This is a genomic window from Pseudomonas sichuanensis (assembly GCF_003231305.1).
Classification (GTDB): Bacteria; Pseudomonadota; Gammaproteobacteria; order Pseudomonadales; family Pseudomonadaceae; genus Aquipseudomonas; species Aquipseudomonas sichuanensis.
Map to the genome: position 1 here is coordinate 1 of NZ_QKVM01000022.1, position 57,007 is coordinate 57,007.

Annotated in this window: 54 protein-coding genes and 1 pseudogene (1 of these 55 cut by a window edge); 18 read left to right on the top strand and 37 right to left on the bottom strand. The window is 58.8% G+C overall.

From position 1 onward, the window contains the following. Positions 1-281 precede the first annotated feature (281 nt). Together DM373_RS13380 and DM373_RS13385 are read right to left on the bottom strand one after the other, a co-directional pair. Positions 282-1,679 (bottom strand): heavy metal sensor histidine kinase, encoded by a 1,398-nt coding sequence (locus DM373_RS13380; protein WP_016489896.1) that lies wholly within the window; start codon positions 1,677-1,679, stop codon positions 282-284. Further along, the gene (locus tag DM373_RS13385; RefSeq protein ID WP_012316925.1) at positions 1,679-2,356 is read right to left on the bottom strand and encodes a heavy metal response regulator transcription factor; all 678 of its coding nucleotides are present in this window, start codon (positions 2,354-2,356) and stop codon (positions 1,679-1,681) included. The genes DM373_RS13380 and DM373_RS13385 overlap by 1 nt, the downstream gene beginning before the upstream one ends. Positions 2,357-2,521: 165 nt before the next feature. Between DM373_RS13385 and DM373_RS13390 the strand changes: the two genes are divergently transcribed. From DM373_RS13390 to DM373_RS13415, 6 genes are all read left to right on the top strand, one after another. Beyond that, a complete protein-coding gene (locus DM373_RS13390) occupies positions 2,522-2,728 on the top strand; it encodes a co-regulatory protein PtrA N-terminal domain-containing protein (protein WP_012316926.1) in 207 nt (68 codons plus the stop codon). A gap of 181 nt (positions 2,729-2,909) precedes the next feature. Beyond that, the gene (locus tag DM373_RS13395) at positions 2,910-4,727 is read left to right on the top strand and encodes a copper resistance system multicopper oxidase (RefSeq protein ID WP_012316927.1); all 1,818 of its coding nucleotides are present in this window, start codon (positions 2,910-2,912) and stop codon (positions 4,725-4,727) included. Positions 4,728-4,741: 14 nt separating this feature from the next. Next, a complete protein-coding gene (locus tag DM373_RS13400; protein WP_012316928.1) occupies positions 4,742-5,065 on the top strand; it encodes a hypothetical protein in 324 nt (107 codons plus the stop codon). Beyond that, on the top strand, positions 5,055-6,170 hold the full coding sequence (locus DM373_RS13405; protein WP_012316929.1) for a copper resistance protein B: 1,116 nt from the start codon (positions 5,055-5,057) through the stop codon (positions 6,168-6,170). Before DM373_RS13400 ends, DM373_RS13405 begins: the two co-directional genes overlap by 11 nt. A gap of 10 nt (positions 6,171-6,180) precedes the next feature. Continuing rightward, positions 6,181-6,963 carry a c-type cytochrome gene (locus DM373_RS13410; protein WP_012316930.1) on the top strand — a complete coding sequence of 261 codons (783 nt, stop codon included), beginning with the start codon at positions 6,181-6,183 and terminating at the stop codon, positions 6,961-6,963. Further along, entirely contained in the window at positions 6,953-7,408 is a 456-nt protein-coding gene (locus tag DM373_RS13415) for a DUF411 domain-containing protein (RefSeq protein WP_012316931.1), read from the top strand. The genes DM373_RS13410 and DM373_RS13415 overlap by 11 nt, the downstream gene beginning before the upstream one ends. A gap of 105 nt (positions 7,409-7,513) precedes the next feature. Here the strand turns inward: DM373_RS13415 and DM373_RS13420 are convergent, their stop codons facing one another. The 4 genes from DM373_RS13420 to DM373_RS28720 form a co-directional block, all read right to left on the bottom strand. Continuing rightward, entirely contained in the window at positions 7,514-7,702 is a 189-nt protein-coding gene (locus DM373_RS13420; protein ID WP_016489899.1) for an AbrB/MazE/SpoVT family DNA-binding domain-containing protein, read from the bottom strand. 137 nt (positions 7,703-7,839) lie between these two features. Next, a complete protein-coding gene (locus DM373_RS13425; protein WP_012316932.1) occupies positions 7,840-8,172 on the bottom strand; it encodes a DUF2790 domain-containing protein in 333 nt (110 codons plus the stop codon). A gap of 145 nt (positions 8,173-8,317) precedes the next feature. Then, a complete protein-coding gene (locus DM373_RS29655) occupies positions 8,318-8,641 on the bottom strand; it encodes an antitoxin Xre/MbcA/ParS toxin-binding domain-containing protein (RefSeq protein ID WP_012316933.1) in 324 nt (107 codons plus the stop codon). A 59-nt stretch (positions 8,642-8,700) separates the two neighbouring features. Next, positions 8,701-8,874, bottom strand: a complete 174-nt coding sequence (locus DM373_RS28720) for a hypothetical protein (protein ID WP_016489901.1) — start codon at positions 8,872-8,874, stop codon at positions 8,701-8,703. Between the two features lie 402 nt (positions 8,875-9,276). Between DM373_RS28720 and DM373_RS29220 the strand changes: the two are divergent. From DM373_RS29220 to DM373_RS13445, 3 genes and pseudogenes are all read left to right on the top strand, one after another. Then, positions 9,277-9,470 (top strand): annotated as a pseudogene (locus DM373_RS29220) (transposase); the annotation flags it as partial. A gap of 155 nt (positions 9,471-9,625) precedes the next feature. Continuing rightward, a complete protein-coding gene (locus DM373_RS13440; protein WP_024717850.1) occupies positions 9,626-10,027 on the top strand; it encodes a hypothetical protein in 402 nt (133 codons plus the stop codon). Next, positions 10,024-10,353, top strand: coding sequence for a hypothetical protein (locus DM373_RS13445; protein WP_016489902.1), 330 nt, complete (start codon positions 10,024-10,026; stop codon positions 10,351-10,353). Before DM373_RS13440 ends, DM373_RS13445 begins: the two co-directional genes overlap by 4 nt. Positions 10,354-10,396: 43 nt before the next feature. Here DM373_RS13445 and DM373_RS13450 read toward each other — a convergent pair whose 3' ends face one another. The 26 genes from DM373_RS13450 to rpmH all read right to left on the bottom strand — a co-directional run bounded on the left by DM373_RS13450 (position 10,397) and on the right by rpmH (position 38,771). After that, complete coding sequence (locus DM373_RS13450) at positions 10,397-11,308, bottom strand: DUF4238 domain-containing protein (protein ID WP_016489903.1); 912 nt, start codon at positions 11,306-11,308, stop codon at positions 10,397-10,399. Between the two features lie 914 nt (positions 11,309-12,222). After that, positions 12,223-13,692 carry a TnsD family Tn7-like transposition protein gene (locus DM373_RS13455; RefSeq protein ID WP_012316938.1) on the bottom strand — a complete coding sequence of 490 codons (1,470 nt, stop codon included), beginning with the start codon at positions 13,690-13,692 and terminating at the stop codon, positions 12,223-12,225. 24 nt (positions 13,693-13,716) lie between these two features. Beyond that, positions 13,717-15,165, bottom strand: coding sequence for an ATP-binding protein (locus DM373_RS13460; protein WP_016489904.1), 1,449 nt, complete (start codon positions 15,163-15,165; stop codon positions 13,717-13,719). After that, positions 15,158-17,329 (bottom strand): Mu transposase C-terminal domain-containing protein, encoded by a 2,172-nt coding sequence (locus DM373_RS13465; protein ID WP_012316940.1) that lies wholly within the window; start codon positions 17,327-17,329, stop codon positions 15,158-15,160. The genes DM373_RS13460 and DM373_RS13465 overlap by 8 nt, the downstream gene beginning before the upstream one ends. Further along, entirely contained in the window at positions 17,322-18,221 is a 900-nt protein-coding gene (locus tag DM373_RS13470; RefSeq protein ID WP_012316941.1) for a TnsA endonuclease N-terminal domain-containing protein, read from the bottom strand. Before DM373_RS13470 ends, DM373_RS13465 begins: the two co-directional genes overlap by 8 nt. A 272-nt stretch (positions 18,222-18,493) precedes the next feature. After that, positions 18,494-20,329, bottom strand: a complete 1,836-nt coding sequence (glmS, locus tag DM373_RS13475) for a glutamine--fructose-6-phosphate transaminase (isomerizing) (protein WP_110994042.1) — start codon at positions 20,327-20,329, stop codon at positions 18,494-18,496. Positions 20,330-20,341: 12 nt separating this feature from the next. Next, positions 20,342-21,109 (bottom strand): DeoR/GlpR family DNA-binding transcription regulator, encoded by a 768-nt coding sequence (locus tag DM373_RS13480; protein WP_110994043.1) that lies wholly within the window; start codon positions 21,107-21,109, stop codon positions 20,342-20,344. A 222-nt stretch (positions 21,110-21,331) separates the two neighbouring features. After that, on the bottom strand, positions 21,332-22,699 hold the full coding sequence (gene glmU / locus DM373_RS13485) for a bifunctional UDP-N-acetylglucosamine diphosphorylase/glucosamine-1-phosphate N-acetyltransferase GlmU (RefSeq protein WP_110994044.1): 1,368 nt from the start codon (positions 22,697-22,699) through the stop codon (positions 21,332-21,334). A 123-nt stretch (positions 22,700-22,822) separates the two neighbouring features. Next, on the bottom strand, positions 22,823-23,242 hold the full coding sequence (locus DM373_RS13490) for a F0F1 ATP synthase subunit epsilon (RefSeq protein WP_110994045.1): 420 nt from the start codon (positions 23,240-23,242) through the stop codon (positions 22,823-22,825). Positions 23,243-23,285: 43 nt separating this feature from the next. Further along, positions 23,286-24,662: a F0F1 ATP synthase subunit beta gene (gene atpD / locus DM373_RS13495; RefSeq protein WP_016489910.1), complete on the bottom strand. Its 1,377-nt coding sequence runs from the start codon at positions 24,660-24,662 to the stop codon at positions 23,286-23,288. 27 nt (positions 24,663-24,689) lie between these two features. Further along, the gene (gene atpG, locus DM373_RS13500) at positions 24,690-25,550 is read right to left on the bottom strand and encodes a F0F1 ATP synthase subunit gamma (RefSeq protein ID WP_110994046.1); all 861 of its coding nucleotides are present in this window, start codon (positions 25,548-25,550) and stop codon (positions 24,690-24,692) included. Between the two features lie 48 nt (positions 25,551-25,598). Continuing rightward, positions 25,599-27,143 carry a F0F1 ATP synthase subunit alpha gene (atpA, locus tag DM373_RS13505; RefSeq protein ID WP_110994047.1) on the bottom strand — a complete coding sequence of 515 codons (1,545 nt, stop codon included), beginning with the start codon at positions 27,141-27,143 and terminating at the stop codon, positions 25,599-25,601. Positions 27,144-27,164: 21 nt separating this feature from the next. Further along, positions 27,165-27,701 (bottom strand): F0F1 ATP synthase subunit delta, encoded by a 537-nt coding sequence (locus DM373_RS13510; protein ID WP_110994048.1) that lies wholly within the window; start codon positions 27,699-27,701, stop codon positions 27,165-27,167. A gap of 12 nt (positions 27,702-27,713) precedes the next feature. Beyond that, positions 27,714-28,184, bottom strand: coding sequence for a F0F1 ATP synthase subunit B (locus tag DM373_RS13515; protein ID WP_110994049.1), 471 nt, complete (start codon positions 28,182-28,184; stop codon positions 27,714-27,716). 58 nt (positions 28,185-28,242) lie between these two features. After that, entirely contained in the window at positions 28,243-28,500 is a 258-nt protein-coding gene (atpE, locus tag DM373_RS13520) for a F0F1 ATP synthase subunit C (protein ID WP_003097235.1), read from the bottom strand. Between the two features lie 144 nt (positions 28,501-28,644). Further along, entirely contained in the window at positions 28,645-29,514 is an 870-nt protein-coding gene (gene atpB, locus DM373_RS13525; protein WP_110994050.1) for a F0F1 ATP synthase subunit A, read from the bottom strand. Between the two features lie 16 nt (positions 29,515-29,530). Then, complete coding sequence (locus DM373_RS13530; RefSeq protein WP_110994051.1) at positions 29,531-29,938, bottom strand: F0F1 ATP synthase subunit I; 408 nt, start codon at positions 29,936-29,938, stop codon at positions 29,531-29,533. A gap of 149 nt (positions 29,939-30,087) precedes the next feature. Then, complete coding sequence (locus tag DM373_RS13535; protein WP_110994052.1) at positions 30,088-30,960, bottom strand: ParB/RepB/Spo0J family partition protein; 873 nt, start codon at positions 30,958-30,960, stop codon at positions 30,088-30,090. 9 nt (positions 30,961-30,969) lie between these two features. After that, positions 30,970-31,761, bottom strand: a complete 792-nt coding sequence (locus tag DM373_RS13540) for a ParA family protein (RefSeq protein WP_110994053.1) — start codon at positions 31,759-31,761, stop codon at positions 30,970-30,972. 18 nt (positions 31,762-31,779) lie between these two features. Beyond that, positions 31,780-32,430, bottom strand: coding sequence for a 16S rRNA (guanine(527)-N(7))-methyltransferase RsmG (gene rsmG, locus DM373_RS13545; protein WP_110994054.1), 651 nt, complete (start codon positions 32,428-32,430; stop codon positions 31,780-31,782). Then, complete coding sequence (gene mnmG, locus DM373_RS13550; protein ID WP_110994055.1) at positions 32,427-34,319, bottom strand: tRNA uridine-5-carboxymethylaminomethyl(34) synthesis enzyme MnmG; 1,893 nt, start codon at positions 34,317-34,319, stop codon at positions 32,427-32,429. The genes rsmG and mnmG overlap by 4 nt, the downstream gene beginning before the upstream one ends. 515 nt (positions 34,320-34,834) lie before the next feature. After that, positions 34,835-36,205: a tRNA uridine-5-carboxymethylaminomethyl(34) synthesis GTPase MnmE gene (gene mnmE, locus DM373_RS13555; RefSeq protein ID WP_110994056.1), complete on the bottom strand. Its 1,371-nt coding sequence runs from the start codon at positions 36,203-36,205 to the stop codon at positions 34,835-34,837. 90 nt (positions 36,206-36,295) lie between these two features. Next, positions 36,296-37,978, bottom strand: coding sequence for a membrane protein insertase YidC (yidC, locus tag DM373_RS13560; RefSeq protein WP_110994057.1), 1,683 nt, complete (start codon positions 37,976-37,978; stop codon positions 36,296-36,298). 2 nt (positions 37,979-37,980) lie between these two features. Continuing rightward, on the bottom strand, positions 37,981-38,226 hold the full coding sequence (yidD, locus tag DM373_RS13565; RefSeq protein WP_101322785.1) for a membrane protein insertion efficiency factor YidD: 246 nt from the start codon (positions 38,224-38,226) through the stop codon (positions 37,981-37,983). Continuing rightward, positions 38,219-38,623, bottom strand: a complete 405-nt coding sequence (gene rnpA, locus DM373_RS13570; RefSeq protein ID WP_110994058.1) for a ribonuclease P protein component — start codon at positions 38,621-38,623, stop codon at positions 38,219-38,221. The genes yidD and rnpA overlap by 8 nt, the downstream gene beginning before the upstream one ends. A 13-nt stretch (positions 38,624-38,636) precedes the next feature. Continuing rightward, entirely contained in the window at positions 38,637-38,771 is a 135-nt protein-coding gene (gene rpmH / locus DM373_RS13575) for a 50S ribosomal protein L34 (RefSeq protein ID WP_003253163.1), read from the bottom strand. Positions 38,772-39,356: 585 nt separating this feature from the next. Between rpmH and dnaA the strand changes: the two genes are divergently transcribed. From dnaA to gyrB, 4 genes are read left to right on the top strand one after another with little or no spacing between them, the layout of a single operon-like run. Further along, positions 39,357-40,889 (top strand): chromosomal replication initiator protein DnaA, encoded by a 1,533-nt coding sequence (dnaA, locus tag DM373_RS13580; protein WP_110994059.1) that lies wholly within the window; start codon positions 39,357-39,359, stop codon positions 40,887-40,889. Between the two features lie 40 nt (positions 40,890-40,929). After that, a complete protein-coding gene (gene dnaN / locus DM373_RS13585; protein WP_110994060.1) occupies positions 40,930-42,033 on the top strand; it encodes a DNA polymerase III subunit beta in 1,104 nt (367 codons plus the stop codon). Positions 42,034-42,048: 15 nt separating this feature from the next. Next, the gene (gene recF / locus DM373_RS13590; RefSeq protein ID WP_110994061.1) at positions 42,049-43,152 is read left to right on the top strand and encodes a DNA replication/repair protein RecF; all 1,104 of its coding nucleotides are present in this window, start codon (positions 42,049-42,051) and stop codon (positions 43,150-43,152) included. A gap of 4 nt (positions 43,153-43,156) precedes the next feature. After that, positions 43,157-45,577: a DNA topoisomerase (ATP-hydrolyzing) subunit B gene (gyrB, locus tag DM373_RS13595; RefSeq protein WP_110994062.1), complete on the top strand. Its 2,421-nt coding sequence runs from the start codon at positions 43,157-43,159 to the stop codon at positions 45,575-45,577. An 81-nt stretch (positions 45,578-45,658) separates the two neighbouring features. Here gyrB and DM373_RS13600 read toward each other — a convergent pair whose 3' ends face one another. Together DM373_RS13600 and DM373_RS13605 are read right to left on the bottom strand one after the other, a co-directional pair. Beyond that, positions 45,659-46,327, bottom strand: coding sequence for a hypothetical protein (locus tag DM373_RS13600; protein ID WP_157966839.1), 669 nt, complete (start codon positions 46,325-46,327; stop codon positions 45,659-45,661). A gap of 105 nt (positions 46,328-46,432) precedes the next feature. After that, positions 46,433-47,731, bottom strand: a complete 1,299-nt coding sequence (locus tag DM373_RS13605) for a sigma-54 interaction domain-containing protein (RefSeq protein WP_110994064.1) — start codon at positions 47,729-47,731, stop codon at positions 46,433-46,435. 245 nt (positions 47,732-47,976) lie between these two features. On the opposite strand from DM373_RS13605, the gene DM373_RS13610 reads away from it, so the two are divergent. From DM373_RS13610 to DM373_RS13620, 3 genes are read left to right on the top strand one after another with little or no spacing between them, the layout of a single operon-like run. Beyond that, positions 47,977-48,861, top strand: coding sequence for an MBL fold metallo-hydrolase (locus DM373_RS13610; protein ID WP_110994065.1), 885 nt, complete (start codon positions 47,977-47,979; stop codon positions 48,859-48,861). Positions 48,862-48,901: 40 nt separating this feature from the next. Further along, complete coding sequence (locus DM373_RS13615) at positions 48,902-50,182, top strand: NAD(P)/FAD-dependent oxidoreductase (RefSeq protein WP_110994066.1); 1,281 nt, start codon at positions 48,902-48,904, stop codon at positions 50,180-50,182. Continuing rightward, entirely contained in the window at positions 50,179-50,997 is an 819-nt protein-coding gene (locus DM373_RS13620) for a sulfite exporter TauE/SafE family protein (RefSeq protein ID WP_110994067.1), read from the top strand. Before DM373_RS13615 ends, DM373_RS13620 begins: the two co-directional genes overlap by 4 nt. On the opposite strand, the gene DM373_RS13625 is transcribed toward DM373_RS13620, so the two are convergent. Next, entirely contained in the window at positions 50,986-51,873 is an 888-nt protein-coding gene (locus tag DM373_RS13625; RefSeq protein WP_110994068.1) for a LysR family transcriptional regulator, read from the bottom strand. The two genes, DM373_RS13620 and DM373_RS13625, sit on opposite strands and share 12 nt — an antisense overlap. Positions 51,874-52,089: 216 nt before the next feature. Here DM373_RS13625 and DM373_RS13630 point away from each other — a divergent pair, with 216 nt between their 5' ends. Continuing rightward, the gene (locus tag DM373_RS13630; protein WP_110994069.1) at positions 52,090-53,739 is read left to right on the top strand and encodes a GMC family oxidoreductase; all 1,650 of its coding nucleotides are present in this window, start codon (positions 52,090-52,092) and stop codon (positions 53,737-53,739) included. A gap of 97 nt (positions 53,740-53,836) precedes the next feature. Beyond that, on the top strand, positions 53,837-55,456 hold the full coding sequence (locus DM373_RS13635; RefSeq protein ID WP_110994070.1) for an MFS transporter: 1,620 nt from the start codon (positions 53,837-53,839) through the stop codon (positions 55,454-55,456). A gap of 272 nt (positions 55,457-55,728) precedes the next feature. Here the strand turns inward: DM373_RS13635 and DM373_RS13640 are convergent, their stop codons facing one another. Both DM373_RS13640 and gmhB read right to left on the bottom strand, forming a co-directional pair. Beyond that, entirely contained in the window at positions 55,729-56,499 is a 771-nt protein-coding gene (locus tag DM373_RS13640; RefSeq protein ID WP_110994071.1) for a lysophospholipid acyltransferase family protein, read from the bottom strand. 62 nt (positions 56,500-56,561) lie between these two features. After that, a protein-coding gene (gene gmhB / locus DM373_RS13645; RefSeq protein ID WP_110994072.1) for a D-glycero-beta-D-manno-heptose 1,7-bisphosphate 7-phosphatase crosses the window boundary here: on the bottom strand, positions 56,562-57,007 show its 3' portion. It continues 82 nt past the right edge of the window; 446 of the gene's 528 nt are visible here — the last part of the coding sequence; the start codon falls outside the window, past its right edge; it ends in the stop codon at positions 56,562-56,564.

Consider the following 57,007-nt stretch of genomic DNA (forward strand, 5'->3'; position numbering starts at 1 on the left):
GTCGTGGCTTGGCATAGTCAGTCCAGGCGTTAGGAAGCTGGGCTGCACTGTGCTGGCAGTCCTGCACTCCTGGCCTACCTTGCAGGATTGGTATGGTCACCAGTCTTTCCCAGGTCTTGGTCCTGGCAGCAGGCATGGTCCATGCCCGCCATCATTTCCATGCCCATGGTCTGCATTGGGCAAGGTTCAGTCGCCGAATCGATGCCCGCCATCCCGTTAAGCGGAAGCGCCACGATAAGAATCAGGATGGGCGAGTATAGGTTACCGGGATGAACTCACCATTAAGGGGTTGGGGCTGCACCAACCAACCGCATGGAGGCTGGGAGACTGATGAAGAAGGTTGTGACACCCTCCGCTGAAGTACACCAAATTCGTCCGCTGTGAGCCTCGATGATGGAGCGTGTTATCGACAGGCCTAGGCCTGCATTGCTTGGCCCGCCTTCGCGTCTGGCTGGATCGGCCCGATAGAACCGGTGGAAGATCTTGCCAATGTGCTGAGGATCGATGGTTACTCCGCTGTTACGTACGGATAGCGTCACGGTTTCACGTGTTTGCTCGATCTGCACTGATATCTCGTTGCCTTCCGGGGTGTAGCGCAACGCGTTCGATAAAATGTTGGAAAGCGCTCGGTCAATCATCAGGCGATCGCCACGAACCTTGCCACGACCTTGGAGGGTCAGCTGAATGCCCCGGTCCTCAGCCAGGAACTGGTAGTACTCGAACAGCTTGTATACGAGTTCGGAGAGGTCCACATCGATCTGCTCGGGCACGATCAGACCGTTGTCCGCCTTGGCGAGGAAAAGCATGTCGTCAATCATGCGCGACATGCGCTTGAGGTCTTCCAGGTTCGAATAGAGGTTTTCCTCATATGCATCCAGGTCACGCTTCTTGGTGAGCACCACTTCAGTATGGGTCAGTAGGTTGCTGACCGGCGTTCTCAACTCGTGAGCGATATCGGCAGAAAAGTTGGACAACCGAACGAATGCATCCTCCAATCGTCCCAGCATCCCGTTGAAAGACAGGATGAGCTCCTGAAGCTCAATCGGTACGGGCTTCAGGGGAATGCGCTCGCGGAGCGATCTTGCTGACATCGCGGTCGCCACTTTGGTGATTTGCCCGACAGGCCGAAGCCCGCTTTTGGCCACGACCCAGCCCAAGCCTGCACTCACCACTGCACTGATCACCAAGCCGATCCCGAACCACCACTGCAAGGTGTGGAAGAAATGGGCATGAGTGGTGACATCGAGCATCAGCACCGCCGTCACAGGTTCCGGCTCGCCCGCGATGGCCAACTGGGCGGTGATACCGCGGAAGTTCTGCGATTCATCCTGCCACTCCCAGACCGCACCCTGGCGCGCCTGCTCGAACCGCTGAGGAATTTGGGAGGCTTTGGAGTCTGAAAAAAGGGTCGTTCCGTCAGCCTTGGTGATTTTCGCCGAAAGATCCTGATGTGCGCCGAGCAATGCCCGCAGCTGCTGCTCCTGATCGCCTCGCGCTGCTGAAATGGACAGAATATGACGCGTTGACTCCAGCTTTTCGGAGAGCGCCTGCTCATCCAGCATCCGGAAATGGTGCTGGCTGAGCCCGTAGAAAGCCACGCCGGCAACGACCAAGACAGCAGTCACCGCGAACATGAACATCAGGGTCAGTCGCTTGACGAGCGATGATTGCGGGCGCATCACTCTGCCACATCCATCATGTAGCCCATGCCTCGGGCGGTATGGATGAGCTTTGGCGCGAAGTCGTCATCAATCTTGGCCCGCAGTCGGCGAATCGCGACCTCGATCACGTTGGTGTCACTGTCGAAGTTCATGTCCCAGACCTGAGAAGCGATCAGCGACTTGGGGAGCACCTCCCCGCGTCGGCGCATGAGCAGCTCCAAAAGGGCAAACTCCTTGGCAGTAAGGTCGATCCGCTTGCCGTTTCGCGTAGCCCGGCGCTTGAGCAGGTCAACCTCAAGGTCCGCCATCTTCATGGTGGTTTGAGCAGAACCACCGTTGCCTCTGCGCAGCAGTGTGCGGACCCGAGCCAACAGCTCAGAGAACGCAAAGGGCTTCACAAGGTAGTCATCAGCACCCAGCTCCAAGCCTTTAACGCGATCATCTACGCCATCACGGGCCGTGAGAAAGAGGACCGGCACGTCTTTCCCCGCTGCCCGGATCTTGCGCAGGACCTCCCAGCCATCGAGCCCCGGCATCATTACGTCCAAGATCAGCAAGTCATACGCTTCGCTCTGCGCCTGTTGCAGGGCGTCAGTGCCTGTCATCACCCGGTCTACAGTGAAGCCAGCCTCTGTTAGGCCTTGCTGGAGGTAGACACCGGTTTTCGGCTCATCTTCGGCTACGAGTAATTTCATCTGCTCTCATCCACGCGGAGTGCATCTCCAGTTTGCAGGAAAAAAGACGCCCAACCAGAAGCTGACGGAAAAGTAATGTCGCGATCAGTTTTCTGACAGCACCGCGAGGCTAATTTGACCCTGTACCTGACGCCATGAGGCGCAGAACCCACTGAGGATCTCCAGATGAACATGGTCAAAGCAATTGTGGTGGTCGTTACCTTCGGCATGGCAGGCATCGCCCTGGCAGAGGGCGGCGCGGACCGGACCTTTGCGCGGATGGAAGCGGCTCGCCAAAACTCCATGCAGGCCTATCAGGTTGCGCAGCAGGAGAAAGAGCAGCCGCCGGTCGCCGCACAGTCCAGCAAGCATGTCGGCCACGAGAGCTGCTGATCCGAGCTTACAGAAATGTAATCACTCCGGAATCTGAACTATGGCAGTTTCAGACTACGGCCTCTCATCAGCCTCGCGCAGTAGCGAAAGTCTACGAGACTGGTGAGAGCTCCAACGAACCCAAGGGCTGCGCCATCGAGCAGCCTGGATATCAGCGATCTACCTGACTGGACGCAACGGCATGCAAAGCAAAACCACGAGACGATCATTCGTCAAAGGCCTGGCCGCTACCGGACTTCTGGGTGGGCTCGGCATGTGGCGCGCGCCGGTCTGGGCTGTGACCAGCCCTGGCCAACCGAACGTGCTCAGCGGCAATGAATTCGACCTGTATATCGGTGAACTGCCCGTCAACATTACGGGGGCAGCTCGTACGGCCATGGCCATCAACGGCTCCGTGCCTGGGCCGATCCTGCGATGGCGCGAAGGCGACACCGTGACGCTGCGTGTACGCAACCGGTTGAAACAGGACACCTCCATTCACTGGCACGGCATAATCCTGCCCGCCAATATGGACGGTGTGCCGGGCTTGAGCTTTCACGGCATCGCTCCCGATGGCATGTACGAATACAAGTTCAAGGTCCACCAGAACGGCACTTACTGGTATCACAGCCACTCAGGCCTCCAAGAGCAGTCTGGGGTCTATGGCGCACTGGTGATCGATGCTAAGGATCCCGAGCCGTTTGTATATGACCGCGATTACGTCGTCATGCTCAGCGATTGGACGGATGAGGACCCGGCGCGGGTGCTCTCCAAACTCAAGAAGCAGTCCGACTATTACAACTTCCACAAGCGCACGGTCAGCGACTTCGTTGACGACGTGAGCGAGAAAGGCTGGTCGGCCGCTGTAGCGGATCGGAAGATGTGGGCTGAAATGAAGATGAGCCCCACCGACCTCGCAGATGTGAGCGGGTATACCTACACCTACCTCATGAACGGCCAAGCTCCGAACGGCAACTGGACGGGTATCTTCAAGCCCGGCGAGAAGATCCGCCTGCGATTCATCAACGGCTCGGCCATGACCTATTTCGATGTCCGGATTCCTGGGCTCAAGATGACGGTTGTGGCTGCCGACGGCCAGTACGTCAAACCCGTATCGGTCGATGAGTTCCGGATCGCCGTTGCTGAAACCTACGATGTCATCGTCGAGCCTGAAAACGAACAGGCCTATACGATTTTCGCGCAATCCATGGACCGTACCGGGTATTCCCGAGGCACCCTGGCAGTTCGCGAAGGCTTGCAAGCGCCCGTACCGGCGGTAGATCCACGCCCGATCATCGCCATGAGCGATATGGGCATGGACCACGGCAGCATGGGCGGAATGGATCATGGCAGCATGGCTGGCATGGACCAGGGCAGCATGGCCGGCATGGATCACAGCAAGATGGCTGGAATGGACCACGGCAGCATGGCCGGTATGGACCACAGCAAGATGACTGGGATGGGCAATGAAGGCATGGCCGGCATGAGCGGCGCAATGCAAAGCCATCCGGCTTCCGAGACCAACAACCCACTGGTCGATATGCAGACTATGTCGCCAACGCCAAAGCTGAACGATCCGGGAATTGGCCTACGCAACAACGGGCGTCGAGTGCTGACGTACGCCGATCTGCGGAGCACCTTCATCGATCCCGATGGTCGAGAGCCTGGACGGACAATCGAACTGCACCTTACCGGCCACATGGAGAAGTTCGCGTGGTCGTTCGACGGTATCAAATTCTCCGACGCTGAACCGCTGCGGTTGAAATATGGCGAGCGTCTTCGCATCACCTTGGTCAACGACACCATGATGACTCACCCCATCCACCTCCACGGTATGTGGAGTGATCTGGAGGACGAGAACGGCAACTTCATGGTTCGCAAGCACACCATCGACATGCCACCTGGCTCAAAACGAAGCTATCGCGTCACCGCAGATGCCTTGGGACGTTGGGCCTATCACTGTCACCTACTGTTCCACATGGAAATGGGCATGTTCCGAGAAGTACGTGTGGACGAATGAACTGGAGATTTGAGATGAGCAAACCAATGAAACGAAGCGCCTTTTTCCTTTCTGCTGCGATGGTAGGCATTCTGGCTGTTTATGCCCCGTCGTCGTGGTCCAGCGACAATCATGATCAGCATTCCCAGAAAACCACAGAGGCCGGCAAAGCCAAAGGCTCGCAGGACAAGCAGGGCCAGGGGATGAACCATGAAGGCATGGACCATGGTTCCATGGAAGGTATGGACCACGGCTCGATGAAGGGAATGGACCATGGCTCGATGGAAGGCATGGACCACGACAAAATGATGAAATCGCATGGCAGCGACAAAGCTAAGGCAGGGAAAGATGGCCAATAGCCTCGGGCGGCCTTCGCTGCTGGCTCTGACCGTTTCGATCAGCATGCTGGGCGTAACGCCCAGCTTCGCTGCTGAAGAAATGGATCACTCGGGCATGGATCATTCGAAAATGGGGCACGGCTCCATGCAAATGGATGCTGCTCCATCCGAATCGATGCCGGCGATGGATCACAGCAAGATGGGGATGGGCAAACAGCAGAAAAAGCCTGCCCCTGTTGATCACAGCCAGATGGGGCATGCTCAAAGCAAGAGTAAATCCAGCCCGGTGGACCACAACAAGATGGACCACAGCAAAATGAACCATGGAAACATGCAGGGCATGGATCACGGCTCTATGAAGGGCATGGACCATTCCCAGATGAACCATAGCTCAGCGACTTCTCCGACCACGACGAGCCGCACGCCGATTCCAGTGCTCACTGATGCGGATCGCGAGTCGGCCTTTCCGCCCCTGGGTGGCCACCAAGTGCACGACAGCGGAATCAACAGCTTCTTCCTGTTGGACCAGCTCGAATACCAGGACGCCGATGAGGGCAGCACCCTGGCCTGGGACGCATCAGGCTGGATAGGCGGCGACATTAATCGCCTCTGGGTTCGTTCGGAAGGCGAGCGCACCAATGGGGTAACCGAAGATGCTGAGCTGCAACTCCTGTACGGGCGCTCGGTCAGCCCTTGGTGGGATGTGGTCGCCGGGGTCCGCCAGGATTTCAAACCGGAATCCCCACAGACCTGGGCAGCCTTTGGTATTCAGGGCATGGCTCTGTATGACTTCGAGGCCGAAGCCACGGCGTTTATAGGCGAGAACGGTCAGACTGCTGCGCGTCTTGAGGGCGAATACGACATCCTGCTGACCAATCGCTTGATTTTGCAGCCCACGGCCGAGGTCAATTTCTATGGCAAGAACGATCCTGAGCGCGGCGTTGGCTCGGGCCTTGCCAATACCGAAGTCGGGCTGCGCCTACGGTATGAAATTGTCCGCCAGTTTGCTCCATACATAGGCGTTACCTGGAGCCGCTCCTACGGCAACACCGCTGACTTCATCCGAGACGAGGGTGGAGATGTTGATGAGGCACGCTTCGTTGCCGGTATCCGGATGTGGTTCTGAGAATTCCAACATGAAAAAAACAATTACAACGCTGCTTGGGGCCGGTGCTGTCGGAAGTGCTGCGGTATTGGGCACAGCCTATTTCGGTCTGGTGAATGTCGGCGCTGATGATCCTCACTTCCCGGCAGTCCATTCCTTTCTCGCCATGGCTCGTGATCGGTCTATTGAGGTTCGAGCGCGAGACATCGAAGTCCCTGATCTGAAGGAAGCCGCGTTGATCAAAGCGGGGGCGGGCAACTACAACGCCATGTGTATAGGCTGTCACCTTGCCCCTGGCGTTGGGAAGACTGAGCTAAGCCAAGCGCTATACCCGTCGCCACCCGACCTCACCAAGGTGGGTGTCGGAGGCGATCCAGCCGCCGCATTCTGGACAATCAAGCACGGTATCAAAGCCACGGGCATGCCCGCCTGGGGCAAGAGCATGGGCGATGAGTACATCTGGGGAATCGTCGCGTTCCTGGATCAACTGCCCCAGATGAATGCCGAGCAGTACAAGGCCTTGGTGGCCACGAGCGGCGGCCACCAGCACGGCGGCGGTGAAAGCGATATGCACAACCATGAGGGCCAGCACGGCGGGAGCGGTCGTGCCGAGCATGGTGATCACGATGAAGCGGCAGACGACGATCATGCCCAGGCAGCTCACGACCATGGAGCTGCACCCGCAGGCTCCGCTCAAGCGGCAGATCATCACGGTGACCACAATGCGGCCGAGGCCCATTCGGATGCCCACCCGACATCGTCGCCAAAGACGCATGTTCACAAAGACGGTAAGGAGCACACTCATGCCAACTAACCGGATATTCGTTCGGCTAGCCGCTATCGCTGGGCTTCTGGTGACCTCGGCGGCCTATGCTGCCGAGCCATTGTCCATCGACGTTCACCGAGACGCGAACTGCGGTTGCTGCAAGAAGTGGATCGCGCACCTGGAAGCCAATGGTTTCAAAGTGACCGACCATGTTGAGACGGACATGAGCGCAGTGAAACAGAAGCTGGGCGTATCGCCACGGTTAGCGTCCTGCCACACAGCTGTGATCGACGGAAAGTTTGTTGAAGGTCACGTGCCAGCTGAGCAGATTCGAGAACTCAGGGGGCGGAACGATCTAGTCGGGATCGCCGTACCAGGAATGCCAGCTGGGTCCCCAGGCATGGAGGTTGATGGCGTAAGCCATGCCTACCAAGTCATTGGTTTAATCAAAAGCGGCGAGGACCAAGTAGTCGCCAACTATCCAGCCAAATAACGCACCTACCAGGAGGACGGCGGTAGGCTGACTGCCGTCCCTTATTCCCCCGCTAGAAAGCTTCATCAGCTCAACAGGACGACAGAGAGGGGCTACAAAGGGTAGCTAGTCAGATTCACGGCGCTCGCGGACTGGCTTGAGTACGATATCGCCGTTGATGAGCTCGATGGAGAGTCTGTCGCCCGTCGTGACCCCGAGCTCGCGCAAAATGTCATCGGGTAATTCCACAATCACATCGCCGGAGCCGTCGCCGGGATCTAGGCACTTTACCGTGGTGCGCGCTGATTGAGTCATTGGACTCTCCTGCCTGAGCTACCAGTCCTCATCGTACTCCACCAGTCATGAAAGCCGGTAACCAGGCGATCTATTGCCGGAATTGACGCTTCAACCCGGCGTTTTATCAGAGTAAGTCCTGTCCACTCGCTCAGTGCTCAGTTCTGGCCCCGGCAACCGACTCCAGCGGTCCGGTATTCAAGGATTTTCACGTCTCCGTTGGAATCCTCGTAATTCATCTGTGCCGGCATCACGTCACAGCTCGCCTTGGTCGACGTCATGCTGATCACCTTCGCCACGTCGAGCCGCATCCCGTAGCGATAGTGGATCACCTCCGGTGGGTTCTTTCCCTTGGCAGCGGCATAAGCTCGCATAGCTTGCTCATTGGCCTGAATCATCTTTCCATGCAGACGGTCGGATCCTCCTTCGGCGAGTACGGCTGACGAAGCCACTAGGGCCAGGATAGCGGTGATACTTTTGATGACTTTCATTTCAATCACTCCAATAAACGTGACTGAAGATTAGGGGTTGATCGCTGTCAATTGAGTGATACGGGAATTACAAGGTTGTAAGTCCCGCATGTAAAAAGAGGTAGCGTTGCCTCCTCGCCGCATACCAACCTCGCCCTCAGGCAAGCTACTGGTAGACACCCAAGCGTATACGCTCAAGATAGTCCGCTACGACGCTGAACCCGAGCGACGTGTCGAGCATCTCGAAGGGTACAAACCCCAACAAACGGCCGCACGGCCGACAAAGCCACTGCTCCGCGAGCATCTGAGAGCCAAATACCTTCGATGCAAGCTCCAGTCCTTTCGCATACTGGAACGCCACCGCGCTCTGCTGGGCATCCAGACGATGGGCCTGAGCGGGATGGCTCAGACGGTGAATGCTTCTGGTCGATCTTCCTGTGATTCGCCCGACGAGGTTACGAGCCTTGAACAGGCTCGATGACTCGACCATGCACTTCACGTCGCTGAAAAAGAATCCTGTTTGGACTAGACTCAGGAGCTCCAGCTGGCTCAACCCGTCGGGGTGGTTCCGCCCTGCTCAGATTCTCGCGCGAGATCTGCGTATCCTTCTTCACCACTGAGATGGTCGTAGAGTTCTTCCAGGGTTAAAGCCAAACCAACTTTATAACCCGACAGGTCAGCAAGGTATTCGTTAAGGTCGCCAGCTCCGAAGCTCATATGCATAAAAGGGTCCTAGGCGTGAAAGTAATGCGACGATAGTATCGGTTTGCTAAACACTCCACAAAAGGGCCCTGTGGACAGCGAAATACAGGCAGATCCTGTCAGTTGCCCGGACCCACTCACGGCCTGGTTTTGGCTTTTTGGCCGAAAAGGCTGTTGCTTAAATTGCAGAGCGATTATTAGCCTTTTAGACGCCAATGGTCCAACCAAAGCACTCTCGGTTGATCGGAAAACCAAGCGTAGAAAACTAGTGCCGCATGCTGCTAGCTGCCTCTCGCCAGCGTCTTCTACCGGCCCAGGCTGTGTAAAACCTTGACCAGTGCTAATGTTATTCTGCCGTCGGCAGTCATAGCGGAGTAGTCCATGAGGCCATTCCTCCAAGGCAAGCATCGAGATTAATGCACGTTGCGGCCTGAGAGCCTGGATGATTATGTCGCAGATACTAACTAGGTTCGAGTAATCGATGTGCTCGACGATGAGCTTGATCTCACCCGTTGGGCTTCAGTGGTGTGGTTCTCACCGAAACTGGACGCCCTGCGTACCCTGCTGCACTGCTGAAGATCAACATCTATGGCTATCTCAACCATCTTTCCGTCAGCATTGGGATGAGCTTGGTTCCGACCAGCTCCGGAAAATAGCTTTGGGGACTCCTTGGAAAATGAGGTCATAAATGGCCTGGGCTAGCGAACGGGAGCTTTGCTTCTCGCAGGTTTGGGGGCATGCTGTGAGCGAAACGTGGCAGGAGGAATGCGCCATGAACCAGGGGACACTCCAGACAGCGGTACTGTCGGCCGCCGAACTGATCGACTACCTGTGTCCTACGAGCGGGGCGCCTTATTCGGTCGAGCGCTATGCCGAGATCTTTGGCCTCAGCCCTACCGAGTTTGCCGGTCAGATCGCTGCCTATCGTCACAGCAAACCAGATGCTACCAGCGCATCCGACGCCGAAGCGACGCAACGCTTTATCGCGGATGTCTTGCGGGTGATCTTGGCCCTAGACGAGAGCGGAGTCGCCGTCGAACGGGCGATCACTTGGTTTCGACTCGAGCCGTTACCGACCTTCGAACAGCAGACCGCGGAGCAACTGGTCAGTCAGGTTCAAGTTGAACGAGTGCTGCAGTTCCTAGCCTCCTGGCAGGCGGGGAGCCAGGGATGAATCGGGATACCCAATGGCAGGTCGATCATCAATCGGCATACCAGTCCTGTTATTGCACTGTCCTGCACACCGTAGATGCGCGTTACGACGTTCGCGGTTCTGTGCTGGCAGAAATGGTGAAGGCCTGTCTGATTCACCGCGCCACACTGCCCGCAGCGCAGCGGGCCTATTTCGTACAGCACGCATCAGAGGAAGCGGTGACCTACTTGGAAAAGTTCACAGCCAGGCTGTTTTTTGGCCCCCAGGGACGCTTTTCGCCGCAAGAGTATCGCTACCGGCCTGCTATAGATTTGCTGGAACCGGCTCCTCATGGTCAGCCTCAATGAGGCTCACTGGTCAATTGAAGGCAATTTGCCATCTGGAAAAATGCTAGAGGTCCCAAGCATTCTCGGCGAGTAAAAAATCTTTGACGTAGTCGCGCTGCTTTGAAAGAGTGGAGCGGTTTAGAGCCCAGCCGAGATGAGCGCTGACAAACTCGCCCTGAGTCTCGTCGAAGTAATAAGCCGTGCGCGCCTTCGCCAAGGAATACAGATTGATCAGCCGAGCACGTACGTGCGGCTTGAGATGATCATAGACGACAACGTTGGGGTTATTGGAGAATACTAAAGCTTTACCTGGCGAGATGGCGATGATGAACAACAGGTCCCTCAAATAGTCTCCCCAGCGAGATGCGGGGTAATCAGATGCGAGCAAGCCCGGTTGTTCCCAATTGTACTCCCGCATGGTTGCCTTCAAGAGTCCATCTGAAAATGCCTCGTCAATAAACGGCGAAATCTCGTTCTGGGCGAATAGGACTAACGACATCGCACCGAGGGACTTGCTTGATTTAAAATAGTCAACCACTTCATTGATCGAAGTATGTGATGAGATCTGCTCATCCTTCATATTTTGCCTAATAAGATCGAGTTCCGAGCGGATATCCATGGCTTTTAGAATGTCGGGATGGCGAGCCTCCAGAAACGTCAGGGTGTTCGCCAGTTGTCGGCGGTCCAGATGGTTCCAACCCTGAACTCTACTGCTACGTGCCTTTTCGATGATCTTATGGCCCGCTTCATCAATCATCGGGGTAATATGGCTGGATTCGACCTCAAATCCCCCATCGGGAAAGTCGATACGGTACAAGTCCTCAATCGAAGCAGTATGTTTTATAGCAACCGGCTTGATTTCCAGCGCACCATTCGAAGGCAGTCGGCGGTAGCGGAAGACTCTCCCAGGAGCGTATTGCCAAGCCTTGAGAAAGTGTTGTGGAACGAAATGGTGATTGCGAGGGGGATTCGGCATGCAGTGGTTCTCTCCAAAAATGAGGATGCTATAGCAATGAAGATTTTCACACCATTACCTGGAGAATATGTGGCGTCGGCACTGCAGCGGGGAAACGAGATGCTCGGTATCCGAACCCTGCCACATGAGGATTTCCGGATAAGACCGATACCAAGAACAGGTTACGGACGCAAAGGAATTGGGGGAAAAGCGGAAATTAGGGGGTACGCAATTTTTAAATTTCCCTCCTTATTTACTGAACGAAAAATCACGGAAGAGGTTTTGCACAACCACACCCTGTACCCTCTCACCGCAGCGCTAGGCCGACCTACAAACCAAACAATAGTAACCCCCGCTTATTGGAAAAAAATTTGCCCCGAATGCGCATTCGAGGACTTTGAGAATCACGGCACAGCGTACGTACATCGAAGCCATGTACAGTCTTATGTTAAGGTTTGTAGCATCCATGGTTCTGACCTCATAACTATCTGCCCCGCATGTTCAACCCCCATTAATAAGCATAAAATAACCCAACTAGGAATATGCAGTCAAAAATACAAAAACCCGACACGTCAATGGAAATCACCGAACCATCTGTATTCAATATTTATCGCAGAACTTCTGAACTACAAAGGCCCTCCAGCTAAAACGCACAACGCTGAATGGATAGTGACCAAAAGCTTATACAAAAATTATTTCGATGAAATATACGGCAATTATGGATACGTGTCTGAAATTATAGTGCGTGAGCTCGGCACAAAAACTATAAATCCCTATTCAAAGGGGGCGACTGATTACAACTTCGTAATTCAAGCCTTCCTAGGCTGTCGCACCGCTGCCAGATACCTAGACTTGCTAACAAACAGTGCCGCGTGCACTCAGTTGCAAAACGAAGTTAATGAACTTATTCGGTCTGACTTCATCAAACGCAAATATCATACAGTAGATAGAATACCTAGTACCTCCTCATCAGTTACATGAGACAGCCGAATCCCAGCAAGCCGGTACACAACACTTATAGCACTTCGCTCAGATAGAAGATAATGTCTCACCGCCCATCTGATTTTACGAACTTGATGGTCATGATCAGATTCGAGAATATCTTTCATCAACAAAGTACTTATTGGGAACTTATCAGGTACCCTCAAAAAATCATGGCTACGAGCGACCTTCCTGCTTAACGCGGCGCGGGTCACCTTTTTCGGTTTGCCCTGCGTAGACAGAATCTGGTCCCTGGCGATTAGCAGATCTTGAGCAAGCGCTGCGTCTCTCGCATGCCAATCGACCAACCCCCTCCTTACCCTTATGAAAGGATGGGCAGACACATACTGCGCTAACCACTCCTTATCATGGCGGTAAAGCCACTGATAGCCCGGCTTATCATGGCATTTCGCGTTCTTGCTGCTCGAGAAAGCTTCGCGGCGTGCCTCAATTTCGCCGTCCTCTATGAGGGGCCTAGTATCGTTGCCCCTAGCCGCTTCACCGCTGCGAGCATCAGCTCGCGGGTGAAAGGATTTGAGGTGCTCAAGGTCTGCCTCAAGGAGCCAGCAAAGAAAGTAGAATTTTAATGGCTGTACGACCGCCCCGCGTGGACGCACGACGCCCAACACCCAGTCCCAAGAGCAACTGAGCTCCTGGAACTCATTAGCGCGAGGGCTACAGAGAAGACGCGGCGTCAGGAAGCTCCTTAATACCTGTTCCCTCACCCGACCAGCCTTAAGAAACCCCATCTCATCCAGACGATGCTGAAGGAAGTTTCCGGTCAGCAGATTTTGTACATCCGCTGGGTGCTCAAGTCCCCAAAACTGCATTTCACCTATCACAGCAGCTGAAGAGTCAGGAGCCCGCATCACTGGCGACCCCGCTGCCTCCGCCGGAAACAGCATGCAACGCCAGTCAGTTCCATCCGGAAACATCGTCCCGCAGAGCACCTCTCCATGGAGCGGGCAGATGCAAGTACCCATTGCTTGGTGAATACGATGCCAGTAGGCCGAGCCGCAGTTTTGAATATCTTCTTCAACACACCTCTCGCAGTACCTGAACGACGCGTGCTTGAGGAAGCCTGAGGCTGTGAGACCCAGGCTCATTTTCAGGCCCGTGCCGTCGGTACCAGTCATGGCGATACGCGCGGCTTTGCTCTTCGTGTCATTCAAAAAAGGTTCGTACAGAGGCAAAAGGGTAAAGCGATCGATCAAATGCTCTACCGAATAAGCTGATGCTAACCGTTGCGACAGAGCACCCAAGCAGCACGGCAGGATAGAGCCACAGGTTCTGGAATACGCGCCGAACAACTCCTGGCTTGTCCGGCGATAGCTGTCGTTCGACGACAGCCTATGATAACGGACCGCCAGGCTGTAGAGAGACTCATCAGGGAACGGCTGAGGAAACCAATGCAAGCGATCCATTGACCTGATCTCCCGCGGTTCATGTCACCAAGCAGAGTCCTTATCTACCCAGCCTCTCTGCTCGAGCTGGGTCTGCACATCATCGCCTTCGGAGAAATGGGCAGTTGGTGCTGACTCGTTGGCAACCGGAACCACCGGTTTACTAATAGGCTTTGCGGCTGCCCTTTCACTGTGCTCGACAGGTGTCACTATCGCGGCCTGGGTAATTAAAGAGAGATTCGCCCTGTCTGCACGCCGCGCCAAATCGTAATTCATCATCTTGGCGACCTGGTCCTTCGTGGGCATCATGTCTTCGAAGTCAGCAATTTGCAGCGGATCCCCGCTTCGTAGAGCCTCGATGGCCTTATGAAGGAGCCTCATCTGACTGTCGTACACCTGCTGCAGAACCGCCGGTGTAATCGAGTCGATGCCCTCCCAGATTGCGTGCCGCTGAGCCAGCATTAGAAGTTTGGCCAGGAAATCCGTGTTTCCTTGAGTGAGGTCATATATTTTGGAAAGGATCTCACCCGTCAACGGAGTGGGGGTTTTGGTCCAGTCGTATGCCCAGAGCAGTGAAACCAGATGCGCCCAAAACGGATCATCTTCGGTAAACCTGTCAAAAGTGATAGGCCCCATTCCTGCCGCACGCCGAGCATTTCGCAAAACACCAGAAAACAGCGGAAGCATGGCATTTGTGCCAACGTAGATCAGCGGGATGCCGGCGTCATTCGACAGCTGCACAAAAAAGTTGAGAAGCTTTTCGCGGTCTTGCCCGCCTCGGGATGAGCAGAGGTGCTGCATCTCATCAATTATGAGAGCTCCGATGAAATAGGTTTTGCACAACTGACTGATATTTTGAAGCATCACGCTGATGCTGCGGCCAGTAGCAGCTCTGCCTGAGTACTTTTTTATGCCTAATGCTTCATCCAATGAAGAGAAGAATGCGGTACAAAAACCTCGCAACGAGCCATCGTGCGGACAATCGATCTTGAGCCAGACCACCTGCGTCTCAATGAAGATCTGCTCTTTATACTTACTGTGACTGATCACCTGTGGATAAAGCTTGGCAATGGAGTTCAGCGCAGTCGTTTTACCCATGCCGCTCAACCCGATCAGTGTCAACGTTTCAGCGGTGGACATAAACCCGTGCCCCTTGATCTCCGCAGAAGAGGGCAAGCGATGCCTAACGGATGACGCATGCAATGGATTGCGCCCGGTGTATCCGTACCGAATCAATTGACTGAACAGGTCCTCAAGCCTGAGGTGGATTTCAAAAGGTACAACGACATCCTTCAGCCTGTTGATGCCATGACCACGTAATTTCGGGTCCAAGGCCCGCTCCACGTTGTCAGGCCGGGGCGGGGCGCTCCCAATGCGCCTGACTACATCAACATCCGAAAGAATCTTCGGGAGACACTCAATCAGTGGGTTACCGTCGTATTGAGGCATGCCAGTCGGGTTGTAATCTGCTGGCGCAAAACTGGAATCACTCATGACTAGCCTCGTTACCCGCGTTGATCACCAATTTCAGGAAGGCGGCGCTCCGACCCGAGACAGGTTTCACGGTTACAGGTGTATAAGTCTCCTCCGCGGCTGGCGAGTTATCCACAAGGCGAAGCTGATTTAGGTCAGCGGTATGCAAGTCGCGCTCAGTCTGGGTTTCAACGGCACGTTTCGAACGCTTGTCCCGCTTGAACTCAGCGTCAGATTTCGGATCTCCCTGCCCCTGGCGTTTGGCTTGCGCTCGATGAAGAATCTCCTCCTGGCGGCCTTGAAGAAGCGCTCCAGTATTGGCATCCTCGTACCGGGCATCTGGGGCGACCTGATTCAAAATCTTGATAATATCGAGGACCTCCTCCATACGAAGCCCACCGTACTTAACCCGCTGCTGCGGTACAATGGTCAACGGCTCGAAACCCGCCTCAGATTTCATCCAGCAGTTCTCAATAGAGTTTGGATCGTAGAAAACCCTAACGTACCTCGTTTTAAAGTTGTGAGAGCGCTCCAACCATTCCGAACGAATGGCGGTTTCACAGGTGTACTGCACACCTTGGAAATTTATACCTCCTCGACCAATTCGACACACCTGCGAGGGTAACAATGCAATCTTCAGCTCCGCTGGTGATACGAATTTCGAATTCAGGAGATTGTTTGCCATAGACCACTTCCACATGGCCATAGGCGTGGGCTCCACTTCTGCCGCGATCATCTCACGGTTCAGAAGATGAGGAACTCGAAGGCTCTTGTTGTGAGCCAAAACACCGAGGATTACCATCTCAGTAAACTCATCGATATCGAAAATTGCGTCGAGCTGGTAGTCACGATCACCACGCTCCATTTTCCGAGCATCTACGCCGCCAGGGACAAATTTCAAATCCAGCTTTTCGTTGAGCAGTCGGAAACGGCTTTCAATGATACTTTTCCAGTCAGGCCGAAACGGTGGCAAAATCTTCAAGGCTGTACCAAGAGTCTTTGTCATCGTCTCCCCAGCTTCACTGAGAAGTTCAGCGCGATCTGCGACGATTTCAACCGGTAGATGAGAACATGGCCAGTCAACCTCATCGATCTCAATATTATAACGCTTGCAAAACTCCTTCTTCGGCGTGCAAGCATTATAAATGGCATGTCGAGCACCATTCCAACTGGGCCCTTCAAGCCCGACATGAATACCTACGATCATTCTGGTGAACGTATCAACCAACACATACAGCACTGGCCTGCCGATCAACCATAACCGATTGACTCGATGTACCAAATAAACATCAGCAATCGTCGAATCGATTTCGTACCGATGACTTGCACCGACTAACCCTTGAGAGGCAGATCCAACTAGCGCACGATGGTCTTTATTATAGCGGATTGCGCCGCCGCTCTTCTTCAACCTATAGAGTTCATCAAAGAAAAGTTTTCCATGGTACTCCAGTTGATTGATGGACGGGTAGCTACCTCGAACCAGGTTACCTTTTGAACCGTCGGACTTGATCGACCGATAAAACTTATTGAGCATCCAATCATAGGCTTTCTTTAGCTTGCCACACCTGCCACTGGCAAAGCGCCCATAGGCCAAGCGAATATGCGAGATGTGCCGTGACTCGAGCAGAATTGCGCCACCGTCATCCACAACTACGCCACGATATTTAAGCGGTCGGCCAGGAACAATGCCTGAGGCCCGACTTTTTTTCTTTCCACGGCCTCCACACGTGCTGGTATTCCACAAAAATGCGTTTCGTGTCTGCCCCATGCTCCAATACCGATAGAGAAGTCGATAAATTTGCTTCCGGTCAACTCCCACTACCATTGCGTGATTAGCAACAAGGGAACCAAAGTTAGACGTCAAGATATCGAGGGGGCCATGATTCTCCACCAAACCACGTACCAGCTCCCAGTTCCTATCTCGGCTGTCTTTTTCATTCTCACTGATCTCGTCGTCACTTCGAAGCAAGTGCATAGGTACCATTTCAGGGTTGATCACCGCCGCTCCGTTATTGATCTCTTCGATCAATAGTGAGCTTCCAACCCGCCATGGCTTCGTCGGACTTGTACCGAGTTCAATGACTAAGACAAACTCATCCTTTATAGCTAAAACTCTGACCGGTTTCTTCAGCAGCTCAGATCCCTCACCCGGAGAAACGATGCAGTTAACTCCCAGACTAAGCATGACGAGGCACCTCGATTTCTGATGTGCTGGAAAAGGATGGCTCAGCAATCCAAACATGCAAAGGTTCAGATAAGCTTATTACCTTAGCGCTTAGACTCGCCCCCAGTCTGCCCGTCCAAAGAAGATGGTGGAAGAGGCGTTTAACACCAATATATTCTATAAAAATTACCCTCGAGGCTTTTTGCAGCAGTGCCTTTAGTGGCAATTCACTAGTCTTACATCCCGCTATAAATTCGAGCAGATTATTTATATTATTCTCCGTCGGCAACGAAGGATGGATGACCGCGTAAGTTCTAAGTATGACAAGATTTGCTATTTTAACTTGCGAGAGATTTTCATGGAGAACCAGTTTCCATTCTACCTTTCTCATAGCCCAATATTTAGCTTCGATCTCAAGCTTTTCCGCCATCCGATTCTGCTCCTTGAGGCTGGCATCCTCGAACTCCTTACGGTATTTCACAGAGCGCGCGGCCAAGGTTGCTTCGCCCTTCGAATCTATGAAAGTTATGAGGAAGTCAGTGGTCATAACCACTGGGACTTGAGTACCTGGATACACAGGATGACGGTAATTCAGGCTTGACGCGATCGCTTGAGTCTCAGCTTGCGTTAGGAGCGGGAACTGCTCACGAATGTCGATGATGGAAGGATCATGCTCAAGGATCAGGTGATAGTCGCGCTCAGCGTTGGATAGCAAATGATGACTGCGATGAAATTTCACACCCGGTACAAGATGCGACACCCCGCTCGACTGGATATCCCAAATCTTGATCCAAGGCTCATAGGACTCTCTAACGCCAGATCCGCGACCCGATTGTATTCTTCTATCAATTTTCCGCTGAGTCATTAGCTTCGAGCTAGCTGGATTCACCGGTTCAGTGGGTACAGATGTCATTTCACGAGTCGCTCATCGTTGAGTGACCCGCTCGATCGGATCGGAACGACACAGGTCGTGGCGCGGAGAAATTCAAGAGCGGGCTCAGCCAGGACAGCAGTCACTGTGGTGCAGAAGGGATTGTGATCCTATATCCATGGACAAGGCTCTGCCCCGACAAACGGGCCGTGACAGAGCCTTGTGACAACCTTTCTTAACTTGTGACAACCTTTATTTTTTTGTGACAACCTTTATTCTTTAAAAACAATTGGCAATAGCGCAGAGCCTGTCTGTTACTCCACCGTCACCGACTTGGCCAGGTTGCGCGGCTGGTCGACGTCGGTGCCCTTGAGCACGGCAACGTAGTACGACAGCAGCTGCAGCGGGATGGTGTAGAGGATCGGTGCCAGGGCGTCAGCGATGTGCGGCACCTTGATCACGTGGGTGCCCTCGCCGTTGCTCATGCCGGCGTTTTCGTCAGCGAACACCACCAGCTCGCCGCCACGGGCGCGCACTTCCTGCAGGTTGGACTTGAGCTTTTCCAGCAGCTCGTTGTTCGGCGCCACGGTGACCACCGGCATGTCGTTGTCGACCAGCGCCAAGGGGCCGTGCTTGAGCTCACCGGCCGGGTAGGCTTCGGCGTGGATATAGGAAATTTCCTTGAGCTTGAGCGCACCCTCCATGGCCACCGGGTACTGCGCGCCACGGCCAAGGAACAGGGTGTGGTGCTTGTCGGCGAACAGCTCGGCGATCTTCTCCACCACGCCGTCCATCGCCAGGGCTTCGCTCAGGCGCGCCGGCAGGCGGCGCAGTTCTTCAACCAGTTCGGCTTCAACGCCGGCCTGCAGTGTGCCACGCACCTGGCCCAGGGCCAGGGTCAGCAGCATCAGCGACACCAGTTGGGTGGTGAAGGCCTTGGTGGAGGCGACGCCGATTTCCGGGCCGGCCAGGGTCAGCAGGGTCAGGTCGGATTCACGCACCAGCGAGCTGATGCCCTTGTTGCAGATCGCCAGGCTACCGAGGAAGCCCAGTTCCTTGGCATTGCGCAGGGCGGCCAGGGTATCGGCGGTTTCACCGGACTGCGAGATGGAGACGAACAGGGTGTCCTGCTGCACCACCACCTTGCGATAGCGGAACTCGCTGGCCACTTCCACCTGGCAAGGAATGCCGGCCAGCTCTTCGAGCCAGTAACGGGCGACCATGCCGGCGTGGTAGCTGGTACCGCAGGCGACGATCTGCACGTTGCGCACCTTGGCGAACAACTCGGCGGCCTGGGGGCCGAAAGCCTGGACCATCACGTGGTCCTTGGCCAGACGGCCTTCGAGGGTGCGCTGCACCACGGTCGGTTGCTCGTGGATCTCCTTGAGCATGAAGTGGCGATAGTTGCCCTTCTCTGCCGCTTCGGCGCCTTCGTGGTACTGCACCGTCTCGCGCTGAACCGGCTGGCCGGCCTGGTCCCAGATCTGGACCTGGTCACGGCGGATCTCGGCGATGTCACCCTCTTCGAGGTACATGAAGCGGTCGGTGACCTGGCGCAGGGCCAACTGGTCGGACGCCAGGAAGTTCTCGCCATGGCCCAGGCCGATCACCAGCGGGCTGCCGCTGCGGGCAGCGACCAGGCGGTCCGGCTGGCTGGCGCTGATCACCGCCAGGCCATAGGCGCCATGCAGGCGCTTGACCGCAGCCTTGAGGGCCTCGGTCAGGTCTGGAATGGTCTTGAGCAGGTGGTGGATCAGGTGAACGATCACCTCGGTGTCGGTTTGCGAGGTGAACAGGTAACCCAGCTGCTTGAGCTCTTCGCGCAGGGCTTCGTGGTTTTCGATGATGCCGTTGTGCACCACGGCCACGTCATGGCCAGAGAAGTGCGGGTGGGCGTTGCCCTCGGTCGGCGCACCGTGGGTGGCCCAACGGGTGTGGGCGATACCCAGCTGCCCGGCCAGCGGTTCGGCGCTGACGGCGGCTTGCAGCTCGCTGACCTTGCCGATACGGCGACGGCGCTCAAGGCCGCCCTGCTGGCTGTAGACGGCCAGGCCGGCACTGTCGTAGCCACGGTATTCAAGGCGCTTGAGGCCTTCGATGAGGATTGCTGTGATATTGCGCTCGGCAACGGCACCAACGATTCCACACATAAGTTGTTGCTCCTAGCTGATAGCGGCGCAGATCAGATTGATGCCGCGGGCTTGAATGCGGTCGCGTGCCTCGGCGGGCAGGCGATCATCGGTAATAAGGGTGTTGACGCTGCTCCAGGGCAGCTCCAGGTTGGGGATCTTGCGGCCGACCTTGTCCGACTCGACCATCACGATCACCTCGCGGGCCACCTCGGCCATGACCCGGCTCAGGCCCAGCAATTCGTTGAAGGTGGTGGTGCCACGTTCCAGGTCGATGCCGTCGGCGCCGATGAACAGCTGGTCGAAATCGTATGAGCGTAGAACCTGCTCGGCCACCTGGCCCTGGAACGACTCAGAATGCGGGTCCCAGGTGCCGCCGGTCATCAGCAGCACAGGCTCGTGTTCCTGCTCGCTGATGGCGCGGGCCACATTGAGCGAGTTGGTCATCACCACCAGGCCAGGCTGGCGCCCAAGCTGGGGAATCATCGCCGCGGTGGTGCTGCCGCTGTCGATGATGATCCGCGCGTGCTCACGGATGCGTTCGACTGCGGCCCGGGCGATGGCCTGCTTGTACTGCGACACCGGCTGTACCGTATCCGCCAGCAGCTCCTGGGGCATGGGCACGGCACCACCGTAACGGCGCAACAGCAGGCCGTTGGCTTCCAGGGCGGCGAGGTCCTTGCGGATGGTCACTTCCGAGGTTTCGAAACGTTTGGCCAGGGCGTCGACGCTCACCTCGCCCTGCTCGGAGAGCAAAGCCAGGATGTTGTGGCGACGCTGGGGGGTGTTTCGTTTCGACATGGCTGTTTTAAGTTTCGATTCGAAAGTTAAGTGGCGCAATCAAAACCTAAAATCGATGTTTAGTCAAGACACGGGCACACATCGTGAGAGCTGCCTTGCTTCGCGAATGGCCATCGACGTTATCGCGGGGCAAGCCCGCTCCCACAATGATCGAGCAAGCATCGACAAAAAAGCCGGCTTATTCACATAAGCCGGCTTTCGATCGAAACCGCTGTGGATAACTCAGCTCTTCTTGATCTTCTCCGGCCGTTTCCAGCCTTCGATGTTGCGCTGGCGCGCACGCGCCACGCCCAACTGCCCGGCCTCTACCGTCTGGGTGATGGTCGAGCCTGCGGCAGTGGTGGCACCGGCCTGGATTTCCACAGGCGCCACCAGTGAGTTGTTGGAGCCGATGAACACGTCCTCGCCCATTACAGTGCGGAACTTGTTGGCGCCGTCGTAGTTGCAGGTGATGGTGCCCGCACCGATGTTGGTACGCGCGCCGACCTCGGCATCGCCCAGGTATGTCAGGTGGCCAGCCTTGGCACCTTCGCCCAGGTGCGCGTTCTTCAGCTCGACGAAGTTACCCACATGGGCCTTGGCCTCCAGCACGCTGCCCGGGCGCAGGCGAGCGAACGGGCCGGCATCGCTGCCTTCGCCCATCACGGCACCGTCAAGATGGCTGTTGGCCTTGATCACCACGCCCTTGCGCAGGGTGCTGTCCTTGATCACGCAATTTGGGCCGATCTGCACGTTGTCCTCGATGACCACCTTGCCCTCGAGGATGACGTTGATATCGATCAGCACATCACGCCCGACGCTGACCTCGCCACGCACATCGAAACGCGCCGGGTCGCGCAGGGTGACGCCCTGGGCCATCAGGCGATGGCCAGCGCGCAATTGATAGTGACGCTCAAGCTCCGACAGCTGGCGGCGGTCGTTGGCACCCTGCACTTCCATCGGGTCGTGGGGCTGCTCGGTAGCTACCACTAGGCCATCGGCCACTGCCATGGCGATCACGTCGGTGAGGTAGTACTCGCCCTGGGCGTTGTTGTTGGACAGGCGGCCCATCCAGTCGGCCAGGCGTGCCGCCGGCATGGCGAGAATGCCGGTGTTGCCCTCTTTGATCGCCTTCTGCGCTTCGCTGGCATCCTTGTGCTCGACGATTGCGCTGACCGCGCCTTGCTCGTCACGCACTATGCGGCCATAGCCGGTCGGGTCGGCGAGGTTGACCGTCAGCAGGCCCAGCTGGCTGGCGCTGACCTTGGCCAGCAGGCGCTGCAGGGTTTCCACCTCGATCAGCGGCACATCGCCATACAGCACCAGCACGGTATCGGCGGTGACTGCCGGCAGGGCCTGGGCGACAGCGTGGCCAGTGCCCAGCTGCTTGTCCTGCATGACGAAGTTCAGGTCGTCTGCGGCCAGGCGTTCACGCACAAGCTCCGCACCATGGCCAATGACCACGTGGATGCCCGTGGGCTGCAGTTGGCGTGCGCTGTGGATAACATGGCCAAGCATGGAGTTGCCGGCTACCGGATGCAGCACCTTGGGCAGTGCCGAGCGCATACGGGTGCCTTGGCCTGCGGCGAGAATGACGATATCGAGGGACATTGACTGGCTACCAATCCTGGGCGGTCAGGGAAATGACCGGGGACTAAATTCTTGAAAAAGAAAAAGGGTAGCCGAGGCTACCCTTTTACTCAATCGCAGCGGAAGTGACCGGCAAAAGCCAGGTTACTTGCCTTTGCGCATTTGCTGGACAGTACGCAGCTGAGCTGCAGCCTCGGCCAGACGTGCGGCAGCAGCGCCGTAGTCGAAGTCCGAGCCTTTAGTGTTCAGCGCGTTCTCAGCAGCCTTGAGGGCTTCCTGAGCCTGAGCTTCGTCCAGGTCGGCAGCGCGCTGCACGGTGTCGGCAAGAACCTTGACCATGTTCGGCTGCACTTCGAGGAAGCCACCGGAGATGTAGAACACCTCTTGAGTGCCACCCTGCTTGGTCAGCGTGATCGGACCAGGCTTGAGATTGGTGATCAGCGGCGCGTGGCCCGGAGCGATACCAAGATCACCCAGGTTACCGTGCGCAACTACCATCTCGACCAGGCCGGAGAAGATCTCTCCTTCCGCGCTGACGATGTCGCAATGGACTGTCATAGCCATCTGCTTGCCTCAACCTGATAGCGCCCCTTGCGGGGCGCATGAATTACAGTTTCTTGGCTTTCTCGATCGCTTCGTCGATGCTGCCGACCATGTAGAACGCTTGTTCTGGCAGGTGGTCGTAGTCACCTTTGAGGATGCCGCTGAAGCCAGCGATGGTGTCCTTGAGCGAAACGTACTTACCTGGCGAGCCGGTGAAGACTTCGGCCACGAAGAACGGCTGCGACAGGAAGCGCTGGATCTTACGAGCGCGGGCTACCAGTTGCTTGTCGGTCTCGGACAGTTCGTCCATACCCAGGATCGCGATGATGTCTTTCAGCTCTTTGTAGCGCTGCAGAACATACTGAACGCCACGAGCGGTGTCGTAGTGCTCGTTGCCGATCACGTTCGGGTCCAGCTGGCGCGAAGTCGAGTCCAGTGGGTCGACCGCTGGGTAGATACCCAGGGAGGCGATGTCACGGGACAGAACGACGGTGGCGTCCAAGTGGGCGAAGGTGGTCGCTGGGGACGGGTCGGTCAAGTCGTCCGCAGGTACGTATACGGCCTGTACGGAGGTGATCGAACCTTCTTTGGTCGAAGTGATGCGCTCTTGCAGCACGCCCATCTCTTCGGCCAGGGTCGGCTGGTAACCTACTGCCGAAGGCATACGGCCCAGCAGTGCGGATACTTCGGTACCGGCCAGGGTGTAACGATAGATGTTGTCGACGAACAGCAGAACGTCGTTACCTTCGTCACGGAACTTCTCAGCCATGGTCAGGCCGGTCAGCGCTACGCGCAGACGGTTTCCTGGTGGCTCGTTCATCTGACCGTAGACCAAGGCTACTTTGTCGAGAACGTTGGAGTCCTTCATCTCGTGGTAGAAGTCGTTACCCTCACGAGTACGCTCACCCACACCAGCGAACACGGAGTAACCGCTGTGTTCCATGGCGATGTTACGGATCAGTTCCATCATGTTTACGGTCTTGCCGACACCGGCACCACCGAACAGACCAACCTTACCACCCTTGGCAAACGGGCAAACCAGGTCGATAACCTTGATGCCGGTTTCCAGCAGGTCGTTGCCGCCTGCCTGGTCAGCGAACGAAGGCGCTGGCTGGTGGATACCGCGACGCTCTTCTTCGCCGATCGGGCCGGCTTCGTCGATTGGGTTGCCCAGAACGTCCATGATACGGCCCAGAGTGGCCTTACCAACCGGAACGGAAATGGCAGCGCCGGTGTCGACGACATCCAGACCGCGCTTCAGGCCTTCGGTCGAGCCCATCGCAATGGTACGAACCACGCCGTCGCCCAGCTGCTGCTGAACTTCCAGGGTGGTTTCCGCGCCTTGTACTTTCAGCGCGTTGTAAACACTCGGCACGACGTCACGTGGGAATTCCACGTCGATGACGGCGCCGATGATTTGAACGATACGTCCGCTACTCATAGCTGGATCCTCTGAATTTTTGAACCGTTAAACCGCGGCAGCGCCGCCGACGATTTCCGAGATCTCCTGGGTGATCGCAGCCTGACGCGCCTTGTTGTAGATCAACTGCAGCTCTTTGATCAAATCACCGGCGTTGTCTGTGGCGTTCTTCATGGCGATCATCCGGGCCGCTTGTTCAGCAGCGTTGTTCTCGACCACCGCCTGGTAGACCTGCGACTCCACGTAACGCACCATCAAGCCGTCCAGCAGCTCTTTTGCGTCGGGTTCGTACAGGTAGTCCCAGTGATGCTTGAGTTCCTGATCCGGGGTTGCCACCAACGGTACCAATTGCTCGACCGTCGGTTTTTGGGTCATGGTGTTGATGAACTTGTTCGAAACCACCGAAAGGCGATCGATACGGCCGTCCAGGTAGGCGTCCAGCATCACTTTGACGGAGCCGATCAAATCGTTGATCGATGGCTCTTCGCCCAGATGGCTGATCGCGGCTACGACGTTGCCGCCAAAGATGCGGAAGAAAGTCGCACCCTTGCTGCCGATCACGCACAGGTCGATTTCCACGCCCTGTTCGCGGTTTGCGCTCATGTCCTTGACCAGGGCCTTGAACAGGTTGGTGTTCAAGCCACCGCACAGACCACGGTCACTGCTCACCACGATATAACCGGCGCGCTTTACAGGGCGCTCGATCATGAACGGGTGGCGGTATTCCGGGTTGGCGTTGGCCAGATGACCGATCACCTGGCGGATACGCTCCGCGTAAGGACGGCTAGCAGCCATGCGCATTTGTGCCTTGCGCATCTTGCTGACCGCCACTTTCTCCATGGCGCTGGTAATTTTTTGCGTGCTTTTGATGCTCGCAATCTTACTGCGAATCTCTTTTGCGCCTGCCATGTATCACCTATCAGGTTAGCAAGCGGGGGCCGGAGCCCCCGCTGCGGCTTACCAGGTCTGGGTGGCCTTGAACTTCTCGATACCGGCTTTCATGCCAGCGTCGATTTCGTCGTTGAAGTCACCCTTCACGTTGATCTTGGCCATCAGTTCGGCGTGATCACGGTTGAAGAAGGCGATCAGCGCTTGCTCGAAGCTGCCGACCTTGGAGACTTCTACGTCAGTCAGGAAACCACGCTCAGCGGCGTACAGCGACAGGGCCATGTCGGCGATCGACATTGGCGCGTACTGCTTCTGCTTCATCAGCTCGGTTACGCGCTGACCATGCTCCAGCTGCTTGCGGGTCGCTTCGTCCAGATCGGAAGCGAACTGGGCGAATGCAGCCAGTTCACGGTACTGAGCCAGAGCGGTACGGATACCACCGGACAGCTTCTTGATGATCTTGGTCTGAGCGGCACCACCTACGCGGGATACCGAAACACCGGCGTTCACTGCAGGGCGGATGCCCGAGTTGAACATGGCCGATTCCAGGAAGATCTGACCGTCGGTGATCGAGATCACGTTGGTCGGAACGAACGCGGAAACGTCACCAGCCTGGGTTTCGATGATCGGCAGAGCGGTCAGGGAACCGGTTTTGCCGGTGACTGCGCCGTTGGTGAACTTCTCGACGTACTCTTCCGAAACGCGCGATGCACGCTCCAGCAGACGGGAGTGGAGATAGAACACGTCGCCTGGGTACGCTTCACGTCCTGGTGGACGGCGCAGCAGCAGGGAGATCTGACGGTAGGCAACGGCCTGCTTGGACAGGTCATCGTAGACGATCAGGGCATCTTCACCGCGGTCACGGAAGAACTCGCCCATGGTGCAGCCGGCGTATGGCGCCAGGAACTGCAGTGCGGCGGATTCCGAAGCACTGGCAACGACCACGATGGTGTTGGCCAGGGCGCCGGCTTCTTCCAGCTTGCGAACGATGTTGGCAACGGTGGAACGCTTTTGGCCGACTGCAACATAAACGCAGAAAATACCGGAGTCTTTCTGGTTGATGATGGCGTCGATGGCCATGGCGGTCTTGCCGATCTGACGGTCACCGATGATCAGCTCGCGCTGGCCACGGCCGACAGGGATCATGGCGTCGACGGACTTGTAGCCAGTCTGTACAGGCTGGTCTACCGACTTACGCCAGATCACGCCTGGGGCCACTTTCTCGACTGCGTCGGTCTGGGTGTTGCCCAGAGGACCTTTACCGTCGATCGGGTTGCCCAGTGCGTCAACGACGCGACCCAGCAGTTCCTTACCAACCGGAACTTCCAGGATGCGGCCGGTGCACTTGGCGCTCATGCCTTCGGCGAGGGTGTCATAGGCACCCAGGATCACTGCACCTACGGAGTCTTGCTCCAGGTTCAGGGCCATGCCGAAAACGCTGCCAGGGAACTCGATCATTTCGCCGTACATGACGTCGGCCAGACCGTGGATCCGCACGATACCGTCGGAAACCGAAACAACGGTACCTTCGTTACGGGCTTGGGAGCCGACATCGAGTTTCTCGATGCGACCCTTGATGATTTCACTAATTTCGGAAGGATTGAGTTGCTGCATTGCTCTGCTGCCCCTTCAAACTCAAGATTTCAATGCTTCGGCCAGTTTCGCGATTTTGCCGCGAACCGAGCCATCGATTACCAGGTCGCCGGCGCGGATAACGACGCCGCCGATCAGGCTGGCATCCTCCGTCGCGTGCAGGCGCACTTCCCGGCTGAGCCGTGCACTGAGAACCTTGGCGAGTTTGTCTTGCTGTTCTTGGTTCAACGCAAAAGCACTGGTGACTTCCACGTCCACGGATTTCTCTTGCTCGGCCTTGTACAGGTCGAACAGAGCGGCAATCTCCGGCAACAGCAGGAGACGGTCGTTTTCCGCGGCAACATGAATGAAATTCTGTGCCTGAGTGTCGAACTTGTCACCGCATACTTCGATGAATGCGGCGGCCTTGTTTGCGCTAGTCAGTTGCGGGGCCTTGAGCAGGCGCTGCATGGTGTCGTCTTGCGACACCGCAGCAGCCAGGCCGAGCATGGCTGACCAATTGGCCAGTTGCTGATGGGCCTGGGCGTGCTCGAAGGCAGCCTTAGCGTAAGGTCGGGCCAACGTGGTCAGTTCTGCCATGATCGCCCTCGCTTAAATTTCAGCGGCCAGTTTGTTAACCAGCTCCGCATGCGCGTTTTGATCGATTGTGGCGCCAAGGATCTTTTCAGCACCGCCAACAGCCAGGGCACCCACTTGGGCACGCAGGGCGTCTTTGACGCTGTTAATTTCCTGTTCGATCTCGGCTAGAGCCTGGGCCTTCACACGGTCAGCTTCGACGCGAGCCTGTTCACGGGCTTCCTCGACAAGCTGAGCAGCGCGTTTCTTGCTTTGCTCAATGATTTCAGCTGCCTGTGCCTTCGCTTCACGCAGTTGCTGACCCGCTTTCTCTTGGGCCAGCTCCAGGTCGCGAGCTGCGCGGTTGGCAGCGTCCAAGCCGTCGGCAATCTTCTTTTGACGCTCTTGCAGAGCAGTGATGACCGGAGGCCATACATACTTCATGCAGAAGAGTACAAAAATCAGGAAAGCAACGGATTGGCCAATCAGGGTTGCATTAATGTTCACGCCAACACCTCGCTCGGTCTTTGTTCATCACAGCAATCAACTCGTAAAAAACGAGTGATTAGCCGGCGATCTGACCAACGAAGGGGTTTGCGAAGGTGAAGAACAGAGCGATACCAACACCGATCATGGTTACGGCGTCGAGCAGACCGGCAACGATGAACATTTTGACCTGCAGCATTGGAACCATTTCTGGCTGGCGAGCAGCGCCTTCCAGGAATTTGCCGCCCAGCAGGCCGAAACCAATGGCGGTACCCAGAGCACCCAGGCCGATCAGCAGAGCAACAGCGATAGCGGTCAGACCAACTACAGTTTCCATCTTTCCTCCCGACTTTTACGTCGTATTGGTTAGGTTTTTAGTTTGAAGCGGTAAAACAAATCGTTTGGTACAGCATGCCCTTGCGGACTTTTTAAGCCCTCCCCCAATGCCTGCGGGGAAGGCTATCAGACACGCCAGGCGGTCTTAATGGTTATCTTCGTGCGCCATCGACAGGTAGACGATGGTCAGCATCATGAAGATGAAGGCTTGCAGGGTGATGATCAGGATGTGGAACACCGCCCACGCCCATTGCAGCACCACGCCCAGGCCGGCCAGCCACAGCAGGCCGGAACCGAACATCACCGCGATCAGGATGAACACCAGTTCGCCGGCATACATGTTGCCGAACAGACGCAGTGCCAGCGAGATCGGCTTGGCGATCAGGGTGACGAATTCAAGCAGGAAGTTCACCGGGATCAGCAGGATCTGAACGGGGATGCTCTTGCTGCTGAACGGGTGCAGGGTCAGTTCGCCGATGAAGCCGCCGATGCCCTTGATCTTGATGCTGTAGAAGATGATCAGCGCGAACACGCTGAAGGCCATGCCCAGGGTCGCGTTCGGGTCGGTTGTCGGCACTGCGCGGAAGACGATGTGCGGATCACCGGAGATCAAGGCAGCAGCCTTCGGAATCCAGTCGACCGGTACCAGGTCGATGGCGTTCATCATGAACACCCAGACGAAGATGGTCAGCGCCAGCGGGGCGATCACCGCGCTGCGGCCGTGGAAGGAGTCCTTCACGCTGCCGTGGACGAAGTCCACCAGCACTTCAACGAAGTTCTGCAGGGCGCCAGGCTGGCCGGAAGTCGCCTTCTTGGCTGCCATGCGGAAGATGATCAGGAAGATCAGACCCATCGCAACGGACCAGCCCAGGGTGTCCAGGTGGAACGCCCAGAAGCCCATTGCCTTGGCTTCTGCAGCCGAATGGGCCAAGCCCCAGCTGCCGTCTGGTAGTTGACCGTAGGTCAGGTTCTGCAAGTGGTGCTGGATATAACCCGAAGCGGTTTCTTCTGCCATGGTTGCCTCAAACGCCCTAAGGTCTCGAAAGTCTTTTATTCATCAGCAGGGGCGCGAACCAGCTGACCATAAGGGTCAGCACGAAGACGCCGAATACTGCCAGCGGCGCCAGTGGCTTCACTCCTGCGAAGGTCAGTGCGAACAGCACTGCCGTCAAAATCATCTTGCCTGCCTCGCCAGCGTAAAACGACTTGACGATGGCCTGCGCCGCTCGGGCTCCGCTGAAGCGAAAAGCCTTCCAGGCGAAATACATATTGGGAAGCCAGGCAATCAGTCCCCCGCAGAGGCCTGAATATCCACTGACTCCCCCTTTCCACTGCCACAACACCAATGTTGCCAGCAGCAGTACAACAAATTGAGCCAGCAGTACCGGAAAAACCGCCCAGCGATGGAAAGGCAGGCGGTTTGGCGTGCGGATTTCCATCACAACTGCTCCTCGGAAGTCGACTACCTGGTCAGCAATGACTTGGCATAATTTGTGCCGACAAAATGCGCGCAGAGTATAGGGGCGGATTAACCCCTATTCAACTATTGGGTAGTGATTTCCGACTGCACGCTACAACGGGAATTGTTTCAGCGGATGTGAGCAAGCACACCTTGCAACTCGTCAAGCGAGTTGTAACGGATGACCAACTGGCCTTTGCCCTTGTTGCCATGGCGGATTTGCACCGCCGAGCCCAGGCGCTCTGCCAGACGCTGTTCGAGGCGGGCGATATCCGGATCAGGTTTGCTCGGTTCGACCGGATCAGGTTTGCCGTTGAGCCACTGGCGCACCAGTGCCTCGGTTTGGCGCACGGTAAGGCCACGTGCGACAACATGACGCGCCCCTTCTTCCTGACGTTCTTCGTCCAGGCCGAGCAAGGCACGGGCATGGCCCATCTCCAGGTCGCCATGGGCGAGCATGGTCTTGATTGCCTCGGGCAGCGAGATCAGGCGCAGCAAGTTGGCCACGGTCACCCGCGACTTGCCCACGGCATCGGCCACCTGCTGCTGGGTGAGTTCGAACTCGTGCTGCAGGCGTTGCAGGGCAATCGCCTCCTCGAGCGGGTTGAGGTCTTCACGCTGGATGTTCTCGATCAGCGCCATGGCGATGGCGGCTTCGTCGGGCACCTCGCGGACCATGGCCGGGATGCTGTCCAGGCCGGCCTGTTGCGTGGCGCGCCAGCGGCGCTCACCGGCGATGATCTCGTAACGGTTGTCGCCGATCGGGCGGACCACGATCGGTTGCATGACGCCGTGGTTGCGGATCGAGTGCGCCAGTTCTTCCAGCGCCTCGGGATCCATGTCACGGCGAGGCTGATACTTGCCGCGCTGGATCAGCTCGACCGGCAGATGTTGCAGTTCTTTCTGGTCGATCTTGACAGCCTGCTCTTCGAGCGCGCTGACGGAAGGACCACTGAGCAGTGCATCCAACCCACGTCCGAGACCTCGTTTCTTGATGGCCATGCGGATTCCTTAAGTTGTTTGTGCAGTGCGTGATGGACGGCGCTGACGGCGAACCAGTTCCCCGGCAAGCGCAAGATAGGCGAGCGCGCCACGGGATTGCTTGTCGTAGGCCAAAGCCGGCATGCCGAAGCTCGGCGCCTCGGCCAGGCGGATGTTGCGAGGGATCACCGTGTCGTAAAGCTGGTCGCCGAAGTGTTCCTTGAGCTGCGCCGAAACATCGTTGTTCAGGCTCAGGCGCGGGTCGTACATGGTCCGCAACAGGCCTTCGATCTTCAGCGCCGGGTTCAACCGTGCGGCGATGCGCTTGATGTTATCCACAAGGTCGCTGAGACCTTCCAGTGCGTAGTACTCGCACTGCATGGGGATGATCACGCCATCGGAGGCGACCAGGGCGTTGAGGGTCAGCATCGACAGCGACGGCGGGCAGTCGATGAGGATGTAGTCGTAGCTCTCGCGGATCGGCGCCAGGGCGTTGCGCAGGCGGCTTTCCTTCATCTGCATTTCCAGCAGTACCACCTCGGCGGCGGTAAGGTCGCGGTTGGCCGGCAGCAGCTGGTAACCACCGTGCTCGGAGTAGTGCATGGCCTGGGTCAGGTCGCACTCCCCGATCAGCAGGTCGTACACCGAGTGTTCGAGCTCGTGTTTATCCACACCGCTGCCCATGGTGGCGTTGCCCTGCGGATCGAGGTCGATCAGCAGCACACGGCGCTTGGTCGCGGCCAGCGATGCGGCGAGATTGATACAGGTGGTGGTTTTGCCCACACCACCTTTCTGGTTCGCGATTGCGAATACCTTAGCCATTGTTGCGTGTGTTCCCAGTCATGCCTTGCGGCGCAGTATCAGCAGATGGCGCTGGCCCTGGCAACCTGGAACGGTCAGGGCCTGCTCGCTTTCCACTGTGAAGTCTGCGGGCAATGCTACCAGTTCATCGGCAGGATGCAGCCCTTTCATTGCAAGCCATTGCGTGCGGGCGTCACCCAGGTGGCGGGTCCAGTTGGTGAAATTTTCCATGCTGCTGAAAGCGCGCGAGACGATCCCGCAGAACGGCTGCTCGGGCTGAACCTCTTCGACCCGGCTGTGGATAACCGTGAGGTTGTCCAGCTTCAGCTCCATTTTCACCTGGGTCAGGAAGCGGGTCTTCTTGCCATTGCTGTCGAGCACCGTCACTTGCTTGTGCGGATGCAGGATAGCCAACGGGATGCCGGGCATGCCGCCACCGCTGCCGACATCCAGCCAACGCTGGGTGTCATTGTGGATAAACGGCATGACGCTGAGGCTGTCGAGCAGGTGGCGCGACACCATCTCGTCCGGGTTACGCACAGCGGTGAGGTTGTAGGCCTTGTTCCATTTGATCAACAGGGCCAGGTAGCCCAGCAGCAGTTCGTGCTGCTGCGCGCTCAGCTCGACGCCGAGCTGACGCGCACCTGTGGACAACTCTTCGGCGTGTTGCGGGGTGACCAGGGAACTCAAGCGCTTTGCTCCAATTCGCGGCCTGCGCCGCGTTTTTTCAAGTGAATCAGCAACAGGGAAATCGCCGCAGGCGTGACACCCGGGATACGTGAAGCCTGGCCAAGGGTCTCTGGACGGGTTTCGCCGAGCTTGCCCTGGATCTCCTTGGACAGGCCGGAAATCGAGGTGTAGTCGATATCCACAGGCAGGCGGGTGTCTTCGCTGGCTCGCAGCCGGGCGATCTCGTCCTGCTGACGGTCGATGTAGCCGGCGTACTTGGTCTTGATCTCGACCTGCTCGGCGACCTGTGGATCGATCACTTCGCCGCCGGTGGCTTCGATCAGGCCAGCGTAGTCGACTTCCGGGCGAGCCAGCAGGTTGAGCAGGCTGTACTCGTGGTTCAGTGGGGTCGCGAACTTATCCACAATGGCCTGGCCTTGTGGCGTACCCGGGCGTACCCAGGTGCTTTTCAGGCGCTGCTCTTCACGCTCGATGCCTTCGCGCTTGGCGCTGAAGGCGGCCCAGCGCTCGTCGTCGATCAAACCCAGCTCGCGGCCTTTTTCGGTCAGGCGCAGGTCGGCGTTGTCTTCGCGCAGGATCAGCCGGTATTCGGCGCGCGAAGTGAACATGCGGTAGGGCTCTTGCGTACCCAGGGTGATCAGGTCGTCGACCAGCACACCGATGTAGGCCTCGTCACGGCGCGGGCACCAGCTTTCGCGGCCCTGCGCGCGCAGCGCGGCGTTGGTCCCGGCCAGCAGGCCCTGGGCGCCGGCCTCTTCGTAACCGGTGGTGCCGTTGATCTGGCCCGCGAAGAACAGGCCGCCGATGACCTTGGTCTCGAGGCTGTACTTGAGGTCGCGTGGGTCGAAGTAGTCGTACTCGATGGCGTAGCCCGGGCGAACGATGTGGGCGTTTTCCATGCCGCGGATCGAGCGCACCAGCTCCAGCTGCACGTCGAACGGCAGCGAAGTCGAGATGCCGTTGGGGTACAGCTCATGGGTGGTCAGGCCTTCCGGCTCGATGAACACCTGGTGGCTTTCCTTGTCGGCGAAGCGGTGGATCTTGTCTTCGATCGACGGGCAATAGCGCGGGCCGATGCCTTCGATCACACCCGAGTACATCGGCGAACGGTCGAGGTTCGAGGCGATGATCTCGTGGGTGCGGGCATTGGTGTGGGTAATCCAGCAGCTCACCTGGCGCGGGTGCATCTGCGCATTGCCCATGAACGACATCACCGGGATCGGCGTGTCGCCGGGCTGCTCGGTCATTACCGAGAAATCCACGGAGCGGCCATCGATGCGCGGCGGTGTGCCGGTTTTCAGGCGGCCGACGCGCAGCGGCAGTTCCCGCATGCGATGGGCCAGGGCAATCGAAGGCGGGTCGCCGGCGCGCCCGCCGGAGTGATTCTGCAGGCCGATGTGGATAAGTCCACCGAGGAAAGTGCCGGTGGTCAGTACCACGCTCTCGGCGAAGAAACGCAGGCCCATCTGCGTGACCACGCCCTTCACCTGGTCCTGCTCGACGATCAGGTCATCGCAGGACTGCTGGAATATCCACAGGTTCGGCTGGTTTTCCAGAATTTCGCGCACCACCGCCTTGTAGATGGCGCGGTCGGCCTGTGCTCGGGTGGCACGTACGGCCGGGCCCTTGCGGTTGTTCAGGATGCGGAACTGGATGCCGCTCTTGTCGGTGGCCAGCGCCATGGCGCCGCCGAGCGCGTCGATCTCTTTGACCAGATGGCTTTTACCGATGCCACCGATGGCCGGGTTGCAGCTCATGTGACCGAGGGTTTCCACGTTATGGGTCAACAGCAGGGTTTTCACACCCATGCGTGCAGACGCAAGCGCAGCCTCGGTACCGGCATGGCCGCCGCCGATGACGATCACTTCAAAACGGGAAGGGAAATCCACCACGCACCTCGTGCCTGTTTTTACGAATAGAGAAGGTAAGCGGACAAGTATAGGGACTTACCCCCCTTCAAAGAAACCGTCTGAGCAAATTTTGACCAGGCTGTGGATGAGTGGCAGGCAATAGAAATCAAAGAAGAAAAATTTATAAAAGCTTTGTTTTTATGTTTATGTTTAGGGCCATGCCTAGCTGTTGATAACTGCCTGTAGGCCTTTAGATACGCGCTGTACAGCAATTCATAACCCTGGGCCTAAGTAGCCCTGTGGGGTCTGGACAAGGTTGTTTAACCTGTGGATGAAAGTAGCTGTTACCCACAGGCCGCATTTTCCTCAACAAAAAAGCGTGGTTATCAACGGAGCTGAAGGCGAGTTTTCCACAGAGCACAGGCGAGCGTTCGCCTGCCTGTTGATGAATATTTCAGGCGACGAACGGTCGTATAGCGAGGAATCAGGAGGGGGTTACTACGGTCCCCCGCAACAAGCGCCAGGCAGCGCTTGCCGGGGGAGCCAGGAAGGGATTACTTGCCGATGCAGAAGCTGGAGAAGATTCGCCCCAGCAGATCGTCCGAGCTGAATGCCCCGGTGATCTCACCCAGGGCTTGCTGAGCCTGACGCAGGTCTTCAGCCAGCAACTCACCAGCGCCGGCAAGGGTCAGCTGGGCACGGCCGTGTTCAAGATGGCTGCTGGCCTGGCGCAGTGCTTCGAGGTGGCGACGGCGCGCGCTGAAGCTGCTTTCCGCGGTCTGTTCGTAGCCCATGCAGGCCTTGAGATGATCACGCAGCAAGTCCAGGCCCATGTCGCTGTCATTGGCACTGAGGGTGATGGTTGCATGCCCGTCGTCACTCAGCTCCAGGCCAACCTGCTCGCCACTGAGGTCGGCCTTGTTGCGGATCAGCGTGACCTTGGACGGATCCGGGCGCTGATCGAGGAATTCTGGCCACAGGGCAAAAGGATCACTGGCTTCAGGCGCCGTGGAGTCGACCACCAACAGCACCCGATCGGCCTCGTTGATGGCCTTCAACGCCCTCTGCACCCCGATCTTTTCCACATGGTCATCGGTATCGCGCAGGCCTGCGGTGTCGACCACGTGCAGCGGCATGCCGTCGATGTGGATATGTTCACGCAGGATGTCCCGGGTGGTGCCGGCGATATCGGTGACGATCGCCGCTTCACGGCCCGCCAATTGGTTGAGCAGGCTGGACTTGCCGGCGTTCGGCCGGCCAGCGATGACCACGGTCATGCCATCGCGCAGCAAGGCGCCCTGCCCGGCTTCGCGCTGCACTGTGGACAACTCGGTGCGCACATCATCGAGCATGCGCAACACATGGCCATCGGCGAGAAAGTCGATTTCCTCTTCCGGGAAGTCGATGGCGGCTTCGACATAGATACGCAAGGCAATCAACGCCTCGGTCAGCCCATGCACACGCTTGGAGAACGCCCCCTGCAGCGAGCGCAAGGCATTGCGCGCGGCCTGGGTAGAGCTCGCCTCGATCAGGTCGGCAATGGCCTCGGCCTGGGCCAGGTCGAGCTTGTCGTTGAGGAACGCACGCTCGCTGAACTCGCCCGGCCGCGCCAGGCGGCAGCCCAGTTGCAGGCAGCGCTGCAGCAGCATGTCCATCACCACGGGGCCGCCATGGCCCTGCAGCTCCAGCACATCCTCGCCGGTGAACGAATTCGGCCCGGGGAAGAACAACGCGATGCCCTCGTCCAGCACCAGGCCATCGGCATCGCGGAACGGGCCGTAGTGGGCGTGGCGCGGGGTCAGGCTGCGGCCGGTGATAGCCTGCCCGGCCTGGCTGGCCAGTGGGCCGGACAAGCGGACGATGCCGACACCGCCACGGCCCTGGGCAGTGGCGATGGCGGCGATGGTTTCACGCACAGTATTCATGCTCGAAGCCTCTACAGCGAATTCGAAAGACAGATAGCAAAAACGCCCCACGAGGGGGCGTTTTTATTCACAGGCTAGCGTAGCGGCCTGTCAAGCGGCTGCGTTTTTGGTCGCGGCCTCGATACGGCGAGTGATGTACCACTGCTGGCTGATCGACAGGCAGTTGTTCACAACCCAGTACAGCACCAGGCCAGCTGGGAACCACAGGAAGAAGAAGGTGAAGATGATCGGCATCATTTTCATCACCTTGGCCTGCATCGGATCCGGCGGCGTCGGGTTCAGGCGCTGCTGGATGAACATGGTCGCGCCCATGATGATCGGCAGGATGAAGAACGGATCCTTGATCGACAGGTCGGTGATCCACAGCAGCCATGGGGCCTGGCGCATCTCGACGCTTTCCAGCAGTACCCAGTACAGGGCCAGGAACACCGGCATCTGCACCAGGATCGGCAGGCAGCCGCCCAGCGGGTTGATCTTCTCTTTCTTGTACAGCTCCATCATCGCCTGGGACATCTTCTGGCGATCGTCACCGAAGCGTTCCTTCAGTGCGGCAAGCTTTGGCGCCACGGCACGCATGCGCGCCATCGAGCGATAGCTGGCAGCCGACAGTGGGAAGAACAGGCCCTTGATGAGCATGGTCAGGACAATGATCGACCAGCCCCAGTTACCCAGCAGGCTGTGGATATGTTGCAGCAGCCAGAAAATCGGCTGGGCAATGAACCACAGGAAGCCGTAGTCGACGGTCAGTTCCAGGCCTGGGGACAACTCTTTGAGCTTGGACTGGATCTTCGGACCGGCGTACAGCATGGCGCTGGTTTCGACCTTGCCGCCAGCAGGAACGCTGAGTGCCGGGCCGGTGTAACCGATGATGTAGTTGCCCTGGCTGTCCTTGCGAGTCTGGACGGCGTTGTTATCGCCCTTGGCCGGAATCCAGGCGGTCACGAAGTAGTGCTGCAGCCAGGCTACCCAGCCGCCGGTCACATTTTCTTTCAAACTGCCCTTGTCGATGTCTTTCATCGACACTTTCTTGTACGGCTCGGCAGCTGTCCACAGGGCGGCGCCCAGGTAGGTAGCGGTGCCGGTGGCAGTGCTCGACGACGGGTCGCCGCTGGCATCGCGCTTGAGCTGGGCAAACAGGTTGCCGTTCCACGCCTGGCCGCTCTGGTTGTCGATCAGGTAGCTGACGGTCAGGTCGTACTCACCGCGCTTGAGGCTGAAGCGCTTGATGTAGTTGACGCCGTTCTCGCTGAACTTCAGGTCGACTACCAGTTGATCCTGGCCATCGGCCAGCTGGAAGCTCTTCTGCTCCGCGGCATACAGCGGGCGACCCGTGGAACGGGCATCCGGGCCGTTGGCGCCGGTCAGGCCGCTTTGCGCCAGGTAGACACGCTCGCCACCGTTGTCGAACAGCTGGAACGGGATGTCCGGATGGTCCTGGCGGCGTGGGTATTTCGGCAGGGTCAGCTGGACGATGTCACCACCGACCGGGTCGATAGCCAGGTCCAGGACGTCGGTCTTGACCCGGATCAGGTCCTTGCTCAGTGCAACCGGAGCAAGTTCCGCAGGGCTGGATTCAGCATTGGCGCTCGGCACATCGGCGCTGGCGCCGGCGGTTCCGGCCGGGACGGTATCCGGCAGGGCCGGGGCAGCAGTGCTGGCAGCAGTATTCTGAGTCGGCAGGGCAGCCTGGCCGTAGTCCTGGTTCCATTTCAGGACCATGACGTAGGACACGATTGCCAGGGCGACGATCAGGATCGTGCGTTTAATATCCATGATTACTCGGCTATCGAAGAAGTTCGGGAGGAAGGAGCTGGTGGAACGGGATCGAAACCGCCGTCGTTCCACGGATTACAACGCCCCAGGCGACGAACGGCCAGCCACCCACCACGCAAGAGGCCATGGTTTTCGATGGCTTCGTATGCGTAACAGGAACAGCTGGGATAGAAACGACAGTGACTGGCCATCAGGGGGCTGATGGCGTAACGGTAGAACTGGATCGGAACGAGGGCCAGTTTACGCATTGTGACTGTCTACCCCTGCGGGATTGGCGTTGACCGCTGGAGAGGGCCGACTGCGAGCCAGTCGCTTCCAGAGCTTGCCAAAGTGTTGGTGCAATTCTGGGTTTTCCACTTCGCCCAACCCCTTGCGCGCGACGATCACGATATCCAAACCCGCCAACAGCTGCTGGTTCAGGCGGAACGAATCGCGCATCAGGCGTTTCAGGCGATTGCGTTGAACGGCGAGCTTGACGCTCTTTTTGCCGATCACCAGGCCGAGGCGTGGGTGATCGAGGCCGTTCTCGCGGGCAAGGATAAGCAGGTTTTTCCCTGGAACCTTGCCGGTTGGGGAGTCGAAGACCGCTTTGAAGTGCCGGGGTGTAAGCAGTCGCTTTTCCCGACTGAAGTCCTGACTCACCACCTGTGCCGAAAAATCAAATGGCCAGACGCTTACGGCCTTTGGCACGACGACGCGACAGAACGGCGCGGCCGTTCTTGGTGGCCATACGGGCACGGAAACCGTGGGTGCGTGCGCGCTTGATGGTGCTTGGTTGGAAAGTACGTTTCATGGCGTGTTACCTGGGTTGGTCGACAACGGGCCGGAAGGGCCCCCTTTTTAAGAGATCGGCGATTCTAGAGAAAGCAAGCCCATAGGTCAATTTCCAACCAGTCATTCCTTAATGAAGGGTGCCCAGTGGTCAGCGCTCAGGCCTGGTTGAAAGACGGGCTGCATACCAACGCTCAGAATGAAAAAAATAAGAAAGGCATATAAAAAGCTTTTCTGAAGAACTTATAGATCTTAAGTGGATAACCTTCTGTGGATAACACGTCACAGCCCACTATTTGCAGGCTGTACAGAGATTTGAAACCTTGTCGGTAACAGGTGTCTTCTCTGTGCCGGGCCTGCGTACAACCTGTGCAGCAAAAGGCCATTTATCCACAGGCGAATTATCCACAGGCTAGGGCCCGGGGTTGTGCATAGCCCTCATGTAGCGTTATCCACAGGGCTTATTCACATCTCAAGGTGATGATTTGGTCGGATTTTGGCTTATTTACCGGGCCTGCATGCGGCCTCATATGTGGATAACTGACCGCCCGCCCGGTACAATGGCGGTTTGTTTTGCCTCATCCGGCTTTCAACTCAGGGGATATCCGTGTCAGTGGAACTTTGGCAGCAGTGCGTGGAGCTTCTGCGCGATGAACTGCCTGCCCAGCAATTCAACACCTGGATCCGTCCGCTACAGGTCGAAGCCGAAGGCGACGAGTTGCGCGTCTACGCGCCCAACCGCTTCGTGCTCGATTGGGTCAATGAAAAGTACCTGGGTCGTCTGCTCGAGCTGTTGGGCGAACACGGCAACGGCATTGCGCCGGCGCTTTCCTTATTAATAGGTAGCCGTCGTAGTTCTGCTGCGCGCGCTGCCCCGAATGCGCCGGTGAGCGCCGCCGTCGCCGCAACCTTGGCGCAGCAGGCTCAGGTTCAGCCTGCCGCACCGATCGTGCTGCCGAGCGAGCCGGCCATGGCGCCGGTGGCCGAGCCGGTTACCAGCGGCATCGAAGAGTCCGCTTCGCGCAACAGCTTCGACAGCATGGCTGAGCCCAGCTCCACGCCCGCTGCTACGGGCCGTACCGAGCAACGTACGGTGCAGGTCGAAGGCGCGCTCAAGCACACCAGCTACCTGAACCGCACCTTCACCTTCGAAACCTTCGTAGAGGGTAAGTCGAACCAGTTGGCCCGCGCGGCTGCCTGGCAGGTCGCGGACAACCCCAAGCACGGCTACAACCCGCTGTTCCTCTATGGCGGTGTCGGCCTGGGTAAAACGCACTTGATGCATGCTGTGGGTAACCACCTGCTGAAGAAGAACCCGAATGCCAAGGTCGTCTACCTGCATTCCGAGCGCTTCGTCGCCGACATGGTCAAGGCCCTGCAGCTGAACGCGATCAACGAATTCAAACGCTTCTACCGCTCGGTCGATGCGCTGCTGATCGACGACATCCAGTTCTTCGCCCGCAAGGAGCGTTCGCAGGAAGAGTTTTTCCACACCTTCAACGCCCTGCTCGAGGGCGGTCAGCAGGTGATTCTCACCAGCGACCGCTACCCGAAAGAGATCGAAGGCCTGGAAGAGCGCCTGAAGTCGCGCTTTGGTTGGGGCCTGACGGTGGCTGTCGAGCCGCCGGAGCTGGAAACCCGCGTGGCGATCCTGATGAAGAAGGCCGACCAGGCCAAGGTCGAGCTGCCACACGATGCCGCGTTCTTCATCGCCCAACGCATCCGTTCCAACGTGCGTGAACTCGAAGGTGCCCTGAAGCGGGTGATCGCTCACTCGCACTTCATGGGCCGCGATATCACCATCGAGCTGATTCGTGAATCGCTCAAGGATCTGCTGGCGCTGCAGGACAAACTGGTGAGTGTGGATAACATCCAGCGCACCGTGGCCGAGTACTACAAGATCAAAATCTCCGATCTGCTGTCCAAGCGCCGTTCGCGCTCTGTAGCGCGTCCGCGCCAGGTGGCCATGGCCCTGTCGAAGGAGCTGACCAACCACAGCTTGCCGGAAATCGGCGACATGTTTGGCGGCCGCGACCATACCACCGTGCTGCACGCCTGCCGCAAGATCAACGAATTGAAGGAATCCGACGCGGACATCCGCGAGGACTACAAGAACCTGCTGCGCACACTGACGACTTGATGACCGTCTGCGTAGCTAATTGAAGGCAAGGGACTAGACCATGCATTTCACCATTCAACGCGAAGCCCTGTTGAAACCCCTGCAACTGGTCGCAGGCGTCGTCGAGCGCCGCCAGACCTTGCCGGTCCTGTCCAACGTCCTGCTGGTCGTACAAGGCCAGCAACTGTCGTTGACCGGTACCGACCTGGAAGTCGAACTGGTTGGCCGCGTTCAGCTGGAAGAGCCTGCCGAGCCGGGCGAGATCACTGTCCCGGCGCGCAAGCTGATGGACATCTGCAAGAGCCTGCCCAGCGATGTGCTGATCGACATCAAGGTCGACGAGCAGAAGCTGCTGGTCAAGGCCGGCCGCAGCCGCTTCACCCTGTCGACCCTGCCCGCCAATGACTTCCCGACCGTGGAAGAAGGCCCGGGTTCGCTGACCTGCAATCTGGAACAGAGCAAGCTGCGCCGCCTCATCGAGCGCACCAGCTTCGCCATGGCCCAGCAAGATGTGCGCTACTACCTCAACGGCATGCTGCTGGAAGTGTCCACCGACACCCTGCGCGCGGTAGCCACCGATGGCCACCGCCTGGCCCTGTGCGCCATGCAGGCGCCGATCGGCCAGGCCGAGCGTCACCAGGTCATCGTGCCGCGCAAAGGTATCCTTGAGCTGGCGCGCCTGCTCACCGACCCGGAAGGCATGGTCAGCATCGTCCTTGGCCAGCACCATATTCGCGCGACCACCGGTGAGTTCACCTTCACCTCCAAGCTGGTCGACGGCAAGTTCCCGGACTACGAGCGCGTGTTGCCAAAAGGCGGCGACAAGCTGGTGGTCGGCGACCGTCAGGCTCTGCGTGAAGCGTTCAGCCGTACCGCGATCCTGTCGAACGAGAAGTACCGCGGTATTCGCCTGCAACTGGCGGCTGGCCAGTTGAAGATCCAGGCCAACAACCCTGAGCAGGAAGAAGCGGAAGAAGAGATCAGCGTCGACTACAACGGCAGCTCCCTGGAGATCGGTTTCAACGTCAGCTACCTGCTGGACGTGCTGGGTGTCATGACCACTGAACAGGTGCGCCTGATTCTGTCGGACTCCAACAGCAGCGCCCTGGTACAGGAAGCCGGCAATGATGACTCGTCCTACGTTGTCATGCCGATGCGTCTGTAACCCGTAGCAGGCGAAATGTCCCTTCTACGTCTTTCGGTCACCGCGGTGCGCAACCTGCACCCGGTGACCCTCTCACCCTCCCCCCGCATCAACATCCTGTACGGCGACAATGGCAGCGGCAAAACCAGCGTGCTCGAAGCCGTGCACTTGCTTGGGCTGGCGCGCTCGTTCCGCAGCACGCGGCTGAACCCGGTCATTCAATACGAACAGCCCACCTGCACGGTGTTTGGCCAGGTAGAACTGGCTGAAGGTGGCACGAGTAACCTGGGCGTTTCTCGTGAGCGCCAAGGTGATTTCACCATCCGTATTGACGGGCAGAACGCACGCAGTGCTGCGCAGCTCGCCGAAATGCTGCCCTTGCAGTTGATCAACCCCGACAGTTTCAGGTTGCTCGAAGGGGCTCCAAAGGTACGCCGGCAGTTCCTCGACTGGGGCGTGTTCCACGTGGAACCACGCTTCATGGCCACCTGGCAACGCCTGCAGAAGGCCCTGCGGCAGCGGAACTCATGGCTGCGGCATGGTACACTTGACGCCGTTTCGCAAGCCGCCTGGGATCGGGAGTTGTGTCTCGCCAGTGCGGAAATAGATGAATACCGTCGCAACTATATCAAGGCCTTGAAGCCCGTCTTCGAGCGAACCCTGAGCGAACTGGTCGAGCTGGAAGGGTTGACCCTGAGCTACTACCGAGGCTGGGACAAGGACCGGGAACTCAACGAAGTCCTCGCTACCTCTCTTCTTCGTGATCAGCAGATGGGCCATACCCAGGCCGGGCCACAGCGTGCTGATCTGCGCCTGCGATTGGGTGCAAACAACGCTGCCGACATTCTTTCGCGCGGGCAGCAGAAGCTGGTTGTCTGCGCCTTGCGAATTGCCCAAGGCCATCTGGTTAGCCAGGCTCGTCGCGGTCAGTGTATTTATCTGGTGGATGACTTGCCGTCCGAACTGGACGAGCAGCACCGCCGCGCCCTGTGCCGCTTGCTTGAAGAATTGAACTGCCAGGTGTTCATCACCTGTGTAGACCACGAATTTCTGAGGGAAGGCTGGCAAACGGAAACGCCAGTCGCTTTGTTCCACGTGGAACAGGGCCGTATCACCCAGACCCACGACCATCGGGAGTGAAGGCATGAGCGAAAATCAAACGTACGATTCCTCCAGCATTAAAGTGCTGAAAGGGCTGGATGCCGTACGCAAGCGTCCCGGTATGTACATTGGCGACACCGATGACGGCAGCGGCCTGCACCACATGGTGTTCGAGGTGGTCGACAACTCCATCGACGAGGCCCTGGCCGGGCACTGCGATGACATCACCGTCATCATTCACACCGACGAATCCATCAGCGTCCGCGACAACGGCCGTGGTATCCCGGTCGATGTGCACAAAGAAGAGGGCGTGTCGGCAGCCGAAGTCATCATGACCGTGCTGCACGCCGGCGGTAAGTTCGACGACAACTCCTACAAGGTCTCCGGCGGTCTGCACGGTGTAGGCGTTTCCGTGGTGAACGCGCTGTCCGAAAAGCTGGTGCTCACCGTTCGCCGCAGCGGCAAGATCTGGGAACAGACCTACGTTCATGGTGTGCCACAGGCACCGATGGCCGTGGTCGGTGAAAGCGAAACCACCGGTACCCACATCCACTTCAAGCCTTCGGCTGAAACCTTCAAGAACATCCACTTCAGCTGGGACATCCTCGCCAAGCGTATCCGCGAACTGTCCTTCCTGAACTCAGGCGTTGGCATCCTGCTCAAGGACGAACGCAGCGGCAAGGAAGAGTTCTTCAAATACGAAGGCGGCCTGCGCGCATTCGTCGAGTACCTGAACACCAACAAGACCCCGGTCAACTCCCAAGTCTTCCACTTCAACGTCCAGCGTGACGATGGTGTTGGTGTCGAAGTCGCCCTGCAGTGGAACGACAGCTTCAACGAAAACCTGCTGTGCTTCACCAACAACATCCCGCAGCGCGATGGTGGTACCCACCTGGTCGGCTTCCGCTCCTCGCTCACCCGTAGCCTCAACAGCTACATCGAGCAGGAAGGCCTGGCCAAGAAGAACAAGGTCGCCACCACCGGTGACGACGCCCGCGAAGGCCTGACCGCGATCATCTCGGTCAAGGTGCCGGACCCCAAGTTCAGCTCGCAGACCAAGGACAAGCTGGTTTCCTCGGAGGTGAAAACCGCCGTGGAACAGGAGATGAACAAGTACTTCGCTGACTTCCTGTTGGAAAACCCCAACGAAGCCAAAGCCGTTGTCGGCAAGATGATCGACGCTGCCCGTGCCCGTGAAGCCGCGCGCAAGGCCCGTGAGATGACCCGCCGCAAAGGCGCGCTGGACATCGCCGGCCTGCCGGGCAAACTGGCCGACTGCCAGGAGAAGGACCCTGCCCTCTCCGAACTGTACCTGGTGGAGGGTGACTCCGCAGGTGGTTCGGCCAAGCAAGGCCGCAACCGTCGCACCCAGGCGATCCTGCCGCTCAAGGGCAAGATCCTCAACGTCGAGAAAGCCCGCTTCGACAAGATGATCTCGTCGCAGGAAGTCGGTACCTTGATCACCGCCCTGGGCTGTGGCATCGGCCGTGAAGAGTACAACATCGACAAGCTGCGCTATCACAACATCATCATCATGACCGATGCTGACGTCGACGGTTCGCACATCCGTACCCTGCTGCTGACCTTCTTCTTCCGTCAGTTGCCTGAACTGGTCGAGCGTGGCTACATCTATATCGCCCAGCCGCCGCTGTACAAGGTGAAGAAAGGCAAGCAGGAGCAGTACATCAAGGACGACGAGGCCATGGAAGAGTACATGACCCAGTCGGCCCTGGAAGATGCCAGCCTGCACCTGGACGAGTCGGCACCTGCCGTTTCGGGCGTACAGCTCGAATCGCTGGTGAACGAATTCCGCGCTGTGATGAAGACACTCAAGCGCCTGTCGCGCCTGTACCCGGAAGAGCTGACCGAGCACTTCATCTACCTGCCAAAAGTCACCCTCGAGCAACTGGCTGACAAGGCACAGATGGACGAGTGGCTGAAAGCCTTCCAGCTGCGCCTGGACAGCAGCCAGCGTTCCGGTTTGGCGTACAAGGCTGCCTTGCACGAAGACAAGGAACGTAATATCTGGCTGCCCGTGGTGGAAACCACCTCCCACGGCTTGGCCAGCTACGTGACCTTCAACCGTGATTTCTTCGGCAGCAATGACTACCGCAGCGTCGTCACCCTCGGTGAAAACCTCAGTACCCTGTTGGGTGAGGGTGCCTACGTCAAGCGTGGCGAGCGTCGCAAGTCGATCACCGAGTTCAAGGAAGCGCTCGACTGGCTGATGAACGAAAGCACCAAGCGCCACACCATCCAGCGATACAAAGGGCTGGGTGAGATGAACCCTGACCAGCTGTGGGAAACCACCATGGACCCGACCGTGCGCCGCATGCTCAAGGTCACCATTGAAGATGCAATCGCCGCTGACCAGCTGTTCAACACCCTGATGGGTGATGCGGTCGAACCGCGCCGTGAGTTCATTGAAAGCAACGCGCTGTCGGTGTCCAACCTGGACTTCTGATCAGCCCACCTGCTGTGGATAAAAAAAGCCAATACCTCGGTATTGGCTTTTTTTACCTCTAGATCGGTAACGACAGCGGTATCACGGGTCCACTGTTTTGAATGTGTAGCCGTCACCCAACACACACATGCTGGTTTTGACCGGCTGCATTGTCTTGATTGGGGCTGTGCCGCTCAGCTCGCTGACCGTGATGCGGCAGCCGTTAGTCAGCCAATTGATCTCTTCTGTGGCAAACCGAACCTCATAATCCTTACCCGCCTCAGGCACCAGAACGACTGGTTTTGGAGAGCATCTGGAAGACCCATGCTCGTAAACGGCATGGAAACCCAAGTCCATCACAGTAGGCTTGCCTGCCGGGATCACATACTCGTTGTAACCCAGCCGATCATGTTTAAGCGCTTCGGTCGTTTGTGAAGCGGGAATGTCGATCGTTCGATTGATGTAGTCCTCTTCGACCATCCCTAGCAGATCTACGTTTCGCCACAGTATGTATTGCTTGGTCGATCTGCGGTCCCGGAACGAGACCGTGAGCGGGCTGCCTTCCTTGGTGTAGAAGGGGCGATATTGCTCACAGCTGGCATTGGCCTGATAGCTGCCTGTGACTTCAGGCGATGAAAAAACGCGGATTCGCGCAGTTGAAGCGGGGTCGTATTTGGCGGCTTCGACATCGTTTCGAATGTTGGTCTTGTCGTAGTGGGTGCAGCCTTGCAGCGCCGCTAAGAGCAAGGTCAGGCCGAGAATCCTGTTCAATATGCGCTCCATAATCCTGAGCATTGTGGGCAATCATTTTCGGCCGATGATATCAAAACAATGTCAGCGCAAGAGCGGCTCAGGGAGTGTTCCACGTGGAACGCTTCAAAGTCCCAAGGCTTTGAGGCGCCGATAAAGCGTACGCTCGCTCATGCCCAGATGCGCTGCGAGTTCGCTTCGAGACCCTCTGAAGGTTTCCAGCGCATGGGCCAACTGCGGCATTTCATGTTTCCCGCGACCACGCAAAGCCTTGTGATCAACCACCGGATGGAGGCCCTCGGGAAGATGCTCGGGGCGGATCAGACCGTCATCGGCGAACAGGCGAGCCCGCTCCAGGATATTTCGCAGCTCGCGAATATTCCCGGGGAAGCTATGCAGGCTGAGTCGTTCAAGCGCTTCATCGGTCACCTTGGGAGACTGCTTGCCCGCCATCCTTTGCAACAGGCTTTCACAAAGCAGAGGCAAGTCTTCAGCCCGCTCGCGCAAGGCCGGTAAGCGTATCGGGAAGCCGCTGATGCGGTAATACAGGTCTTCCCGGAACGTGCCATCAGCAGCCATTTCCTTGAGTGGCTTGTGGGTCGCCGAGACCAAACGGAAATCCGAATGAACCGTGCGTGTGCTGCCGACCGGACGGAAACTGCCGGACTCGATCAACCGCAGCAGTTTCACCTGCATGGCCAGCGGCACCTCACCGATTTCATCAAGGAACAGGGTGCCGCCATGGGCTGCTTCAGCCAGGCCGATCTTGCGCTGAGTAGCGCCTGTGAAGGCGCCCTTCTCATAGCCGAACAATTCGCTCTCGAACAAAGACTCGGTCAACCCCGTACAGTCCACCACTACCAACGGCCCGTTGGCCCTGGGGCTTCCCAGGTGCAAAGCGCGGGCGAACAGCTCCTTGCCCGTGCCAGACTCACCTTGCAGCAACACCGGGATCTGCGCCGGCGCCGCCCGTTGCAAGCTGGCGACCGCCGCCTTGAAGGCCGCTGCGCGACCCACCAGGCCCTGCTCCTGCGGTTGTGCCGACGCCAGGGTGACGCTGGTCAGGCGCTCGACGAAGGCCACCACCCTGCCCTGCTCGTCGAGGATCGGCCGCAGTTCCACATCCACATGTTCCGGGCCGCGAGGTGTGTGGTGGATATGCAGCACACGCTCGGGGACTTTGCTGTCCAGCGATTTGCGCAGCGGGCAGTGTTCACCGGCCTGGTCGCAGGGCACTGCGTAGTGGTGCGAGACCCGGTGGCATTTCTCGCCCACAGGCGCATGATCGTCGCTGCCGAACTGACGGCGGTAAGCAGCATTGGCGGCAAGGATGTTGTAGTCGGTGTCCAGGATGATGCTGGGCAGCACATCGTGTTCGAGGTAGGACACCAGCGCGAGAATCGCGGGATGGGAAGCGGCAAGCATGACAGCACCAGATAAAAGACCCGCCGAGCGTAGCAAGGACTGCCAATCACTGCCATTGGCTGACAGTCGACTGCCAGCAACTGTCACCTTTGGCGGTGCGGTACGGCGCTGTCCGGCAGGCTACCCTGACGCAATGCCACAGTTACGGGGCCCGCGCCCATCAGAAAGGCATGGCATGCATCTTGATAAAGCACCGTTCACTGCCTAAGCCTTCAAGGAGGCACGGTGGATAACTGGAGAGCGCAATGATCATCGGCAACAACCTTCATGTTGAAGCATTCTTCGACAAGACCACCTCGACCATCAGTTACCTGGTGATGGACGGCGAGACGCGTCAGTGCGCGTTGATCGACAGCGTGCTCGACTACGACCCAAAGTCCGGGCGCACCTGCACGGCGTCCGCGGACCAACTGATTGCCCGCGTGAATGAGCTGGGCGCCAAGGTTCAGTGGATCCTGGAAACCCACGTGCATGCCGACCACTTGTCGGCGGCGGCCTATCTCAAGGAAAAACTTGGCGGCCATACCGGCATCGGTGCGCTGATCACCCAGGTGCAGAAAGTGTTCGGCACCCTGTTCAACGCCGAGCCCGGGTTCGCCCGCGACGGCAGCCAGTTCGATGTGCTGTTCGTCGATGAGGAAGGCTTTCGCATCGGCAACCTGCATGCCCGCGCCCTGCATACCCCCGGGCATACGCCGGCCTGCATGAGCTATATGGTCCAGGACGCCGGCGAGACCGCGGTGTTCGTTGGCGACACCCTGTTCACGCCCGACTACGGTACTGCCCGTTGCGACTTCCCCGGCGCCAGCGCGACAACCCTATACCAGTCGATCCGTCGGCTGCTGGCCTTCCCTGACCAAACGCAGTTGTTCATGTGCCACGACTACCTGCCGGGCGGCCGTGAGCTGCGCTACGTCACCACGGTGGCCGAGCAACGAGCCGACAACATTCACATTCATGAAGGCGTCAGCCAGGACAGCTTCGTGGCGATGCGCGAAGCCCGTGACAAGACCCTCGATATGCCCGTGCTGATCCTGCCATCGGTACAGATCAATATGCGCAGCGGCCAGTATCCCGAGCCCGAGGAAAACGGCGTGAGCTACCTGAAGATCCCGCTGAACAAACTGTAAAGCGCATCACCTACATAACGAGATTCAAAGGAACACCGCCATGCCTGCCTTGCTGTCCCCTGCCGATTCATCCCCTGCCGACCACCACAAAGTGGTGATCGTCGGTGCCGGCGCCGCCGGTATCGCCACCGCCTCGAGCCTGATCGCCCGCGACCCGTCACTGGATATCAGCCTGATCGACCCCGCCGATGTGCACTACTACCAGCCTGGCTGGACCATGGTCGGTGCCGGTGTGTTCAAGGCACCGAGCACCGCCCACACCATGGCCGCCACCCTGCCCCGTGGGGTGCGCTGGATCAAGGCGCGGGTCGAAGGCTTCGACCCCCATGGGCAACTGGTCATGCTCGAAGGTGGTCGAGCCGTCAGTTACGAACAGCTGGTGGTGTGCCCGGGCCTCAAGCTCGACTGGAGCGCCATCGAAGGCCTGAGCGAAACACTCGGGCGCAATGGTGTCACGTCCAACTACCGCTACGACCTGGCGCCCTACACCTGGGAGCTGGTGCAGACGCTCAAGCAAGGCCGTGCCCTGTTCACCCAGCCGCCGATGCCGATCAAATGCGCGGGTGCGCCGCAGAAGGCCCTGTACCTGTCGTGCGATCACTGGTTGCGCAATGGCCGGCTCGGCAATGTCAGGGCCAGCTTCTTCAACGCGGGCGCCGTGCTGTTCGGTGTGCCGGACTACGTGCCGGCCTTGATGAGCTACATCGACAAGTACGGCGTCGACCTCAACTATCAGCATCGCCTGACGGCGGTAGATGGCCCGAACAAGCGCGCCACCTTCGTGCGCACACTGCCGGATGGCAGCAGCGAAACCCGCGTCGAAGCCTTCGACATGCTGCACGTGGTGCCGCCGCAAGTGGCGCCGGACTTCATCCGTCAGAGCCCGCTGGCCGATGCCGCTGGCTGGGTGGATGTCGACCCGCACACCCTGCGCCACCGCCAGTTCGGCAATATCCACGCCTTGGGCGACGTGGCCAACACCAGTAACGCCAAGACCGCCGCCGCTGCCCGCAAGCAGGCACCGGTGGTGGCCAACAACGTGCTGGTGGCCCTTGGTCGCCTGCCGACCTTGGCGCAATACGACGGCTATGGTTCCTGCCCGCTGACGGTGGAGCGCGGCAAGATCGTTCTTGCCGAGTTCACCTATGGCGGCAAGGTGGCGCCGAGCTTCCCGCGCTGGTTGCTCGACGGGCGCAAGCCGACCCGCCTGGCCTGGCTGTTGAAAGCGCAGATCCTGCCGCCGCTGTACTGGAAGGCCATGCTCAAGGGCCGTGAATGGATGGCGCGGCCACAGCCGCTGGTGGTCGAGGCGCAGCAGTGATCGAACAGCAGCTGCTGGGCGCCGGGCTCGGCGCAATCATTGGCGCGGTGCTGGCACTGACCGGCGCCGGTGGCGGCATCCTCGCGGTGCCGCTGCTGGTGTTCGGTTTGGGCCTGAGCATGGTCGAGGCGGCGCCGATCGGCCTGCTCGCCGTTGGCCTGGCGGCGGCGGTGGGCGCCCTGCTCGGTTTGCGCGAAGGACTGGTACGTTATCGCGCCGCCCTGTTCATCGCCCTGATCGGCATCGTCGCATCGCCCTTTGGCCTGATGCTCGCCCATCAATTGCCCAACACACCCTTGGCCCTGGTGTTCGCCGGGGTGCTGGTTTACGCCTGCCTGCGCATCTGGCGCAAGGCGGCCAGGCAACTGCGCGGCGAGGCCAATGACGCCCATCGTTTCATCGAGCCCTGCGTGCTCAACCCCTTGCAGGGCCGCTTGCGCTGGACCCTGCCCTGCGCCAGGGCCCTGGCCTTTACTGGGCTGATGTCGGGGTTGCTGTCCGGCCTGCTGGGCGTGGGCGGTGGTTTCGTGATCATCCCGGCCTTGAACCGCTACACCAACCTGCGCATGACCAGCATCGTCGCCACTTCGCTGGCGGTGATTGCCCTGGTGTCCACCGGTAGCGTGGTGAGCGCCAGCGTGGCCGGTGTGATGCATTGGCAGGTGGGGCTGCCCTTCGCCATCGGTGCGGTCATCGGCCTGCTGCTGGCGCGGCCGCTCGCCGCTCGCATCGCCGGCCCGCGCCTGCAGCAGCTGTTCGCCGTGGCAGGCTGGGCGGCCGCGCTGTTGCTGGCCGGCAAGGCGCTACTCGGCTAGCAGCTCATCCTGCTCGGCGGCGCACAGCGCCAGCAGGTAATCCCACACCACCCGCAGGCGCACCGACTTGTGCAGTTCGCGGCGGGTGCAGATCCAGTAGCTGCGCTGGATGGTTTCGCTGGGCAGCACGCGCACAAGCTTCGGGTCGTGGCGGGCCATGTAGTTGGGCAGCACGGCAATGCCCAGCCCGGCTTGGGCGGCGTGCTGCTGGGCGATCACGCTGGTGCTGCGAAATGCCACATTGGGTGTGCGGCAGAAGCTGTTGAGGAACAGCAGTTCCTGGCTGAACAGCAGGTCGTCGACATAACCGATCCAGCTGTGCCGGGCCAGGTCTTCGCGGTTGCGCAGTGGTGGTGCGCGGTCCAGGTAGGCTTGGCTGGCGTACAGCGCCAGGCGGTAGTCGGTGAGCTTGCGGGTGATCAGCAGGTCGGCGTTGGGGCGCTCCAGGTGGATGCTGATTTCGGCCTCGCGGTTGAGGATGCTGACGAAGCGCGGCACCGCCACCAGCTCCACTTCCAGCCCCGGGTAGCGCTCGAACAACGCGTTCATCCGCGGGGTGAAGAACATGATGCCGATGCCTTCGGTGACCCCCAGGCGAATCTTGCCCAGGGGGGTGATGGCCTGGGTGATTTCCTCCTGCGCCAGCAGGGCGACGTTCTCCATGGCCTCGGCGTGCTTGAGCAGTGCCTGGCCAGAGGGGGTGAGGTCGTAGCCTTGGGCGTGCTGGACGAACAGCGCCGTGCCCAGGCTTTTCTCGATGCTCTCGATATGCCGGGCCACGGTGCTGTGGGTGGTGTTGAGGCGCTTGGCGGCGGTCAGCAGCCGGCCGCTGCGCTGCAACTCGAGGAAAAACCGCAGATCGTTCCAGTCGAACATCGAGCATCCTTGTACATGCATTCTGAGGCCCTATCGCGGGGCAAGCCCGCTCCCACGCCGATCTCAAAGGGCGGCGTGGGAGCGGGCTTGCCCCGCGATAGGGCTGAAACGCTGTGCTAAAACGCACAACGGCTGCGCAAAATCTCGTGTTTCCTCAGCGAAATTAATCAATAAGATGGACCGGGACAAGAATAATAATCAGGCGCGAGGTTGCACATGCCATCAGCCGATTCTGTCTACGACTACGTGGTCGTGGGTGCCGGGCCCGCCGGTTGCCTGCTGGCCAACCGTCTGTCCGCCGACCCTGCCTGCCGCGTCCTGCTGCTGGAAGCCGGCGGCCGCGACAACTATCCCTGGATTCACATCCCCGTCGGTTACCTCTACTGCATCGGCAACCCCCGCACCGACTGGTGCTTCAAGACCGAAGCCCAACCTGGCCTGAATGGCCGTGCCCTGGGTTATCCACGGGGCAAGGTGCTCGGCGGCTGTTCCTCGATCAACGGCATGATCTACATGCGCGGCCAGGCCGCCGACTACGACCGTTGGGCCGAGCAAGGCAACGACGGCTGGGCATGGAAGGACGTGCTGCCGTTGTTCAAGCAAAGCGAAAACCACTTCGCCGGCGCCAGCGACAGCCATGGCGGCGACGGTGAATGGCGGGTCGAACAGCAGCGCTACAGTTGGCCGATCCTCGATGCCTTCCGCGATGCCGCCGAGCAGAGCGGCATCGCCAAGGTTGATGACTTCAACACCGGCGATAACGCCGGCTGCGGCTATTTTCAGGTCAATCAGCGTCGCGGTGTGCGTTGGAACTCGGCCAAAGCCTTCCTCAAACCCATCCTCAAACGGCCCAACCTGACCGTCCTGACCGGCGTCGAGGTCGACCAGGTGCTGCTCAACAACACCCGCGCCCGGGCGGTGAAAGCGCGCTGGCAAGGCGGGTGGCATGAGTTCGGCGCTCGCCGCGAGATCATTCTTTGCGCAGGTTCTGTAGGGTCGCCCGGTATCCTGCAACGCTCGGGCATCGGCCCGCGCAAGCTGCTCGAAGGGCTGGGCATCGGCGTGCGGCACGACATGCCCGGCGTCGGCGGCAACCTGCAGGACCACCTGCAACTGCGGCTGATCTACCAGATCGACAACACCCGTACCCTCAACCAGATGGCCAACAGCCTGTGGGGCAAGCTGGGCATGGGCCTGCGTTACGCCTATGACCGCAGTGGCCCGCTGGCCATGGCGCCGAGCCAGCTGGGGGCATTCGTGCGTTCGGGCCCGGAGCAGGCCACCGCCAACCTGCAATACCACGTGCAGCCCCTGTCGCTGGAGCGCTTCGGTGAGCCGCTGCATCGCTTCCCGGCCTTCACCGCCTCGGTGTGCAACCTGCGCCCGGTCAGCCGTGGGCGTATCGATATCCGCTCGGCGGACATGCACGCCACACCCTTGATCGACCCCAATTACCTGAGTGCGCCCGAAGACCTGCAGGTGGCGGCAGCTGCCATCCGCATGACCCGGCGCATCGCCCAGGCCCCTGCCCTGGCCGCCTTCGCCCCCCGCGAATACCTGCCCGGCCCCGCCCTGCAGAGTGAAGAAGACCTGCACCAGGCCGCCGGCCAGATCGGCACCACCATCTTCCACCCGGTGGGCACCTGCCGCATGGGCAATGGCGCGCTGGACGTTGTGGATAACCAGCTGCGCGTGCACGGCATTCCCGGCCTGCGCGTGGCCGACGCTTCGATCATGCCGCAGATCGTCTCCGGCAATACCTGTTCACCTACGTTGATGATCGCCGAGAAGGCGGCGCAACTGATCCTCAAGGGGGCCCGTAGCCAGACCAACCTCAGCGACTCCAGCGCGATACCGACGCCCTGACCCGGGTGTTTGCAACAGCGACGGCTCGTGGTCGGAGGCCGTCGGCAGTGGAACAACAAGAATAATCACTGTGGCCCTCGGGCCGAGGACAGCAACGATGTCGGATTACATCCAGGAACAGGGGGCGGCGGCGAGCAGCTCCAGCGGTCGTGAAGAACGCAAGATCATTTTCGCGTCATCCCTCGGGACGGTGTTCGAGTGGTATGACTTTTTTCTCTATGGCGCGCTGGCCGCGGTCATCAGCAAGCAGTTCTTTGCTGGGGTCAACGACACCACCGCCTTCATCTTCGCCCTGATGGCCTTCGCCGCCGGCTTCCTGGTGCGCCCGTTCGGCGCCCTGGTGTTCGGCCGCCTCGGTGACATGATCGGGCGCAAGTACACCTTCCTGGTGACCATCGTGCTGATGGGCCTGTCGACCTTCGCGGTCGGCCTGCTGCCCACCTACGCCAGTATCGGCATTGCCGCACCGATCATCCTGGTGATCCTGCGCATGCTCCAGGGCCTGGCCCTGGGCGGGGAATACGGCGGCGCCGCCACCTATGTGGCCGAGCACGCACCCCACGGCAAGCGTGGTTTCCACACCGGCTTCATCCAGTCCACTGCCACCCTCGGCCTGCTGCTGTCGCTGACCGTGGTGCTGGCCAGCCGCTATATCAGCGGCGACCAGTTCGAGACCTGGGGCTGGCGCCTGCCGTTCCTGCTGTCGATCTTCCTGCTGGCGATCTCCACCTGGATCCGCATGAGCATGCATGAATCGCCAGCCTTCGTGAAAATGAAGGCTCAGGGCAAGGTGAGCAAGTCGCCGATCCGCGAGTCGTTCACTTCGTGGCCCAACCTCAAGGTGGTGCTGACCGCGCTGTTCAGCATCAACGCCGGGCAAGCGGTGACCTTCTATACCGCACAGTTCTACGTGCTGTTCTTCATGACCCAGATGCTCAAGATGGACCCGGCACAAGCCAACACCCTGTTGATCATCAGCGTGATCATCGGCGCGCCGTTCTTCGTGTTCTTCGGCTGGCTGTCGGACCGCGTCGGGCGCAAGCCGATCCTGATGCTCGGCCTGCTGCTGGCCACCCTGTGCTACTTCCCGATGTTCAAGGCCCTGAGCCATTACGCCAACCCGCAGATCGACGCCGCCAGTCGCCAGGCACCGATCGTGGTGAATGCCAATCCGCAGGGCTGCACCTTCCAGTTCGACCCGGTGGGCAAGGCGCGCTTCGACAGCCCGTGCGACAAGGTCAAGACCTTCCTGGTCAAGCAGGGCCTGCCCTACAGTTCGGTTGACGCCACCGGCAGCGACGTTTCGGTAAGCATCGGCGACAAGACCATCAACGGCTTCGACGAAGCCGCCATGCGCAGCGCCATCGAGGCGGCCGGTTACCCGGCCAAGGCCGATCCCGCCCAGGTGAACCAGGTAATGGTGGTGGTGCTGATCGTCGCCATGATCCTCATTGCCACCATGACCTACGGGCCACTGGCGGCGGTAATGGTCGAGCTGTTCCCGACACGCATCCGCTACACCTCGATGTCCCTGCCCTACCACATTGGCAATGGCTGGTTCGGTGGTTTCCTGCCGACGGTGTCGTTCGCGCTGGTGGTGTACACCGGGGATATCTTCTACGGGCTGTGGTACCCGGTATTGATCACCGGGGTGAGCCTGGTGGTGGGGATTTTCTGCCTGAAAGAAACCAAGGATGTGGATATCGACAAGGTCTGAGGAATGTCACAGACCTAGCGTGGGAGCGGGCTGGCCCCGCGATGGGGCCAGCGCTGAGGACGCTATCGCGGGGCAAGCCCGCTCCCACGATTCGATCAAGGCAATCAACCCATAAAAAAACCGGCGTAAAAGCCGGTTTTTTTATAGCGCGAAAAAACTTATGCACGATTTTCGCAAAAACGTCATACAGAGAAATAAATAGCTAATTCAATCACTTAGCACCTATTTCAGACGACTCATGCAAAACTTGCTAACAAGTTATCCACAGATCGTCAGGCCGGCTGCTGCTCAGGATTTTCGGCCACCGGAGGCAGCGAACCCATGGCCCGCTGGGCCGCTTCGTTCCAGGCCTGGGCACGGTCGTTGAGCTCGGCAATGGCGCGTGGCCCGGTGCCGACTGCATACATCGGTTCGCCGATCACCACCTCGATGGTGCCCGAGCGTTTGCCCCAGCCTTCACGGGGCCAGAACTTGCCGGCGTTGTGGGCAATCGGCAGCACCGGCAGGCCGGCGTTCACCGCCAGGGCGGTACCGCCGCGGGAGAACTTGCCGATCTGGCCGTGAGGCACACGGGTGCCTTCGGGGAAGATCAGCACCCAGGTGCCCTGCTTGAGCAGCTCGTCGCCTTGGCTGGCGACCTGGCGCAAGGCCTCTTTCGGGTTCTTGCGGTCGATGGCGATCGGCCGCAGCATGGCCATGGCCCAGCCGAAGAACGGCACGTACAGCAGCTCACGCTTGAGCACCTGGCTCAGCGGCGAGAAATAGGCCGACAGGAAGAATGTCTCCCAGGTGCTCTGGTGGTTCGACAGGATCACGCAGGGCACCTTCGGCACGTTCTCGGCACCGGTGATCTTGTAATCGATGCCCAAAATCGTACGCACTAGGAACAGCGCGCAGCGGCACCAGTACACGTTGATGAACCGGTAGCGCTTGGCGAACGGCAAGAACGGTGCAACGAAGAAGCTCAGCGAGCACCACAGCAGCGAACTGGTGCCCAACAGCAGGTAAAAAAGAAAGATTCTGATCGCCTGCAGGATCGACATAGTGGCATGTACCGTTGCGGGGCAGGCCCGCCTAAGGACAACGCGCCGCTGGGGCGCGCTGTTTAAATGAGTTGTCTGGCGATGGCGGCCAGATCGTCAAAAATCAGTGTGTTCTGCGGGATGCCTTTTTCAAGCGTCCGCTCACCCTTGCCGGTTTTCACCAGCACCGGTTGTGCATCGACGGCCAGCGCCGCCTCCAGGTCACCTTTGCTGTCACCGACGAACCATACATCGGTCAGTGGCACCTGGTAGTGCTCGGCAATCGCCCGCAGCATGCCGGGCTTGGGCTTGCGGCATTCGCAGCCCTCGTCCGGCCCATGCGGGCAATGCACGATGCAGCCCACCTCGCCACCCTGCTCGGCCACCAGTGCGCGCAGGCGCGCATGCATGGCCTCGAGGGTCGCCAGCGAGTAATAGCCGCGGGCAATGCCGGACTGGTTGGTGGCCACGGTCACCGTCCAGCCGGCTTTGCTCAACTGCGCGATGGCCTCGATCGAGCCGGGGATGG

Bases quoted from the DNA above. Each gene is read 5' to 3' on its own strand.
- dnaN (WP_110994060.1), top strand. From the start codon at position 40,930: ATGCATTTCACCATTCAACGCGAAGCCCTGTTGAAACCCCTGCAACTG.
- atpE (WP_003097235.1), bottom strand. From the start codon at position 28,500: ATGGAAACTGTAGTTGGTCTGACCGCTATCGCTGTTGCTCTGCTGATC.
- yidD (WP_101322785.1), bottom strand. From the start codon at position 38,226: ATGCGTAAACTGGCCCTCGTTCCGATCCAGTTCTACCGTTACGCCATC.
- DM373_RS13490 (WP_110994045.1), bottom strand. From the start codon at position 23,242: ATGGCTATGACAGTCCATTGCGACATCGTCAGCGCGGAAGGAGAGATC.
- yidC (WP_110994057.1), bottom strand. From the start codon at position 37,978: ATGGATATTAAACGCACGATCCTGATCGTCGCCCTGGCAATCGTGTCC.
- recF (WP_110994061.1), top strand. From the start codon at position 42,049: ATGTCCCTTCTACGTCTTTCGGTCACCGCGGTGCGCAACCTGCACCCG.
- glmS (WP_110994042.1), bottom strand. From the start codon at position 20,329: ATGTGTGGAATCGTTGGTGCCGTTGCCGAGCGCAATATCACAGCAATC.
- DM373_RS13530 (WP_110994051.1), bottom strand. From the start codon at position 29,938: ATGGAAATCCGCACGCCAAACCGCCTGCCTTTCCATCGCTGGGCGGTT.
- DM373_RS13455 (WP_012316938.1), bottom strand. From the start codon at position 13,692: ATGGATCGCTTGCATTGGTTTCCTCAGCCGTTCCCTGATGAGTCTCTC.
- DM373_RS13415 (WP_012316931.1), top strand. From the start codon at position 6,953: ATGCCAACTAACCGGATATTCGTTCGGCTAGCCGCTATCGCTGGGCTT.
- DM373_RS13410 (WP_012316930.1), top strand. From the start codon at position 6,181: ATGAAAAAAACAATTACAACGCTGCTTGGGGCCGGTGCTGTCGGAAGT.
- DM373_RS13440 (WP_024717850.1), top strand. From the start codon at position 9,626: ATGAACCAGGGGACACTCCAGACAGCGGTACTGTCGGCCGCCGAACTG.
- DM373_RS13390 (WP_012316926.1), top strand. From the start codon at position 2,522: ATGAACATGGTCAAAGCAATTGTGGTGGTCGTTACCTTCGGCATGGCA.
- DM373_RS13460 (WP_016489904.1), bottom strand. From the start codon at position 15,165: ATGAGTGATTCCAGTTTTGCGCCAGCAGATTACAACCCGACTGGCATG.
- atpD (WP_016489910.1), bottom strand. From the start codon at position 24,662: ATGAGTAGCGGACGTATCGTTCAAATCATCGGCGCCGTCATCGACGTG.
- atpB (WP_110994050.1), bottom strand. From the start codon at position 29,514: ATGGCAGAAGAAACCGCTTCGGGTTATATCCAGCACCACTTGCAGAAC.
- atpG (WP_110994046.1), bottom strand. From the start codon at position 25,550: ATGGCAGGCGCAAAAGAGATTCGCAGTAAGATTGCGAGCATCAAAAGC.
- DM373_RS13465 (WP_012316940.1), bottom strand. From the start codon at position 17,329: ATGCTTAGTCTGGGAGTTAACTGCATCGTTTCTCCGGGTGAGGGATCT.
- DM373_RS13610 (WP_110994065.1), top strand. From the start codon at position 47,977: ATGATCATCGGCAACAACCTTCATGTTGAAGCATTCTTCGACAAGACC.
- atpA (WP_110994047.1), bottom strand. From the start codon at position 27,143: ATGCAGCAACTCAATCCTTCCGAAATTAGTGAAATCATCAAGGGTCGC.
- DM373_RS13450 (WP_016489903.1), bottom strand. From the start codon at position 11,308: ATGCCGAATCCCCCTCGCAATCACCATTTCGTTCCACAACACTTTCTC.
- DM373_RS13625 (WP_110994068.1), bottom strand. From the start codon at position 51,873: ATGTTCGACTGGAACGATCTGCGGTTTTTCCTCGAGTTGCAGCGCAGC.
- DM373_RS13420 (WP_016489899.1), bottom strand. From the start codon at position 7,702: ATGACTCAATCAGCGCGCACCACGGTAAAGTGCCTAGATCCCGGCGAC.
- DM373_RS13635 (WP_110994070.1), top strand. From the start codon at position 53,837: ATGTCGGATTACATCCAGGAACAGGGGGCGGCGGCGAGCAGCTCCAGC.
- DM373_RS13640 (WP_110994071.1), bottom strand. From the start codon at position 56,499: ATGTCGATCCTGCAGGCGATCAGAATCTTTCTTTTTTACCTGCTGTTG.
- mnmE (WP_110994056.1), bottom strand. From the start codon at position 36,205: ATGAATACTGTGCGTGAAACCATCGCCGCCATCGCCACTGCCCAGGGC.
- DM373_RS13480 (WP_110994043.1), bottom strand. From the start codon at position 21,109: ATGTCGAAACGAAACACCCCCCAGCGTCGCCACAACATCCTGGCTTTG.
- DM373_RS13605 (WP_110994064.1), bottom strand. From the start codon at position 47,731: ATGCTTGCCGCTTCCCATCCCGCGATTCTCGCGCTGGTGTCCTACCTC.
- DM373_RS13615 (WP_110994066.1), top strand. From the start codon at position 48,902: ATGCCTGCCTTGCTGTCCCCTGCCGATTCATCCCCTGCCGACCACCAC.
- DM373_RS13470 (WP_012316941.1), bottom strand. From the start codon at position 18,221: ATGACATCTGTACCCACTGAACCGGTGAATCCAGCTAGCTCGAAGCTA.
- glmU (WP_110994044.1), bottom strand. From the start codon at position 22,699: ATGTCCCTCGATATCGTCATTCTCGCCGCAGGCCAAGGCACCCGTATG.
- DM373_RS13510 (WP_110994048.1), bottom strand. From the start codon at position 27,701: ATGGCAGAACTGACCACGTTGGCCCGACCTTACGCTAAGGCTGCCTTC.
- DM373_RS13385 (WP_012316925.1), bottom strand. From the start codon at position 2,356: ATGAAATTACTCGTAGCCGAAGATGAGCCGAAAACCGGTGTCTACCTC.
- DM373_RS13400 (WP_012316928.1), top strand. From the start codon at position 4,742: ATGAGCAAACCAATGAAACGAAGCGCCTTTTTCCTTTCTGCTGCGATG.
- rpmH (WP_003253163.1), bottom strand. From the start codon at position 38,771: ATGAAACGTACTTTCCAACCAAGCACCATCAAGCGCGCACGCACCCAC.
- DM373_RS13540 (WP_110994053.1), bottom strand. From the start codon at position 31,761: ATGGCTAAGGTATTCGCAATCGCGAACCAGAAAGGTGGTGTGGGCAAA.
- DM373_RS13445 (WP_016489902.1), top strand. From the start codon at position 10,024: ATGAATCGGGATACCCAATGGCAGGTCGATCATCAATCGGCATACCAG.
- gyrB (WP_110994062.1), top strand. From the start codon at position 43,157: ATGAGCGAAAATCAAACGTACGATTCCTCCAGCATTAAAGTGCTGAAA.
- DM373_RS13535 (WP_110994052.1), bottom strand. From the start codon at position 30,960: ATGGCCATCAAGAAACGAGGTCTCGGACGTGGGTTGGATGCACTGCTC.
- DM373_RS13380 (WP_016489896.1), bottom strand. From the start codon at position 1,679: ATGCGCCCGCAATCATCGCTCGTCAAGCGACTGACCCTGATGTTCATG.
- DM373_RS28720 (WP_016489901.1), bottom strand. From the start codon at position 8,874: ATGCATATGAGCTTCGGAGCTGGCGACCTTAACGAATACCTTGCTGAC.
- DM373_RS13395 (WP_012316927.1), top strand. From the start codon at position 2,910: ATGCAAAGCAAAACCACGAGACGATCATTCGTCAAAGGCCTGGCCGCT.
- DM373_RS13405 (WP_012316929.1), top strand. From the start codon at position 5,055: ATGGCCAATAGCCTCGGGCGGCCTTCGCTGCTGGCTCTGACCGTTTCG.
- DM373_RS13630 (WP_110994069.1), top strand. From the start codon at position 52,090: ATGCCATCAGCCGATTCTGTCTACGACTACGTGGTCGTGGGTGCCGGG.
- DM373_RS13425 (WP_012316932.1), bottom strand. From the start codon at position 8,172: ATGAAAGTCATCAAAAGTATCACCGCTATCCTGGCCCTAGTGGCTTCG.
- DM373_RS29655 (WP_012316933.1), bottom strand. From the start codon at position 8,641: ATGGTCGAGTCATCGAGCCTGTTCAAGGCTCGTAACCTCGTCGGGCGA.